51 protein-coding genes are annotated in these 54,813 nt (G+C 28.7%); 50 read left to right on the top strand and 1 reads right to left on the bottom strand.

Annotated elements, in window-relative coordinates:
• The first annotated feature begins 109 nt into the window (after window positions 1–109).
• The 43 genes from HPY57_13245 (at window position 110) to HPY57_13035 (ending at window position 48,561) form a co-directional block, all read left to right on the top strand.
• Window positions 110–394 carry a hypothetical protein gene (locus HPY57_13245; protein ID NPV12746.1) on the top strand — a complete coding sequence of 95 codons (285 nt, stop codon included), beginning with the start codon at window positions 110–112 and terminating at the stop codon, window positions 392–394.
• A gap of 71 nt (window positions 395–465) precedes the next feature.
• Window positions 466–753 (top strand): hypothetical protein, encoded by a 288-nt coding sequence (locus tag HPY57_13240; protein NPV12745.1) that lies wholly within the window; start codon window positions 466–468, stop codon window positions 751–753.
• A gap of 22 nt (window positions 754–775) precedes the next feature.
• Complete coding sequence (locus tag HPY57_13235) at window positions 776–1,366, top strand: hypothetical protein (protein NPV12744.1); 591 nt, start codon at window positions 776–778, stop codon at window positions 1,364–1,366.
• A 33-nt stretch (window positions 1,367–1,399) separates the two neighbouring features.
• Entirely contained in the window at window positions 1,400–2,077 is a 678-nt protein-coding gene (locus tag HPY57_13230; protein ID NPV12743.1) for a hypothetical protein, read from the top strand.
• Window positions 2,074–2,673, top strand: a complete 600-nt coding sequence (locus HPY57_13225; protein NPV12742.1) for a hypothetical protein — start codon at window positions 2,074–2,076, stop codon at window positions 2,671–2,673. The genes HPY57_13230 and HPY57_13225 overlap by 4 nt, the downstream gene beginning before the upstream one ends.
• Window positions 2,674–2,717: 44 nt before the next feature.
• Entirely contained in the window at window positions 2,718–3,059 is a 342-nt protein-coding gene (locus tag HPY57_13220; protein ID NPV12741.1) for a DUF1874 domain-containing protein, read from the top strand.
• 16 nt (window positions 3,060–3,075) lie between these two features.
• Window positions 3,076–3,846, top strand: a complete 771-nt coding sequence (locus HPY57_13215; protein ID NPV12740.1) for a hypothetical protein — start codon at window positions 3,076–3,078, stop codon at window positions 3,844–3,846.
• Window position 3,847: 1 nt separating this feature from the next.
• Complete coding sequence (locus tag HPY57_13210; protein NPV12739.1) at window positions 3,848–5,845, top strand: hypothetical protein; 1,998 nt, start codon at window positions 3,848–3,850, stop codon at window positions 5,843–5,845.
• Window positions 5,846–5,882: 37 nt separating this feature from the next.
• Entirely contained in the window at window positions 5,883–6,737 is an 855-nt protein-coding gene (locus tag HPY57_13205) for a hypothetical protein (protein NPV12738.1), read from the top strand.
• Between the two features lie 19 nt (window positions 6,738–6,756).
• Window positions 6,757–8,391, top strand: coding sequence for a hypothetical protein (locus tag HPY57_13200; GenBank protein NPV12737.1), 1,635 nt, complete (start codon window positions 6,757–6,759; stop codon window positions 8,389–8,391).
• An 11-nt stretch (window positions 8,392–8,402) separates the two neighbouring features.
• Window positions 8,403–8,867: a hypothetical protein gene (locus HPY57_13195; GenBank protein NPV12736.1), complete on the top strand. Its 465-nt coding sequence runs from the start codon at window positions 8,403–8,405 to the stop codon at window positions 8,865–8,867.
• Window positions 8,868–8,926: 59 nt separating this feature from the next.
• On the top strand, window positions 8,927–9,649 hold the full coding sequence (locus HPY57_13190) for a hypothetical protein (protein NPV12735.1): 723 nt from the start codon (window positions 8,927–8,929) through the stop codon (window positions 9,647–9,649).
• The gene (locus tag HPY57_13185) at window positions 9,639–10,262 is read left to right on the top strand and encodes a hypothetical protein (protein NPV12734.1); all 624 of its coding nucleotides are present in this window, start codon (window positions 9,639–9,641) and stop codon (window positions 10,260–10,262) included. Before HPY57_13190 ends, HPY57_13185 begins: the two co-directional genes overlap by 11 nt.
• Complete coding sequence (locus HPY57_13180) at window positions 10,259–11,035, top strand: hypothetical protein (GenBank protein NPV12733.1); 777 nt, start codon at window positions 10,259–10,261, stop codon at window positions 11,033–11,035. The genes HPY57_13185 and HPY57_13180 overlap by 4 nt, the downstream gene beginning before the upstream one ends.
• An 11-nt stretch (window positions 11,036–11,046) precedes the next feature.
• Window positions 11,047–12,252 (top strand): hypothetical protein, encoded by a 1,206-nt coding sequence (locus HPY57_13175; protein NPV12732.1) that lies wholly within the window; start codon window positions 11,047–11,049, stop codon window positions 12,250–12,252.
• A 9-nt stretch (window positions 12,253–12,261) separates the two neighbouring features.
• The gene (locus HPY57_13170) at window positions 12,262–12,741 is read left to right on the top strand and encodes a hypothetical protein (GenBank protein NPV12731.1); all 480 of its coding nucleotides are present in this window, start codon (window positions 12,262–12,264) and stop codon (window positions 12,739–12,741) included.
• On the top strand, window positions 12,738–12,965 hold the full coding sequence (locus tag HPY57_13165) for a hypothetical protein (GenBank protein NPV12730.1): 228 nt from the start codon (window positions 12,738–12,740) through the stop codon (window positions 12,963–12,965). The genes HPY57_13170 and HPY57_13165 overlap by 4 nt, the downstream gene beginning before the upstream one ends.
• A gap of 130 nt (window positions 12,966–13,095) precedes the next feature.
• Window positions 13,096–15,015, top strand: coding sequence for a LamG domain-containing protein (locus HPY57_13160; protein NPV12729.1), 1,920 nt, complete (start codon window positions 13,096–13,098; stop codon window positions 15,013–15,015).
• An 11-nt stretch (window positions 15,016–15,026) separates the two neighbouring features.
• Window positions 15,027–15,227, top strand: a complete 201-nt coding sequence (locus HPY57_13155) for a hypothetical protein (protein ID NPV12728.1) — start codon at window positions 15,027–15,029, stop codon at window positions 15,225–15,227.
• Window positions 15,228–15,230: 3 nt separating this feature from the next.
• Window positions 15,231–15,461 carry a hypothetical protein gene (locus HPY57_13150; protein ID NPV12727.1) on the top strand — a complete coding sequence of 77 codons (231 nt, stop codon included), beginning with the start codon at window positions 15,231–15,233 and terminating at the stop codon, window positions 15,459–15,461.
• A gap of 9 nt (window positions 15,462–15,470) precedes the next feature.
• The gene (locus tag HPY57_13145; protein NPV12726.1) at window positions 15,471–15,746 is read left to right on the top strand and encodes a hypothetical protein; all 276 of its coding nucleotides are present in this window, start codon (window positions 15,471–15,473) and stop codon (window positions 15,744–15,746) included.
• A 7-nt stretch (window positions 15,747–15,753) separates the two neighbouring features.
• Entirely contained in the window at window positions 15,754–16,161 is a 408-nt protein-coding gene (locus HPY57_13140; protein ID NPV12725.1) for a hypothetical protein, read from the top strand.
• Window positions 16,158–16,547, top strand: a complete 390-nt coding sequence (locus HPY57_13135; protein ID NPV12724.1) for a hypothetical protein — start codon at window positions 16,158–16,160, stop codon at window positions 16,545–16,547. Before HPY57_13140 ends, HPY57_13135 begins: the two co-directional genes overlap by 4 nt.
• Window positions 16,531–16,722: a hypothetical protein gene (locus HPY57_13130; protein NPV12723.1), complete on the top strand. Its 192-nt coding sequence runs from the start codon at window positions 16,531–16,533 to the stop codon at window positions 16,720–16,722. The genes HPY57_13135 and HPY57_13130 overlap by 17 nt, the downstream gene beginning before the upstream one ends.
• A gap of 2 nt (window positions 16,723–16,724) precedes the next feature.
• Window positions 16,725–17,291, top strand: coding sequence for a hypothetical protein (locus HPY57_13125; protein NPV12722.1), 567 nt, complete (start codon window positions 16,725–16,727; stop codon window positions 17,289–17,291).
• Between the two features lie 8 nt (window positions 17,292–17,299).
• Window positions 17,300–17,689, top strand: coding sequence for a hypothetical protein (locus tag HPY57_13120; GenBank protein ID NPV12721.1), 390 nt, complete (start codon window positions 17,300–17,302; stop codon window positions 17,687–17,689).
• Window position 17,690: 1 nt separating this feature from the next.
• A complete protein-coding gene (locus HPY57_13115) occupies window positions 17,691–19,967 on the top strand; it encodes a hypothetical protein (GenBank protein ID NPV12720.1) in 2,277 nt (758 codons plus the stop codon).
• Window positions 19,957–20,106 (top strand): hypothetical protein, encoded by a 150-nt coding sequence (locus tag HPY57_13110; protein NPV12719.1) that lies wholly within the window; start codon window positions 19,957–19,959, stop codon window positions 20,104–20,106. The genes HPY57_13115 and HPY57_13110 overlap by 11 nt, the downstream gene beginning before the upstream one ends.
• Before the next feature lie 2 nt (window positions 20,107–20,108).
• Window positions 20,109–20,840 carry a hypothetical protein gene (locus HPY57_13105; GenBank protein ID NPV12718.1) on the top strand — a complete coding sequence of 244 codons (732 nt, stop codon included), beginning with the start codon at window positions 20,109–20,111 and terminating at the stop codon, window positions 20,838–20,840.
• A gap of 9 nt (window positions 20,841–20,849) precedes the next feature.
• The gene (locus tag HPY57_13100) at window positions 20,850–22,460 is read left to right on the top strand and encodes a hypothetical protein (protein NPV12717.1); all 1,611 of its coding nucleotides are present in this window, start codon (window positions 20,850–20,852) and stop codon (window positions 22,458–22,460) included.
• 28 nt (window positions 22,461–22,488) lie between these two features.
• A complete protein-coding gene (locus tag HPY57_13095) occupies window positions 22,489–40,074 on the top strand; it encodes a hypothetical protein (protein NPV12716.1) in 17,586 nt (5,861 codons plus the stop codon).
• A complete protein-coding gene (locus HPY57_13090; GenBank protein NPV12715.1) occupies window positions 40,071–41,873 on the top strand; it encodes a hypothetical protein in 1,803 nt (600 codons plus the stop codon). The genes HPY57_13095 and HPY57_13090 overlap by 4 nt, the downstream gene beginning before the upstream one ends.
• A 30-nt stretch (window positions 41,874–41,903) precedes the next feature.
• Window positions 41,904–42,455, top strand: coding sequence for a hypothetical protein (locus tag HPY57_13085; GenBank protein ID NPV12714.1), 552 nt, complete (start codon window positions 41,904–41,906; stop codon window positions 42,453–42,455).
• Window positions 42,456–42,769: 314 nt separating this feature from the next.
• Window positions 42,770–42,952 (top strand): hypothetical protein, encoded by a 183-nt coding sequence (locus HPY57_13080; protein ID NPV12713.1) that lies wholly within the window; start codon window positions 42,770–42,772, stop codon window positions 42,950–42,952.
• Window positions 42,953–42,968: 16 nt separating this feature from the next.
• Window positions 42,969–43,412 carry a reverse transcriptase-like protein gene (locus tag HPY57_13075; protein NPV12712.1) on the top strand — a complete coding sequence of 148 codons (444 nt, stop codon included), beginning with the start codon at window positions 42,969–42,971 and terminating at the stop codon, window positions 43,410–43,412.
• A gap of 24 nt (window positions 43,413–43,436) precedes the next feature.
• On the top strand, window positions 43,437–43,910 hold the full coding sequence (locus tag HPY57_13070) for a hypothetical protein (protein NPV12711.1): 474 nt from the start codon (window positions 43,437–43,439) through the stop codon (window positions 43,908–43,910).
• Window positions 43,911–43,927: 17 nt separating this feature from the next.
• Window positions 43,928–44,869, top strand: a complete 942-nt coding sequence (locus tag HPY57_13065) for an AAA domain-containing protein (GenBank protein ID NPV12710.1) — start codon at window positions 43,928–43,930, stop codon at window positions 44,867–44,869.
• Window positions 44,870–44,879: 10 nt separating this feature from the next.
• Window positions 44,880–46,424, top strand: coding sequence for a VWA domain-containing protein (locus HPY57_13060; protein NPV12709.1), 1,545 nt, complete (start codon window positions 44,880–44,882; stop codon window positions 46,422–46,424).
• A gap of 70 nt (window positions 46,425–46,494) precedes the next feature.
• Window positions 46,495–46,728: a hypothetical protein gene (locus HPY57_13055; GenBank protein ID NPV12708.1), complete on the top strand. Its 234-nt coding sequence runs from the start codon at window positions 46,495–46,497 to the stop codon at window positions 46,726–46,728.
• A gap of 24 nt (window positions 46,729–46,752) precedes the next feature.
• A complete protein-coding gene (locus HPY57_13050; GenBank protein ID NPV12707.1) occupies window positions 46,753–46,950 on the top strand; it encodes a hypothetical protein in 198 nt (65 codons plus the stop codon).
• Window positions 46,951–46,961: 11 nt separating this feature from the next.
• Window positions 46,962–47,285 (top strand): hypothetical protein, encoded by a 324-nt coding sequence (locus tag HPY57_13045; protein NPV12706.1) that lies wholly within the window; start codon window positions 46,962–46,964, stop codon window positions 47,283–47,285.
• 351 nt (window positions 47,286–47,636) lie between these two features.
• Entirely contained in the window at window positions 47,637–48,059 is a 423-nt protein-coding gene (locus HPY57_13040; protein ID NPV12705.1) for a hypothetical protein, read from the top strand.
• 172 nt (window positions 48,060–48,231) lie between these two features.
• The gene (locus tag HPY57_13035; protein ID NPV12704.1) at window positions 48,232–48,561 is read left to right on the top strand and encodes a hypothetical protein; all 330 of its coding nucleotides are present in this window, start codon (window positions 48,232–48,234) and stop codon (window positions 48,559–48,561) included.
• Between the two features lie 74 nt (window positions 48,562–48,635).
• Here HPY57_13035 and HPY57_13030 read toward each other — a convergent pair whose 3' ends face one another.
• Window positions 48,636–49,430, bottom strand: a complete 795-nt coding sequence (locus HPY57_13030; GenBank protein ID NPV12703.1) for a hypothetical protein — start codon at window positions 49,428–49,430, stop codon at window positions 48,636–48,638.
• 605 nt (window positions 49,431–50,035) lie between these two features.
• Between HPY57_13030 and HPY57_13025 the strand changes: the two genes are divergently transcribed.
• The 7 genes from HPY57_13025 to HPY57_12995 form a co-directional block, all read left to right on the top strand.
• Window positions 50,036–50,284: a hypothetical protein gene (locus HPY57_13025; GenBank protein NPV12702.1), complete on the top strand. Its 249-nt coding sequence runs from the start codon at window positions 50,036–50,038 to the stop codon at window positions 50,282–50,284.
• 5 nt (window positions 50,285–50,289) lie between these two features.
• On the top strand, window positions 50,290–51,069 hold the full coding sequence (locus HPY57_13020; protein NPV12701.1) for an AAA family ATPase: 780 nt from the start codon (window positions 50,290–50,292) through the stop codon (window positions 51,067–51,069).
• 20 nt (window positions 51,070–51,089) lie between these two features.
• Window positions 51,090–51,722: a hypothetical protein gene (locus tag HPY57_13015; GenBank protein ID NPV12700.1), complete on the top strand. Its 633-nt coding sequence runs from the start codon at window positions 51,090–51,092 to the stop codon at window positions 51,720–51,722.
• A 60-nt stretch (window positions 51,723–51,782) separates the two neighbouring features.
• A complete protein-coding gene (locus tag HPY57_13010; GenBank protein ID NPV12699.1) occupies window positions 51,783–53,540 on the top strand; it encodes an AAA family ATPase in 1,758 nt (585 codons plus the stop codon).
• Window positions 53,528–53,992 carry a hypothetical protein gene (locus tag HPY57_13005; GenBank protein NPV12698.1) on the top strand — a complete coding sequence of 155 codons (465 nt, stop codon included), beginning with the start codon at window positions 53,528–53,530 and terminating at the stop codon, window positions 53,990–53,992. Before HPY57_13010 ends, HPY57_13005 begins: the two co-directional genes overlap by 13 nt.
• A gap of 52 nt (window positions 53,993–54,044) precedes the next feature.
• Window positions 54,045–54,413, top strand: coding sequence for a hypothetical protein (locus tag HPY57_13000; GenBank protein ID NPV12697.1), 369 nt, complete (start codon window positions 54,045–54,047; stop codon window positions 54,411–54,413).
• A gap of 250 nt (window positions 54,414–54,663) precedes the next feature.
• Window positions 54,664–54,813: hypothetical protein (locus HPY57_12995; GenBank protein ID NPV12696.1), on the top strand; the 150-nt coding region annotated here is incomplete at its 3' end.

The following is a 54,813-nucleotide window of genomic DNA, read 5'->3' as shown; positions in this document are numbered from 1 at the left end:
CAAAGGCTTCTCTATTTATTTAGTGAGAGAATAAATCCTACTCTTGCAAGCCACAGGAGTAGGTCGGGAGCTTTTAATTGAAAAAAGATAAAGGAGTAAAAAACAAACAATGAAACTAACTAAATTTCCACATTATAAATTTTCTTACAGCAATTCATCAAGAAGGCTTATGATTTCTATTACTGAATTATGGGATTTTGAAAATCATAAGCCTAAATATCCAATAATAGGATATAGAGAAGACACTTCTCACACTGGACTTGATTATTATGATGTAATTAATAAAGAAGATTATTGCGGAGTATTATTTGATACTTCAGAAGGAGAAGTTTGGTGTCATATTCCAATTAAGGAGATTGAACAATATGAAAAAAAAACAAGAGAATTGTTATAGAAATTATCGCAAAAAGAAATGAAAAACTCACATACACATCAGAAGGTATAAGTGGTCAGGTATGGTTTCCTTTGTATCCAAATCCTGATGCACTTGAACCTTATGATAGAATAACTGATGCTGTAATGGACATTAATTTTGAAAATAACAAAGTTAGTTCTATAACATATCATTTTGATTTGGAGACTTATACTTATGGTAGACTTGTCACTAAAATCTTTTGCTATGAGATAAAAAGAGAAGATATAAAAGGCGTTTACTTCAAAAATAATTACAGAACTATCTTAGAGTTAAAATATAATCAATGTGAAGAAATAGATTTGTTAATTAATCTATTTGATGTTAATATTCTTAAGTAAAAACTTTGAAAGGAGAAAAACTATGTTTGAAAATAATAATTCCGTTTTTAATGAACCTAAATTAATTAGAAAGTTCATCATAAAGTTCTTGTTTTTACTGTTAAAACTAGTTTCTAATAATAAGAGTTATAATGTTGAATATGATTTGAAATCTAAAGCTAAAATATTAAAACTAACTAAGAATATTGAACTACATGAATATATAAACAGAACAATAGATAAAATAGGCAATTATAGAATTACTGATAAAAATGGCTATCCTACAGATGAATTTTTGTTGTATTTATGTGATTGGGAACCGAATAAAGATTTGTCTTTTATAGGGCTGTTAAAATTGATAAGAGATGAAGCTTGGTGGTGTCCCGAATGGGGATTTATTATAAGAAAAGTTAAAGCCGCTGATAAGGAAGATTATCCAACGATAGATGGTAAATATATACTTGAGCTTCATACTGGTGGTTGGAGTGGTAACGAATTAATAGTAGATTCTATAATGAACAATGTTGACTTATCACATATTGAGTTAAAATTCTATAAGTATATAACTGGTGGTCATTATTATTTTGCTGTTAACAAAAGATGGGATAAAGAGATTAAAAAGTTAGTTGAATAAAAGAAATAAGCTAAAAATATTATGAGGTGAAAAATGATAACCATAAAAGCTTTTTATAAAAACAAGAAGGGAATGTATTCTAATCCTACTGGTAGAAAGAAGTTTTACTACAAAGTAGGTGAAACATATCAAGTAAATAGAGATGAAGTAGAAATATGTTTTTATGGATTTCATGCTTCAGCTAATTGTGATATTAGTGAAACCTTGTTTTATTATGACGTTGGGCATAATACAGTATATTGTTTGGTAGATATTAATGTAATTGAAACTTCAAAAGATAAAGTTGTAGGTGACAAAATAACTATTTTGAGAGAACTAACTTATGACGAGTGTGTAGAATACGATAAAACTGGTGAATGGTGTTTTTATGCTGGACTTTATGGTTTAATAGAACCTTCTAAGCTTGAAGATGCTATAATAAAACTTGACAAAGATGGTTCCTTGTGTTATAAGTTTGCTAGAAGTGTAAAAGGTGCTAATAAAGAAAAACTCACAAATGCAGTTATTAAGAAGGACAAAACTGGCGATGTGTGTTTTGAGCTTGCGGGTGTAGAAGGAGTAGATAGAATAAAATTACTAACTGTAGGATTTAAGAAACTTTTGAAAAATAAGTCAAGTAAGACTACTATTATCTCTATAAATGGTAATGAGTTCAAAGAAGTATTAAAGCAATTAAAACAAGGAAAAACTAATAAAAGGAGTATGAAATGATTAATGAATTTAAAGAATATCAAGATTTACTAGCAGAGATTGTAGCTGCTAATGATAATGATAAGTTACAGGAAGAATTTGATTTAGTAAAAAACAATGCAGTTAATCGTGCAATTAATATTGCTAAAATGTTAGATGCGAAATTTATTGACAAGCATATTGAAATGATAAAGGAAAAGATTGAAGAATTAAGTCAAGAAATGAGTAAACTTGAAAACACCAAGAAGTTCTTCAAAAATCAGTTAGCTAGGTTTGTAAGTATATATGCTGGTAGGTTTATGGAAATAGAGGTAAATGGGCTTAAAAAATATGTAGTAGTTAGTAAGTCTGTTAGAAGAAAAGTAAAAGAAGAATATATTGATTTGTTGAGAGAAGAAGGAAATGTTGGTAATTATACAATTAAATTAACAGCAGATGAATTTAGAAAAGTAATAGAAGTATTTCCTGAATTAAAAGAAAAAGCTAATTACAACGTAGGAGTTGAAGAGCTTGCTAAAAATAATAAAGAAGAGGCTATAGAAACTATTGAAGAACCTACTGTTAAAATTGTTAAAACTAAACCTAAAAATATTGATAATGAAGATATTAATTTATAAATTTGGTTGTAAATATTTATCATAAACAAATTACGGAGTTAAAAATGAAAGTAATGTGTTCCGCAGTAATGCCTCAAGCAGGTAAATATACAATAAAAGAGTTAACAGCAGAAGAATTTGGTGAATTATTAAAAAAACATGCTAATGGTGGTGTTGAATATCATATTGGATTTGAAAATACAGCGTCATTAATAGAAAGAATTACAGGATTACAGATACCAGGGGTTAATAAACAGAGAGTAAGATTTAAAGAACCTAAAGATGAAGCTTTGGTGGTTACATTAAAAGAAGACTTTTATGATAAACATAAAAAACATATAAAGAAAAAATATTTGAAACCAGAAAATTGTAACTTTTGGCATGTAACATATACCTCCACTAACTAAGTGGAGGTATTTTTTTATGGGTATACCCAAAAGTATTGCTAATAATTTTAATAGATTTGAAATTACTGGAGATCATAATATTTTGGTTTTAAGTGATATACATATTCCTTATCACTCTGAACAAGCATTGGAGATTGCTGTTAACAGCGGTAAGAGGAAGAAAATAGATACTGTAATACTTAATGGAGATATAATTGACTGTTATGCAGTATCAAGATGGGAAAGAGACCCAGATAAAAGATTTTTAAGAGATGAAATAATGTTAACAAGAGAGTTTATACATTATCTTAGACAAAAATTTAAAAGCGCAGATATAATATTTAAGTATGGTAACCATGAAGAAAGGTATATTAAATATCTTTATAAAAAGGCTCCAGAACTATTTGGTATATCCGAGATGCAGTTAAAGTCTTTATTACATTTAGACAAATATGGAGTAACTACGTTAGAAAATAAAGAACCTATTAAAGTAAATGAGTTATTTATTTTACATGGTCATGAATATTTTGCAACCTACAATATTGTATCTCCTGCTCGTTCAATTTATAATAAAACTAAAAAGAACACTTTAATAGGACATTATCATCAACCATCTACTTATAGTGAACCTAATTTAGATGGTCATTACATAACCTGTTGGAGCAGTGGATGTTTGAGTAATTTATATCCTGCTTATATGCCATTAAATAAATGGAGTTGGGGATTTGTAGAGTTAGAAACTTATGGACAAAAAGAGTTTAATGTTTTTAACTATCGTATAATCAATAATAAAGTTTATAGGGTTTAATATGTTAAAGTTTGAGAAAGTAGAAGAGAGGTTAATAAAGAAAAAAACTATTTGGAAAGGAGAGAGAGATAGATGGCTAATATATGGTAAAAAATGCGAAACTTATTTTTATAACGATGTAGATGGTACCAAAACGATATTTACATCAGAACAATTAAAAAAAATACAACAGAAATGGGATATACCTGTAAGTATTAATAAAATATATCCTACTGTTAGGCAACAGATTAGTATTCTTTCTAGAACTAAACCTTCTTTTCAAATAGTTTCTTTTGATGAAAAGGCTAAAAAAGAAGTACCTATAAATGAAAATCAAACAGTTGCTGTTAATATATCTACTCTTGTTGATAAAATAGTAAAACATATTTTATATAACAGTCAAGCCGAGCTTGAAGAGGAAGAAATTATTAGAGATGTATTAGTTTATGGTATGGGTATTGCTGGAATAGTAGAATTACCTGAAAGGAAGTTAGGTACATTAGGATTAAAATATAAACGTATTCCTCTTGATAGTATTATACTTGATCCCGATACATTTGAAAGAGACTTATCAGATTTAAGTGGTTATTTTATTGAAAAAGAAATATCATTAGAACAAGCTAAGAGAATTTACGACCCATTGATTAAAGCTATTAACGAAAAGTATAAAGCAGGAGTAAAATGGGAAGATTTTCAAAAATATACTAGTGGTATTGAAGGAAGTCAAAAGTTAACAGCAACTCTTGATGAAAAAGTCTATGTATGTGAATATTTTGACAAAGTATATACTAATATGTACTTTGTAGAGAATATAGACACAGGAGATATACAAAGAGTATTTTTAGAGAATTTAGAAGATTGGCAAAAAGAAATTATAGAGAAAAATGCTATTGATATGGAATTGAATACTTTTGTAAGAAGAAAACTTATGATAGGAGATTATTTAGTATTAGAGCAAATACTCCCTATAACTGATTTCTCTATACAAGCTAAATTTTTTGAATGGGGAGGTAAACCGTATAAGTCTTATGGTATGGTTCACTTTCTTAGAGATATGCAAGATGCATTCACCAAGACTATTCAAAATGCAATAGTAAATGGAATGTTAACTAATAATGCTGGATGGACAGCTCCCAAAGGCAGTATATCTCCAGAAGATAAACAGAAATGGGAAAACTTTGGAAGTTATCCTGGGGTAATAAAGGAATTTATACCTCAAGTTGTAGAAGGAGTGCTGTTAAAACCTGAAAGAGATCAAATATCTAATTTGAGTAACTTCTATCCATTTTTAATGGATACAATTCTTAAAGGAATGGATGAAATAAGTGGTATTAATAACATTTTGAGAGGTGAACCAAGTCCTCAAATAGAAGTATTTTCTACATTAAAGAAACTGGAAGAAATAGCTTCATATAGATTAGAAAGTTTGCTCAATAATATTGTAGTACCTAATAATAAACTTGGTAATGTTTTAGTTGAATATATTATTGCTTATTTAACACCAGAAGATACGTTGGTATTTGCTGATCCAAGAACAAGAGATGGAATAATTTATTTTCAAGCTACCAGGGAATGGTTAAAAGATTTTAAATTAGCTAAATATTATGTTATTTCTATACCTGGTGAAGGATTACCTACAAAGAGACTAAGCCAAGCAAGTGAATTATTCAAAATTAGTCAAAATACATCTGATCCTTATATGCGTAATGCATTTATGAAGAAAGCCTTTGAGTTAAGTGATATAGGTGATTTTGATGATTTAATGCAAGAAATAGATTTTGCTAAACAGTTAGAAGGACAAGTACAACAATTACGGGAAATGGTAAATAGACTAAAGGAAATAAATAAACAGTTAGAAAATAGAATTATAAGAGCAGAAATTGACAATAAGGTGCTGTTAAATATGTTGAAACAAAGTAAAGAAGAGGAAGAAACCGAAAATCCAGCTACTAATATAACTTCACTTGAAAAACTTTACGGAGGAAACACTACTCAAAGTATTATTAATACAGAAACTTGACAAATAATCAAACAATAATTAAATTAGGAGTAGAGCTATGATAGTTGATAATATGTCCACAATTCCCGAAGGGAATGTTCCTTCAGATACTGGTAATCAGGAACCAGACATTATGTCAGTTTTTGATGTACCAGCGGAGGGACAGCAACCGTTAGGGGATCAAGGGATCGAAAGTTCTTTGACTATAAATACTGACGATACTTCTGCTGCTCAAGCAAGTTTAACAGCAGAAGAAATTGATCCTAGATTTGCTAACCTGCCGAAAGCAGAAGCACTTCTAAGGACATACCAATCTCGTTATGATAAACTTTATAGCGAACATCAAAAGATAGCAGCAGAAATAGAAGAATATCGTCAGTATAAACAGTTAATTGATCAGCTTCTTACTGATGATGAAGTATTGGAAGCGTTTGTTTATAAACGTAAACCAGATTTAGTTAAAGAAAGAGATATTACAGAAATTATTAAAGCTAAAATGCGAGAAGAATTTGGTGATTATAAACCAACCAGAGAAGAAGCTGAGGAAGACCCTGGCGGTAAAGCTTGGCTATATTACAAGCGTTTAGATGAATTGTATAACGAATACAGGAACAAAAGTAGTAAGGCTCAATCTTTTGAAGAAATATTAAAAAGAAAAGCTGAAGAAGAAGCTCGAAGAGAAAAAATAGTTCAAGAAGAAATCAATAAAGTTAAACAGGCAATGCGATGGACAGATGAACAATTAATAGCATTTAGAGATTGGGCTGCTAAATTGACACCATTGGATTTAGCCAAAATTTATAATTACGCTGTTAGAACATTTAGGGTACCTCAAGCTTCAGGAATATCTGGTTCTACATCACCAAGTTCAACTCCAAGAGAAGAATTTTTAAGATCATTAAAGACAAGATAATAAATTATAGGAGTTTACTATGGGTGATTTATATAAGGCTAATCCAAGTCAATTTGGTGGTTTTACTCTTCCATATCCTGGAAGTAGTTCTGCTGGATATTATCAGCAATCATTAAACCTTCCTTATACTTTAGGAAGAAGTATACTTGCCACTATTCCCGAATATCAACGTAACCCTTTTCAGTTCGAAAAGGATATGGCGGTGACAGTAATTGCTGAAGGTCGTGCAAATATGATGAGAATAATACTTGAGCAATTAGAAAGAGGTGATGGTTTTACAGTTAATGATGTAAGATATAGGTTTCCTGTTGAAGTTGAACCTAATCAGAGAATTTATTTAGCCCCTCAAGTAGTTGCTGCTGTTAACAGCAAAGGAATTACTAAAATTAAAATCGAAAGTAATAAAAACAAAATTGCAACAGCTCATCCAGATGGAAATGTTAAACAGGTTGGTGATATTGCTAGACTAGAAGTAGGACAATTTATTCTATTAATGTTTTCATGGGTAGAACCTAGAAGAACAGCTGCTGTTAGTGGTTTTTCTTGTGTATATTATAATCCTGCTGCACATCCATCTGCACCAGTTCCTGAAATTGCTAAGATTGTAGATATTGATTATGAAGCTGGTACAATTACAGTACTTAGGCATTGGGCTGGTGATAGAAGAGGTTCGTTTACATATTCAAATGCTAAAGTTCCTGGTTTTGAAGTAATTGCTTCTGGTACAGCTACCTGGGGTGTCTCAAATGTAAAGGTTCCACAAAAATTTGCGTTTATTATTCCAATGGCTAAAGCAATGAAAGAAGATGAGATTGATGCTAAAATTAGGACTTATACTGGTACATGGGCAGATGGAATTTTACAAAGAAATTTATTTGCATTTGGTTCTCAGAACTTTGCCGAAGTTGTCAGTAAGAACTTAGGACTTCCATCTCCAATGGCTAGAACAAGAGAACAGGCTATTAAAGATTTCTTTGATACTTGGGAAAAAACTGCAATATTTGGTGAAGCTTCAGAATATTTTGATCCAGAGACTGGCTATTGGATAGGTACAACTGATGGAGTATTGGCTAAAATACCTAAATCACATTACATTGCTATCAAAGGTATTGATTGGTCACAAGGATTTAATGCTGGTAACTATAATTCATTTGGAACATTTAATGTCTACGTATTTAACAAATTCTTACAAGGAAAAGCCTATTATGGTTCACAAACAAAGACATTAGTATGTGGTGCTGATTTCTATACATCATTTGTAACTATGATTAACTTTATGACACAAAATGTTCCTGATATCAAGAGTGATTGGAGAGTTACTGGTAAATCTTTCACTACTTCTGATGGACTGACTGTTAATGTAATTCCTTCTGATGCTATGACACTTAATGGAATGAGAAACATGGCTATACTATATGATCCTCAATATTTCAAACCAGTTAAATTAAATAATTATCCTACTATGGATTTAATTACAGTTAACAACGAAAACCCACTTAAAATGAATGGATTTGTTCATGGTGTTAAAGGGTTTATTGATCTTAATCCTGATGCACATTGGGTATTTACAGTAGTTGATAAGGTATTGCCAGATGGAACTGATAATTCTTCGTTGTATAATAGTATTGACCCATTAGGACAACCATTAGAATAAGGAGTTGAGATATGATTACAAAACTTATTAGAGTAGCAACAGAAAAGCTTACTAGTGTTGAAGACGATTTACTAGTATATCAAGGTGGTACAGTAGCAAGCGCTATTAATGCTACAAGTACTTACTTACCATGTGGTATGAATAAGCCATTGACAGTTATTATAGCACCTGTAGTTGATAGTGATGCTGATAATTCTAAATTGGCAGGTTGGCAGGTAAGTAGTTTAGAAACTTTAAGCGAAGTTTCTAACTTACCAGCATGGGCTGCAAGTACTGCTTACAAACTAGATCAAATTGTGTCAAATAATGATAAAGCCTATATATGTGTTAAAGCTCATACTAGTGGTTCTTCTTTTGATCCCACTAAATGGAAAGAATTAAGAGAAAAAACATTTCTTAAAATTAATCATCAAGCTGCTGGTGCTGGTAAATTAGTTAAGGTTGCGTACTTGATATTAGGGTACGATCTCGGGTAACCATATACCAAAGGGAGGGATAAACCCTCCCTGTTTTATTATATAACAGAGGAGTGTCTATGAAGGTTAAAGATTTAGATAAATCTTTATCGCTTAAACTAGGTGATCCAGTAGATAACTGTTCTGATGGTAAGATATTTTCATGGCAAGATAGGTTAGGATATTTACGCAGAGCTTATAGTAGACTAAGACGTAATTTGAAATGGTTAATGCGTAGTTATGCACCTAAATTTGCTAAATCACTGGATTACATTGAAGTAGATAATGTTAACAGCACTGGACAGAATATTAAAGTAGTAATTAATGATAAAGAAGTTATTCTAACTAATGTATATGAATTATATGCTACCATAGAAATAGGTGGAGAGAAAGTAATAACTAACTGTAAATATGTTAATCCAGAAAGTTTTTTGTCTATCAAGTATGGTAAGAATATTAACTATAAACCAGTAGTAAACAGTGAAGAACAAAACGTATTTTTTACAATATTTAGCAACTCTATTTATCTACTTCCAGAAGGTGGTAATTTCAGTTATGAAAGATTAGAAATAATACTAGAACAAGATACAGTTTTATTTAGTGACCCTGAAGAAGAAGTAAATATTCCCAATGATTATGTGGATATGTTTATTGAGTATGCTGCTAACGAAGGAATGCAAGACTTAGGTAGAAGTGATAAATTCCAGTTATATACTGTTGATATGAATAATCAATTAGCTTCTGCTAAGGCATTTGCTGATTTACTTGAAACTAAAGAAGGAAGTAATATAAATGACAGATAAGGAGTTAATAGCAGAAATAGCAATAAAATGTAATGATCCACAGTTTAAAGATTTTCCTGAAAATATTTATGTTAGAGAACTATTAAGAGCTAAAAGGAAAATAGCATTAAAATATAGAGTAGCTACAAGATTATATACTTTCACTAAAAACAATGAAGAAAATGATAACGAAGATATTAGATTAAATATTCCAGGTTTCTTAGGAGAATATAGAGTTAAAGTAAATAAAGCTGAGTATCATAGATCAGAAGATAATGAAAAACTTTCTGATTTAACATACAAATTAGAAATATTAGATGGAGATATAATATTTAACTACTATCCTAGAAATAAAAATGATTTAATTAAAATCTATTATACTGCTACTTTTGATAATGAAGAAAACGAAAATATTCAACCTATACTACCACCTGAATTTGAAGAAGAAGTTATTAATTACACAGTATTAGAAATAGCTAAGTTAGGTTTAGCTAAATTTTCTGATCCCAAGTCTGAAGGTTTCTTAAAGTATTCTAATTTAATTAAACTATATGGAGATACAAGATTAAAATCTGAGTTATTGAAAAATACTCAAGGTGAGTTTATAGTAATAAGTCCAAGAAGTGTAATATGAGAATACAAGTAAAAGACATAGTAGATTATATACAGTCAATTGGAAACTATAATGAAGATGTTATAACTGATGCTATTAACTATGTTTATGATAGACTAAATCTTTATAAAACAGATTTCATGGAATGGAAAAGATTTGTAGATTATAATGGAAACACAGTAGAACCATATCAAAAAGCAAGTTTAGATGATTTAATTAATTATGTGAATAGATTATCTAGATATAAATTGGAAAACTTTAGTTTAGATAAATATCCACTACTACTACTAAAAATAGCTATGTTAATAGCATCACAAAAAGTAGTTGATTTAGTAGGAGAAGAGTATTATAAGTTTGAAAGTTTAATTAGTGAATTGTATATTGAAGTAAACTTAAATGTAGTTAATGATATTGGTGAATTACAATTACAGAATTTTGATAAATATGATATTCAAAAAAGTATAAGTTTTAATTACTTTTATCAATCTCAAAAACCTGTAACTGTTAATTGTAAACTAAATTGGAACTTATTAAATGATTTTAAAAACGTAAATCATACTAGGAGTATAGATATGTTATTCGATATAACATCTATAAGTGATTATTCGAAATTATTATATCTTGATTTAGATGTAGAATGTATTGATTATACTGGTAATGTATTAAGTGTATATAATGAGTTAAGTGATTATATTAGTGTATCAAAAGATATAAGAACTATTGAAGAAACAGTAAGTAGTAATTTGGAAACCGATTTAGATGGTCAAACAAGTAATTATAATCCGACTATTTAACTGGAGGAAGTATGAACCCATATTTTAGAGTTGAAGTAGAAACTAAAAAAGGAATTCAATCTTATGCTCAATCTATATTAGACGTGCAATTAACTACTGAGTTAAAAGATATTAATGGAAATGTAAAGTACACTATAAGTAAGGGTATAGATAGTTTTGTATCTAATTTTGTTAAGGTACTAGGATATTTATTTGGAATAGTAGATAGTGGAAGTTTAAAAGAAACTAATGGAGATGTTACTGCTTTAGATGTTGGATATTTAACAGCAGTTGAAAGTTCTATAGCTTCTAGTGTTTCTAATTTTGGAATTCATTTTGGAGACACTACAGGTAGTTCTTCTGGATTAGTTATTAATGGTTCGATTAATTTTGATAGAGTTTTATCTTCTGATTATAGTTTAAACAAAAGATTTAGTACATCTTCTGTATTATATAGTAATACTGTAGTTTCTTTACAAGACCCTTCCACATTGATTATAACTCGAACATTAATTAATGATAATACCAGTCAATCTGTTTATGTAAACGAAATAGGTTTAGTAGGTAAATATGTTACAAACGAAACATCGTATGTACTACTTGCAAGAGACTTTATTGTAAACTCAGTAGGTGAAAAGATAGAAGTACCTCCAAACTACTTACTAACTGTTAAATATGAAATTAAAGCTAAATCTAATAACAGTTATACAAATAACTTTATATCGATTTTATATGGACTGTTAACGGCAAATAATAATGTAACCTTAAAGGCTGTAAATGGTAGTAATGTTACTTTGAATTTATCTTCTGATATATTTAATAAAGTAGATTTAAATTCTGGTGCTAATAGTAAGACTGAAGGTATAGTTCTTAATGGTAGACAGTCTGGAACACAATTCTTAGTTACTCCTGTTAGTTATTCATTACCTAATCCATTAATAGATACTAATTTAAGTTATTACGCCACTACTAACCTAAATAGTGATTTAAGTACTAAAGTAGGTATATCAAGAATATTTGAAAATCTTAATACAAGTAGTGTAATTTATGCTGTTAATGGTCTTGGAGTTATAGGTACTGTAGGGGTTTCAAATAAAGTGTTAATAGTAGGTGCACAATTAAGTGGAGATTTTATTGGAGGTACACTTGCTATTAAACCATTACAGTTGGCTAAAATATCTTTCTATTTTAACTTTCCAGCTGTAAGAGATAAATTAACTTCTTCAAGTACTATTTGAAGGTGATTTATGTTTGGATTACCAGTAGTACACGTACCAATATTTATTGAAGGCGTTGAGGCTTATATAATAGCAATAGATTTTAATTTACTTAACTTAAAATCTGTTAGTTCAGTGATTGCTATTAACGAAGCTACAAGTTTAGTGAAAACAATTACTACAGAGACTTCTCTAGAGGATATGACCAAAAGTATAAATAGTACAGAGATAGAATTTGCTTTTTATAATTCAGGAGATGCTATATATCTCTTTTTTAATAAAACTATATTCCCATATAATCAAAATACTAAGTTCATATTAACAGGAATACGTAGTGCAATACCTATTACAAGTAAAGATGACTATTTAGATATACCAGAAGAATACTTAGAATTGTTTATCTATTATGTTAATAAATATGTTAATCTACTTTCTAACAGAAGAGTAAATCCAGATATAGACCTTGCTATTAACAATTTAGAATATAAATTGAGGGAGAATAAACAATGATTTTTATTTCTGATACTAATTTACATGAGAATTTAAATGTTAATACGATAGATTTTATAGACTATACTCAATTTGCTGTATTGGAAACTGCTAATGAAAAACATGAAGGGACGCTCAAGTTAGCGGATCCAGGCGGTAATTGTGTAATATTTCCACCTGGATTTAGGTTAATAGCAGCTGTAACTAAATTACAGTTGTTAAATGGAGCTATAGTTTGTTATTGAGGTTAATATGAGTTTGTTTTTTAGAACATTTTTTTATGATATAAAGACATTTAATATTTTAAGATATCTAAAACTAGAAAGATATTGGTCACAGTTAAATCGTAAATGGGCACAATACTAGGAGTGTGATATGGGTATTAACACAAGTAAAGATTTAACTAATAAAACTCCTTCTAATAGTTATAAAGATTTAGTTCATTTTGGTAATAATAATCAAGGATTATCTGATAGTACATTAGTTAGACTATCAGATGGGAGAGGTAATGAACTACCAATTCTAATAAGAAAAGATAAAGTAGTAGTAAAACCTACAGATAGCAATGGAGATATATTAGTTATAGAAGATTTGTCAGGTAATACACTGCTTACAGTTGATGCTGTTAACAAAAGAATTACAGCAGGTACTGGAGTAAAGTTTGTAGGTGATGGTAGTTTACTTAGTGGAATTACAGGGGCTACTGGAGGAGTTTCTAATACTGGTTCTACCAATATTGTAGCTGATAGTGATGCTAATGGTAGCGGAGATATTACATTCTCTATTGGATCAACTGAAATAGCTAGAATAGTTAATAATGGAAGTGGAACTGGTGGAGGTTGGTTAATAAAATCGTTAACAGTATTACCTACACCTGCTGGTAATGATTTTGTACTGGGTAATAAATCTAAAACACCTACTGTTAAAACAGCTGATAGCGAAAAGAGAATACAACTTATTGAAGACAATAATTCTGGCGATGTTAGTGGTTATTGGTTTGATGGAGTTGATGATTATGTGCAAGTTGCAGACAATGATAATCTGGATTTTGGAACAGGCAACTTTAGCTTAGAAGTCTATTTTAAGACAGGCGTAAATATTCCTTCGGGGAGTTTGGTATTGTTGGATAAAAGTGATTATTTTAACAATGGATATTCTTTGTTTTACAATCAAACATATTTTAGATTTAATATTGATGATGGAACAACCTATTCTTTAATTTCCACACAAGTTCCTCAACCAAATAAGTTATATCATTTAGTAGCAGTTAAATCTGGCAATATAATATTTCTATATATTAATGGTATATTGGAAGGAACACTCAATTGCCCCAATAATACTATATCTAATAGTTATCCTCTGCAATTTAATCGCACTGGAACTGGGACAGCATTAGGTAACCATAAATTATTCTTCGCAAGATTATATAATCGTGCATTAACTCAATCTGAAGTGATAGAGCTTTACAACAACGGCAATCCATTAGCTTATGTATTGCCTTATGCAGATAGAAGGGCAAGTCAAAATGGATTAGTTACAGGTGATAATAGCACATTTGATAGTGATACTGGGTTCTGGTATAAAGGAACTGGATGGTCTATATCTGGGGGCAAGGCTATTGCTAACTATGTTAATATAACTGTATTATCAGCGAACATATTACAAGTTGGTAAGAGGTATAGAGTTAAATTTACGATTGGTGATTATAGTGGTTCTGGTGATTGTGGAATTTCTACTGATAGGTTTACAAATATAACAATGATACAAGGGTCTGATATTAGAGCATCTGGTAATGGAACAATAGAGTTTATTGGTGAAGCTTTAACCACAGCATTAGATTTTTATGGTAGAACAACAAATTATTTCACCATAGATAATGTTGAATGTTACCAAGTTGGCAGTGTTGCTGAATATCTACCACAAAATGCAGGTGCAATGGGTTGGTTAGAAAGTCAGAATGGATTACACGGAACTACTTATGGTAATCCTATTGCTTTAGCAGGATATAGAGATTATAAATCTGGTATATCAATAACGACTGTGCAGTTGGTTAACACTCAGAAAGCAAATCATAACTTAAAGCAAGTAATTGTTAAGAATAATTATGCTGGAACTAATACGATATATTTAGGGACAACTACAAATGCGAACGAATTAATTAATGGTGTGAATATAGGTGATGGTGAGACTAAGGTAATTGATGTTAATAGTTTCACAACTTCAACAAGAAGCTTATATGTTAAAGCTGGGAATTCAAATATAGATATAATTTTAGTTTATGATAAAATAATGTAAGGAGAAGTAATATGACCAATATATTTGATTTAACAGAACCTATTGAAGGATTTACTAAATGTGCAGTTAACTTTCAAATAGATGATGAACATTACAACTGTGATTTAGGAGAAATAGTAGTAGAAAATGAAGAAGAAAGATTTGTACCATATTATACTAGTGCCGTTATACACAAAGAGAATATTGTTGGTTTAGAAGAATTACAGGAATAAAATATGTCAGAATATATCAAAATAGTAGAGAATTTCAGTATAACTGCTGTTACACTTGGTATGTTGATATATTATGTTCAATATTTATTAAAACAACATAAGAAAGAAAGAGATGAATGGAGAGAAGAAAATCAAAAGAATTTAGATAATATGACTAGAGTAATTAAAGAGAATACAGATGTACTTTCTGGGTTAAAATCATTACTTGAGAGTATTGACAGACGCATTAAATAAGGAGTTAATATGCTCGCTTTTTCATTATATACTTTATCTACAATATTTAGTTTTTTAATTGGAATGGAGTTTTATAAAAGTAAAAATGGATATTTAAGATGGTTAACAGCACATTTATTTTTTGCATATTCAATTGGATTAGGATTTAGAGCTATATCATTTCTATTTGAAACAGAAACACTTATACAGATTTATGATTTTTGGGGTGTATTATCAGTGCTGTTAACTACTGTAGCTACTATTGTCTATTATATTTACATAAAAGTATTTTTCAATAATAAGTAGGAGTTATATGCTAATATTTTTAACATTCTTTTTAGCTTATTTAATTCTAAATGTGTATGAAAATTATTATAGAGATCAAGAAAAATTATTTATCACTACTAAATATGCTAAAGATTATCAAAAACTATGGAAACATTTTCAATTTTGTCAGTGGACACTTGTATTTGTTTATTTAGTCATATTGATATTTAAACCTGATGAGTTTATAGAGTATGTAAAGTACACTAATTTACTTATTACATTTTCACTATTTTGGACTATACTTTATGATGGTGGATTAAATTTACTTAGAGGATTACCATTTTTTAGAGTATCTACTCAAACACAAAGTTTTGTAGAAAGAAACATAAGTTTACTTGCTAAATTTGTGCTGTTAACAGCATCTATCATAACTTATCTGGTATTCTTTGTATGAGAATAACTATAGAACACACAGTATATACTCCTTATAGAAAAATTACAAACGAAATAGATAGTGATGATTTAACACTTGATGATATATTGGGCATACTTGAAGGTATGTTAAGAAACTTAAATTACTACTTTGAAGGTCATTTAGATATAGTACCAGAAGAGAAAGACAATGAGGAAAATACAGAAGATATGAAAGAAATATTAGAATTTGAAGTGGAAAGTTATTACTGTCCAGAATGTAGAGCAGAAAGAAAGTATTTAAAACTGGAAGAAAAAAGTAGATGGTTTGATAATTATTATACTACATTTTGGGTATGTTCATATTGTGGAAACAGAAGAATGATATATGAACAATTAAAGGAGAATGAAAATGGCTCGGAAGAGTAGAATTTATATTAAACCTTCTAAGAGAGGTACATTTACAGCCGCTGCTAAAAAAAGAGGATTATCGGTAAAAGAGTTTGCCAGAAGAGTTAAAAATAATCCAGGTAGATATTCTAAGGCAATGGTAAAGAAAGCAATATTTGCGTTAAATGCAAGTAAATGGAAGAAGGGGAGATAATTATGTTTGATAAATCTTATGAAAGATTAATTAAACATGAGGGTGGATATGTAAATGATCCTGATGACAAAGGAGGAGAAACTTATAAAGGAATATCTAGAAGATATAATCCTAACTGGGAAGGTTGGAAGATAATAGATGAATATAAATCTAAAGGAAAGTTATCAGAATTAAAGAACAATAATGAATTAGAAAGGTTAACAGCAGAATTTTATAAAAAAGAGTATTGGGATTACTTTAGATTAGATACATTACCAGAAGTTATAGCTGATGAAATATTTGAACAATCAGTTAATTTAGGTAAACAAAGAACTACTACATTTATTCAAATAACTTGTAATATTTTGAATAATAATCAGAAGTTATATCCAAATGTTAAAGTAGATGGTAAATTTGGAGATACTACATATAATACGCTATTAACCTGTATAAAAAATAGAGGTACCAGATTAGTATATAACATACTTAATATTTTACAAGGTTCTCATTATATAGAAATAATGTTAACTAATGAGACACAAGAGAAATTTATAGGTTGGTTTAGTAGAATAGATATAATTAAACAATAGGAGTATTTATGCCAATATGGGATACAATTACAAATGCTATTAAACCTATAGGAGATATAATAAATAATTTAACTACTACTGATGAAGAAAGACTAAAAGCACAAATAGAGTTAAAGAAATTAGAAAATGAAATTACAAGTAAGTTAATCGAATTAGAAACTCAATTAGTGGAAGCTCAAAAAACTATTATCACTGCAGAAGCTCAAGGACAATCCTGGATACAGAGAAATTGGAGACCAATTACTATGTTAACATTTCTTATACTTGTAGTTTTAGATAGTTTAGGAATATTAGCTTATAGACTATCAAATGAAGCATGGACATTGCTTCAAATAGGACTTGGTGGATATGTTGTAGGTAGAAGTGCTGAAAAGATTATTAAGGAGTATAAGAAGTGATATGCCAGATATTAAGATTAATAAATTTAGAGGATTACTGACAGATGTAAACGACAGTGAAGCATCATTAGAGTTTTCTGAATATATAGATGCATTGATATTAGAAAATAGAATAGAAGCTAAAAAATATGTATTAGAAGAGTTAGATAGTTTTGATGAAAATATATTAGATTTACAAGAAATAGTTTTAGATGAAGATAAATATGCCTGTCAATTAAAAAGCAATGAATTTAAAAACACCTACCAATATGATCCTCAAAGATATTTGTTAATAGCACACTCCAATAAGATTGTTATCAAAAACAATAATTTAACTCAAGAGTTTCCCATAGAAGGTAATTATAGACGTGCTGTTAACCATGAAGGTAAAGTATATATACTTACTGATAAGAAGTTTTATGTTCTCAAAAGAATTAGAAGATATAAATTTCCTGTACTTAGAAGATATGAGAATATAGAACTGGTAGAATACTACCCTGAACCTACGTTTCTGGATGGTGTTCAAGTTAGTTTTTTACCAAAAACTACTGTTACTATACTGGATACTGAAGTAACAGTAAGTGTAGATCAATTAGAACTAGTATATTATCCATATAACAATGGACTTGTGAAGTTTAATGGGAAGGTACATTTGTTTAAAAATGGTGAGAAAATTAACTCCTTGCATTTTGATTTAGAGCTGGTAGGAGTATACATTGTTAATACACCTACGTTGACGGTAGCGAAACAAACAGTACGATTAGAATATCCCATAAATAATTGGAATTTGAAATTTAAACTGCAGAACGGAGGAGAACTAGAGCTAAATCAAGTATTAATAAACTTTGTAAATATAGATAAAAACTATTTTAATCTGACTAGTGTTAATGATCCTGTATATGGCACAATAGTAAGAGTTGGTTTTAAAGGTGATTTAGTAACAATGTATAATATCTTAAAAAGTATTAAAGACAATCCAAACCTAGTTCATAAAGCTAATATCCATATAGAGACAGACTATAGCAAATATCCTTATTCCGAAAGATTAATTAACAGCCCATATTTAGAAAAAGAGGTATATATAACTTATCTACTTGATGATAATACTGAATTACTTTATAAGAAATATAAAACAGAAATTGAAAACAATCCATTTGTAATTGAAGTTTTAATACCAATTTATAACGAGCTATTATATAAGCATATTATTGCTATTAGAGTTTATATTAAAATGGATCCAGATACACAACCTGAAATGGTAGCTAATTTTAATATATTCGACAAAGATAATATTCCACAATATCTATTTATAACAACATTTGTAGATTTTTACCCAAATATTGATAAGTTAGCTAAAAGGCGGTTAATAGCGGATAAGTATAGTCTTTCTGGAATATATTTAACTCAAACATTAGGAGTATATGATAAAGAGCCTATAAAACATTTTGATGATATTACAGTAATTAAAGACGTACCATTTGTAACTAAAGCTAATAAGATTTATTATCCAGTTATAGGTAATGGAGTAATAACTAAAGCATTTTATAATATTATTCCACAAGTAGAAGGTAACTTGCTATTAAACATAAACAATGATTTAGGAGTTTATTATAACAATGTATTAACAGTGATACATATATCTAATGAAGATGAATTGTTATTCTTTGTAGAAAAAGATAGAATTTCTCTCATTATAAATGATTATAAAGATTATTTAGAAATACCAGAAGGATTATTAATACTTAGTAGTAAAGGACTGTATTTGTATAATACTCAAAATATTGTAGACATAACTGAATATATGAGTGAATTAATAAAAGAAAAATATGGAAATTTGAATGTAACATTTAATCCATTAAAAGAAGAAATAATTCTTATTGAGAATAATGTACTGTATATATATGATCCTAAGGCTAAAACCTGGAGACTAAATACTTTAAGAGATGCTGTTAAAAATATTGTCTATACAGAACAATATGGATTAACAGCGGTAAGTAGTAATAAACTATATCAGTTAAAACTAATACCTGAAGTATGCAAAATTCGTTCAAAAAAGATAAATTTGAATGAACCATATGTAAGATTTAAGGTTAACAGCATTGTATTTGATGGTAAAGGTAAAGCTAAAGTTTATATTAATAACAAAGAATATAAACTGGATTTAGAAAATAAGAGATTAGATATACCAATAAGAGATAGAGTATTTAATAAATACATACAATATGAAATAGAATTAGAACCCGATACAGTACTAAATACCGTATCAATCAACTATGAGGCATTTAGATATGATATTTAGAATTAAATCTAAAGATGTTAATACTAATTTGATTGATTTAGAGAAAAAGTATTATAAGTCTAAATTAGAGAATAAGAAACTAACTAATGAATTAAATAGAATTAAAAAGGAAGTTAAGAAGATTAAGGAAGGAGAATAGTTATGCCACTGGGAGAGATTTTAGCTATTGCTTCTACAGGATTATCGTTTATAGATAGATTACTAGGATATTCTTCTGAGAAAAAAGCTCGTCAAGAAATGTTAAAACAATTAGAAAAGGCTAAAATTGATGAAGAAGAAAAGAAAGCATTACTTAATGAATTAGATCGTAGTTATAATACAGCTGCTATTAACGAAATGAATAGAGCTTCATTGGGATTATCAGCAATACTAAATCAAGATACTTATAGAGGACTATTGGGTAGTAAAATACTTGGTCAGAGAGCTTCTGATAGATTAAAACTATTACAAGAAATAGAACAACATAACAAAAAGATAGAATTAACTAAGGCTGAAGTACCATTTCCTACTCCTCCTTCTTTGTCTTCTATACCTCTCAATTATTTAAGTACTAAAGTATTAGTTAATACATTTGAAAATATGTTACAGGGAGAACAAAATAATACTCAGAATACTGTTAACAGCACACCAACTGTGAAAGGTACCAGTCCTAATGATTTAAATGTAAATCTTGCTTTACAGCAATCCAATAATAGTACAGCTTTTGATGTATTATCTATGACTAATAGATTAACAGATAATAGTTTAAACTTAGAAGAACAAATAAGTTATAATCCTTTCAGTTTAAAGAACAAAAAAGGTACGGTAGGCAGACCATCAGGAATAATGCTGTTAAACAAGGGTATGAGTTTACAAGAATGGTTAAGTCGATAGGTATAACTTATGAAGTATTTTAATAATGACACAAAACAGAGAGAACCAGAACCATTAGAAGCTCTAATGAGTATTCTTCCAGCTATAGAAAGGTTGGAAGAATTTACAGCTAAAAAAAGAGCAGAACAAAAGTTACAGGAGTATGGGAAATTAGCATCCAGTATGTTTGATACAGCCAGTGATGAAGAAACTTTACTGAAAGCTTATAAAGAGTATTATACAAAAGTATTAGGAGATACTAGTATACCTACACAATATAAACACAGTATATTACAGTTAGGAGATATATACTCAGGACTTAAAAATCAGGAAATGAAAGCTAAAGAAAAACAACAGGATATTAAGTTAACAGAAGACTTATTAAGAAATTCTAACTACATATTTAATTACAATGGTAAAACTTATAAAGGTAAAGAGTTATTGGACGAACTAGTTTCTGGAGGATATTCTAAAGAAAAAGCGTTACAACTGATTTCTAAAATAAAACCACTAGATGTATCTTATTCAATAGTTCCTACGGGTATAGATAGTAGTAAAAACAAATTACTTAATATTGAAGTTCGTAAGTTATATATAGACCCATATACAAAAGAACCAGTGGAAGTGGAAGGGGAAAAATCTTTAGTAGCAAGACTAAAAGGAGGTAGAATAGGCAGTGCTATTAAAATATTCGATGAACAAGGTAAACCGTATACAGGAGCATTGTGGGGAGATGTATATAAAACAGTTAATGAGCTTGTTAGAGAAGAAGAAGCTTATAGAGATAGACAAGAAACTAAATACGCAATTAGATTTTCGGATCCTAGATTTGTACAACCGTTTGATCAGGAAGTATATGTTAAAGATGGAGATAAGTATGTACCTTATGAAGGGTTAATTGCATATCAGATAGGAGCTTCTCCTTACGGTGGTGATATAAAACTAAGATTTATAGGTAAAGGTAATCAAGAAACTGTGTTTTATAAAAAGGAAGGAAATAATTATGTGCCTTTAGATTTAGTTGATGTAAAATCTATGGAAGCAGTAACTTCATCGTTTGCTAAAGCTCCTGATTTTGGAAGTGCTTTTGTAAAATATGCTGATTTGGAGATAAACAAAGATCCATTTTTGGGTGTTCAAGAACATTTGATTAAACTAAATAGTTCAGATAATAGTAAAGAAAGTCTAGAATCAAGACAGACTTTAACCTTTTCTTCTGATCTTGTAAATAAATTGAAAGAACATGGAATTGGTCATTCTAAAAAATATCAAGACGCAGTAACATTGGGTGATGTTTTAACAGCAAATAATATATATGGGAAAGATAAAAAGTTTCAGAAAGACGCCTATAAAGCTTTAATTAGAAAGTTTATTGGTTTTTTGAACAATGAAAAAGTAGACAAAGAATTAAGAAAAGAATTTTTAGTTAAAACTGCTAATTATCTTTCTAGTTATATAGAGTTTTTGAAAGAAAAATATGGAGATAGTTATGATTCTAGCGCTATGGAAGAATTAAAAACTAGTATCGATAAAGCATACGTTGAGCTAGAGAAAAAAGGTAAAATATATTCTAAACTTTCTGAAATAAACAATTCTTCTGACAGTGATACCGAAGCCAGAACAATCGATATTCCTTTTTAAATGGTAAATATAATAATTAGAGGAGTTTATGCCAGAACGAGTATTTACTAAAAGCGAACTTACTAATTTAATGTTAACTTCCAATAATAATAGTGTACTTTCTGCTGTTAACTTTCTAAAAGAAAAATATTTTTTAAGTGATTATAAAGCAAGAATACTTTTAGCAGAGATTACATATAATAAAAGAAAATTTCCTACAATAGAAGAACTAGATAAAGCTTTTCCAAGAATTTCACAAGTATCTGATTTCGCTGCTCAGGTAGATAAAGTAGAAGAAGAGTTTTTTAATATTAAAAATAAAAAACTTGGAGTTTATCCTACATATGTTAATAGCAAGTATACTTTACAGGTAGATGATGATTTTCCTGATTTAGACATATTAATAGACAGAATTAAAAGTTATCCAGTCATAGGAGATGCTGTTAAAAAAAATAATGAAGATTTACAAAAAATATTAAGTACTAAGGATGTGGATGCTATTAACGAACACTTGCAAACATTTCCTGAAAAATCAGAAGCAGTATTACAGGGTTATTTTCTTGCTAATAATAGGTACCTTGATAGATATAAAGAGCATTTAAAGAACTTTGGTGTTGACACTTTTCTATCACGTCTTACAATGGGTTTTGCTAAAGGAGTAATAGAAACTATACCTTTATCTACAAATGTAACTACAAAACCATTGGGTTTAGTTAATGAAGAAGAAATATTACAGACAGTTAATGCCGTATCTCAATTATTCCCTGAAGTTACTAATAAGGAATGGTATAAAAATACAGTAAAGAAGAATGTAGACGAAATATCTAAGTTAAAAGAAAAGGAAATAGGGCTGGGACTTAATTTATATGATATGGCTAATCTTTCTGATATGGCTGGTTTGTCGCTATCTATGGTACCAGCAATGTTTCTTCCATCTCCTACAAAGTTTAGTGCTGGGGCTAAAACGTTTGGTACATTATTCAAAGAATATAGAGCAGCTAATTCATTTATAGGAGCTACTTTTAAGGCATTTGGTAAATCAATTCCAATGTATACTAGACGTATAGCTGATGAATTTATAAAATCAATGATATATCAAACTCCTGCGGGTGTAAGAGATTATTTTGAAACTCCTAAAGATCAGAGAACCTGGTTTTATGATATATTCTTAAATAGACAGCTAGAGTATGTTAGTGAAGTAATGTTAGTAGAAGGTTCTCCTTTAAGTATCTTGGGTAAGAAATTTTTTGCAAAAGAAGCTGCTAAAAAAATGGGAGATATGGTATACAATACCTTTGTTAATATTGCTACTGAAGAAATAACTAATATGGCTCAGGATTTAGCAAAAGGTACAGATACTTCTTTCTTTAATGTAACAGGTAGAGAAGATAGACCATTTTTTAAGTGGGGTGAAGCTCAAAAGGATGCTTTATTGTTATCAGCATTATTTGGTAGTTTTCATTTAGGAATGTCAGCTATAGGTAAAAGTATTAATCAAATTACAGAAGCAAAGAAAATAGGAGAATTCGCTTTAGAGTTTTTAAGAAAAAACAGATTTTTAGTAATAGCAGATGGATTATACGATTTAGCATCAACAGGACAACCTGCTGTTAATAGCACTCAAAAAGTAGTAGCTTCGATTGCGGGATTTGCAGATGATCAAAGTGATCAAGGTATAATAAGAAACTTTGGAAATTTAGCAAATGAGTTTTTTGAACTAGAAAATAAATTAATAGAAGATAAAAAAGGAAAAGGAGTAACTAGAAAAGATTTATCTTTATCAGAAAGAATGACTATAAGATTACAGGCATTACAAGAGTTTTTAAGTACAGCAGCTAAGTTAGGTGAAGATAAAGTTATTACAGAAAAGCGTGAACAGATTAGAAAACAATTTGGGGGAGAAAGAGGAATACAAAGACTTAGAGAATTGACAGAGTTATTTAATAAAAAACCAGAATTAATTGACGGACTTGCAGAAGCTATTGCAAATAGTTTTACAACCAAAGAATTAGAGAACTGGGAAGGTATTAAAGATTTTACTGATCAATTGGGAATAGAAGATAGCAAAAAGGGAAGCTTTATAAAAGAAGCTGGTAGACTTCTTAGTGAATTATATATGAGAAAATATTTAGAAGCAGGTGAATTAAATAAATTAGACGAAGAAGATTTAATAATTTTGTCTTATGGATTGGGGATAGAATTAAATGATCAGAATAAAGAAAAATTACAGAAAATGTGGCAAGATTATTCTTATTGGGCTGATAACTTAGATCTTGATAAAATTACTGCTCAAAGTTTATCATTTACTTCATTTAAAACATTAAAAGGTAGTTATACTATTAATCCGTTATTATTACAGAGAAATTTACTGCAATATGTTAAACAAAATCATAAAGAATTAGAAGAATATGCAGCAATAGAGTTTTCTAATTTAGATAAATATCAACTGTTACTTGAGTTAGTTAAAGAGATAAATAAAAAATATCAAACATCAGAACTAAATCAGATTATAGAAGAATATGATAAAGCATTAAATGAATTAAACAATGCAGATACTAGAAAAGCTATTAAAATAGTTAAAGCTAAAAAATTACAAATATTAAAAGCATTAAGTAAGGCAACAGTAAAAGCTAATGATTTAAATGGACTAGCTTTAAGAAGAGCTGCTATTAAATTGTACAACACTTTAACTACTGATGATTTGGAAGCCAAATTAGGATTAGAGAAAGTTGTACAGGGAGCTAAGTTGGATTATATAGACAGTATGATGGAAAAAGATTTAGAAATTGTAGAACAGGTAGAAGGGTTAATAGCACGGTTGGAGAAAAAACTTCAAGGAATAGAAGTAAAAAAAGAAGTAAAAGAAAGAGTAGAAAAAGAAAAGAACAGGTTATTGGATTTTAGAAGAAATATAAATAACAAGTATGAAAAAATGAGAGAAGAGGCTAATGATGCGTTAGCTGATTTTCTTCTAGAGTATTTTGAAAACTATGGTAAAATAGATGAAGATGTAAAGAAAGCTATTAAAGAAAGAATAAAGAAAATAATGGCTAATGAAGATAAAGACGCAATAAAGAAAATAGAAGAAATAGGTAAAAGTATGTTTAAGAACTTTACTATGTTCTTTAAAATAGGAGATTTAAATGATGCTTATGTGGTGAGTTTAATAGAAAGCGTAGCTAGTCTTAATAAAAAAGTAAGAGACTTTATTAGTGGTAAATATGAAGCTAGTAAACCTAAAAAAGGAACTGTAGAAGTAAAACCTGAAAAAGAACAAGTACCTCCAAAAGAGAAATCTAAAGAAGAAATAGAAGCAGAAACAGAAAGGAAAAAGAAATTAGAAGAAACAAATAAAAAACGTACCGAAGCTGTAATAGAAATCAATAAATTAGTAGATGAAATAGTTACGGATGGGAATAATATAGGAGTTACTGAAGGAAATCAGGAGATTATAAAAAAGGTAAATGACAAATTAAAACAGTATGAAGATAAAAGTGCAGAATATACTACACCTCTCTTAGAATATGTCTTAAGGTTTTTAGATACTTTACATGATAAAAATCCTAATACTTTAAGTGTAGATGAAGAAGCTTTTTTAGATGCAGTTAAAACAGTATCTGAAACCGATGATGCTAATGTATTAAAAACAGCTGCAGATACGCTTTCGAGACTTATCATATGGACTTTTAGAATTAATCATAAGGAAGTTCAACAGTACAAAATATTTCGTGATGCTTATGAAGGTAAAGATAAAACTCCTAAAGGTAGACTTATAACTCCTCTTGAATACGGATTAGAAAGACAAATTTCAGCTGTATTAATATACAATATATTTTTCAAAGGTAATAAAGAAGAGTTTAATAAAGTTGTTGAATTATTAAAGAAATTCTTTGGAGACTTTACAGTAGCATTATCTAAGGATCAAACTGGAAAGAAAACTTCTGTATTAATAGAAGGTTTTAATTACGATAGACTTGATCAGTTTTTCAAAAATGTTATTAGAATGAAATTACCTTTTCTAGCTTCTGTAGACGATTATTCTTTACTTACAATACTATCTGATCTTTTTATGATTAGACTTGTACAGGGGCTTAATGAAAGTAGAATGCCTTCTGTGTATACAGCATTAGAGAATGCTGCTAAAATAATGAGTGAAATGGGAATTAAAGAACAAGCTATATTAGAAACTTTAACAAATATAGCTGAATTATTTACAGTTATAGATGATATTGTAATTGGTAAATTGGATCCAACAAATGTTAAAGATTATGATTTTATAGCTAAACGTGTAGAAGTAAGAAATAAAATAAGTGGAATAATTAAAAAAGTAAAAGTAGAGAAAGCAAAACAGGAAAAGGTTAAAGCAGAGAAAAAAAATAAAGACGAAAATGAAGGTAAGAAAGAAGGAGACAATACTCAGGACAATACTCAGAATGAAAGAAACAAAATTGAAAAGGTTGTCAAAGATGCTGTTAATGGTATTAATACAGGTACAATACCAACAGCTTCTGTTCAAGAAAAAGAAAATGTAAAAGAACAAGAAAATATAAAAGAAGAAGAAGCACCTAAAATTGGCAAATTAGAAAATTATTTGCTAGGAGTACTAAATGAAACATTTGGTTCTACGGGTACTTATGATTTTGATAGAGAAGAAGAAATAAATAAAAGAATAAAAGAGTATTATTATGAACTTAGTAGATTTATAGAAAATGAACCTCCCTCAGAAACTAATAAAAGACTTATTCAACGTATAGAATTACAGAGAGAAGCTGCAAAAATATTAATAGAGGGTAGTAAATGGTTAGAGGAGTTAGAAATATTTAAAAACAACGAAGAAGCGTATAGGTCATTTTTATCAATGCTATTACCGTATGCTGATTTTGAAAAATATGCAAGAGCTAGACTTGAACTTTTATTAAAAGATCCTGAAAAATCTAAGACATTAAAAACAGTGACATTAAATAAATATTCTAAAGAGGTTTCTGATGAAGATGGTAGTACATTTAAAGAAATCTTGAAAGTGGAAGCCAATAAAAAAGGTGCTGTTAAAATACAAAGAACTTATAAAATAGGAGACAAAGAAGTAAATGTTACTTTTGAAGTTAAAAATACAAAGCAATACTCGTTAATAGCAACTGCTGAATTAAAGGAAGAAAATGGAGTATTAAAGTTAGTATTTGATCCTGAAAAAGCTTTTCTATATGAGCTTTTAATATTGGATAGATTTCGCCCTGGATATGTATCTAAAGCTGCTAGTGGATTAATATATGAAAGACTTAAAAATATAACTTTCGAAAAAGCAACTCATATTTCTCCTACAGCTAGAACAGTAGTATTTAATGCTGTTCTTATAGAAGAAGGATACCGAGATAAAAATGGTAAAATTTATTATACATATATTGATAGTAAGAAAGGTACAGGAGTAAACAAAGAAGGAGTAAAAGAATTAGAAATACAAGATGGGGGTACATATCAATTAAATAATATCTTAACAGCACCTTATGAACATTATTTACATGTTTTTACTTCTAATTATGGTGCTAAAAATAAAGAATATATACGAGAAAACTTTTTAAGTAAATTAGAAGACGAACAGTTATATGAGCTTGCGTTTTTGTTAGATGAAATAAAATCATTTGCTAGTAGTATCTATGATGGTGATTTAGAAAATATAGGCACCTCGCTGTCAAGATTGATGCGTCTTATTATGGATGAAATTGTTGATAGGAAAAAGGTTACTTATGCTGATGTTTTAGTGTATATAGCAAAATATAAAGGAGAAAAAGAAAAACAAGAAACAGAAACACCAAATGAAAAACAAGATAAAGATTTAACAGCACAAGCAGAGACATTAATAGAAGAAATATCAACAGAAAAAAAAGAAGAAGGAGAGGAAGAAAACAAAGAAGAAAAAAATGAAATTGACGTTGACTTGTTTTTAAATACAGAAGAAGATTATGGAACTTCTGATAAAACCATAGAACAAAAAAATGATGAAGATCCAGAACTTTATCCTGAAAACGAGAATGAAATAGACAGAAATTTATCTGATTACTATAACTTCTTTAATTTACTAGAACTGTTTAATAAACTAGGAGTAGTAGTAAAATATGAGAAAATAGATGAAGTAGCTTATTATAGAGCTAGTGATAATTCTGTTGTAGTAAATGAGAAATATGCATCAGGAAGTATTCCAGATAGATATATACTAAGTAAATTACATAGAATATTAAGACATGAATTAGGACATGCTTTACTTACTTCAAGTAATATATTGAAAAATACTAGTTTAACTTATACAAAAGATTTAATGAAAGTAACTGACAGACTTACAGAAGTATATGAGATAATTAAAAACAATAGTCCTAAAGATGCACTTGAAATATTGATTAGTAAAGGTTATCTATTTGGAGATGCTGTTAAAAAAGAAGTTAAAGGAGTATTAGTACAACTAATACAAGATATACAGGAAAGTAGATTTTTAGAAGCGGTATTTAAATGGGAAAATAATAGAGTAAATGAAAGTTGGGATGAAATATTAACTTCTATTTACACTCAAACAGATGAATTACTTGTGCAGTTAATGTATGTACTTAATCCATTAAATAATATAGAAACTAATCTATCTAAAACTGTGAAAAATAATCTATTTAGACAATTTAGAATGATTATTTCAAAGTTAATGTATGAAGTGATAAGAAATCTAGAAAAACTTCTTAAAGTAAAAGTAGATAATAACTTACTTAAACAGTTAAATACAATATTAATATCAATAGAAGCAGATTTTGTAGTTTATGAATTATTAGCAAAACAAACATTAGATGAATTGTTAGGAATTAAACAAAGTAATATTAGACAGATATCTAAGGGTACCATAAAAACAGTAACAGCAGAAATAGACAAAGAAGAACAAAAGATATCTAATCCTACAACACAAGAAGAGTTAAATAAAAGAGAAATAGGAAATGGTAATGTTGAAACAGGAAACAGTACAAGTAAAAAAAGTGGTGATGTTGATGCTACACAAATAGAAGATATGGATGTAGGTATCTTTGTGCCAACATATAATTCGGTAAAAGAGTTAATAGAACGTGGAGCAAGTATAGAAGAAATAGAACAAGCTATGTTATCTGATGATATATTTAAAAACTTAATAAATACCATTAAAACTAATAAAGCAGAAGAATACTTAAAGAAAATAGAAGATGGTTCATTTTTAAATGCACTTAAACAGCAATTAGATGAAACAGAAGATAAATTAAAACAATTTGAGAATATAGTTTCGTTATTAATACAAAAAGAGGAATTATTTAATTTTCCTATGGAAGAGAGTTTAGAAGAGGAAAGTGAAGAACTAAGATTAAAAGATGAAGGATATATATCTGGTATTACTCCTAATAGTATAATGAAATTAATAGAAATTTTAATGGAGATAGATAAATCTTATAGAGATGTTAAGAAAAGTGTAAAATTAATGGATTATATAAGACTTGGAAAAGTAACATTTACAATATTATTTGAATATTTAACTAATCAAAGACATAGAGCATTAATAAAATACATTAAAAAAGCTATACATTATGATTATTCATTTGCTTCTACATTAAAATTACTTGCAAGGGGTAAAATTGCAGAATTGTTCTTAAAACTTGGTAGTTTTTATGATTATAAATTAGCTGATATTAGATATGATCCTTCAAATAATATATTTAGTTTACAAATTAAAGGTGCTGGTAGTACAAATTCTAAACAGGCTAGAATAAATACTGTAAGAGAATATATACAGTTTTTAGACTTTTTACCCGAAATATTGAGTTTAACTGGTTTAACAGCAAATGATTTTGAAGTATTGCAGTTAAGTGAAATAGTAAAGCCTGGATTTAAACGTACAACAGAAGAAGAAGAGCTAGAAGCACTTTTAGAAGAGGTTACATCAGATATAGAAGAAGGTTATACTCCTGCTAAAAAAGAAGTAGTTCAGCCAGTATTTCTAAATGAAATAGTAGATAAAATAAATGTAATGGTAAGACAGTTATTTAATGGTGCTAATACAGTATATTTTGGACATTTTGCTGACAAGAATACAGTTCCTTTACTTAGATTTAATGATAAAGTATCTCTACTAAAGTTTGCTGTTAAAATGTTAAAAGTTTATAGAGCATATCTATATACGTTAAATATTAGTCCAGAAATCATTGATAAACTAGAAAAGAGAATAAACCAATATATAAATATACTTGAGAATATTATATCTTTAGATACTGATAAAGTATTAGAAGAAGTTAAGAATGTAGTAGGGCAATTAAAAGAGAAAATGGGTACACAAGTTATTGAAAATGACAGTAATCTACAGGAGATTAAACAACAGTTAAGAGTTCTTATAGCTAAATCAGATATAAGTAAAAGTGCTAAAACAATTTTAACAGCAGTCTTAGACTATAAAGATATTAATTATACCATTGTAGCATTTTCGTTTCCTAATGTTCAAACTATTACTGTGGGTACTTTATTGGATTATATTTCTAAACATTATTTAAGTAGTACTAATTCATTAAGATTTTTAGCTAATCAAATATATAATCAAACATTAAAAGAAGAATTAACTAAAGAAGGAGAATTAACTTCTGGTGAATTATCTTTAATGGTATCTATAGCATTTAGAACTTTGTTAGAAGATTTGAAATTAGGAGCTAAATATAAATCATTAGATGATATATCTAAGTCTAGTACAAGACTACTTCGTAATGATACTGCTATTAACATTATAGAGCTTTATAAAAGACATATTATGACTTCTGCTAAAATAGGAGGCTTATATAGTCCAGAAATGATGAATAAAGAGTATTTGTCTATTAATGAGAAATTAGTATCATTAGCTGATCCATTATTTGAACAAGAAGAATTAACAGCAACAACAGATGTAAATCAACCATATTTCATAGGTGAAGATGGTGAGATATATATAAGAGCTATATTCATAAGAACTAAAAAGGGAGAAAGAGTTAATAAAGTAGGTATATCTACTTTAGACGGTGCTACAATGGGTACTTTTAGAACAATTAACTTCATTAGAAAAATACAGGGAGGAGTATTAAGAGGAGCGTTGAAAAATTATGTTTATAATAGAGAAGATGGATTATATCTAAAACATGCTATGTATTACTTTGCTAAGAATGATCCAATAAACCAAGCATTAGAAGAGAAAGGTATAGGACTGGTAATATCTGATGAAGCTGAAAAACATAAGTTAAAAGAGTTGCATTATTATGATAGTATAGAAAATGCATTAAACTCAAGTTCTATAAAGACATATTTAATTAAACTGAGAGATATACATAGAAATAAAGAAGGAGCTTCTACAGTAAAAGAAGTAAAAGGTTTATCTCAATTACTTAATACCACTGGTATATTAATAAATCTTAATCCATCTTATTCAGAAGAAATGGAATATTCGATAATAGATGAAGAAACATTTAAGATTAAGAAAGTCTCTGGTGTAGATGCTGTTAAAATACTTCAAGATTATATGAGTTCTTTATATGAAGAACCTATAAAAGAGTTTACTGAAAGATTTATTACTGGAGATAACAGTAATAAAGCAAGATTAATAGAGTTATTTAACTTTCTTAACAGCACATATGAAGATAAAGAAGAATATGGTCATGATATATTAGTACCATTACTAGATACAATAGCTAATAATATTGATCCAGAAGTTTCTACATATGGTGAACTAGCAGAAATAATTAAAGGTAATAGTTTAGAAACTAAACTACTTACTATTCAAAAAATCAAAGATCAGCTAATTTACATGAACCATTTATATCCAATATTTGGTTTACTTGCTCATTATTTAAACTCTAAGTTTAGGACTGCTAGAAAAGCTGGACAGAAAGGATTTGTGTCTGTATTAACTCCTATTACAACTCCTTATGTAACAGATGCTATTAAAGTAGCTACTATTAGACTTTTAGGTAGAAGTCCTAGATTAAAAGAAGAAGCTCCAGATTTATATAATTTCTTAGAAGAAAATAAAGATTTATATGAGAAAATGAGAAAATTAACATTGGATGTAGCTACTGCACTAGCACTTCTTAGAAACAATACTGCTGAAGTATTAGAAATAACTAAAAGAGATGGTAGCAAAGAGACTAAAAACACAGTGGATTATTACAGAGAATTAAACAATGAGCTGTTAAAAGTATATGATGAATTAATTAATAAACTAAGAGAAAGTAAATTAAATCAACATCAAATATGGCAATATTATTTTGCTAGTGATTATAGTTTAGGTTATGGATATACCGTTTATTCTATAGATGCAATGAGTGATTATTATAATCCTAAAAACAAAGGTAAAGAATTTGAATTTATTCCTAATGAAAGAGTAATTCAATATATTATTCCTTCTGATAGTCAAGCTTCTATGACTGGTTCTAGAGTATTAGCATTTTTACCTGAAGGTATTGTACCATTGCAGAGCGTGATAATGAACTCTGAATATGCTCAAGGACTTGCTGGTAGAGATTATGATATAGACGTTATTTATACTATTTATAAAGCATTTGATAATCCCAAAGAAAAGGCTAGGTGGGCTAATGTATCAATGATATTAGAACAACAGGTAAAAAGATTTGTAGATAATTTATACGATATTATGTATGAAGATTTTACAAGAGTATCTCAAGATGAAAATTTTTTAGAACCAAGTGAATATGAAAGAGAATATATATACAATAGAATTAAAGGCGAAATGTTTGAAGGTGGTAAAAGATATGTAGAAAGATGGATAGTAGAAAGTAATTATCAAGCTATTGCAACAAAACTTACATACGCAGATTCTAATGATCCTTCTTTAAAAATGCAATATGAATATGTTATTGAACAGTTAAAAGCAGTATATAACGCTGTTAAAGATAAAGTAAATATACCTTCTAATACTTTCGAAGGTTTTATAGAAGCTATATCTAATCACTCAGAAAATATTGAGTTTTTAAAAGAGCTATCTAGTACGTACAAAGGGATACTATTTAGAGAAATAGAACAAAGAGCTACACCATATATAGAGAAAATAAAAGAAGTTAAAAGAAATATTCAAAAAGAGTTTAGTAATCTTAAAAGAACAGAAGAATTCTATGAGAAAATGGACTTGATATCTAGTCAACATAATAGATTAAGATGGATGCAAGTGTATTTAGGAGCTAATCCTTTCTTACTTATGTCTTCAGAAAAAGAAAGTGCTTATTTCCATCCACTAGATTTTGAAGCTATAAAAGTATCAGCAATGTATGAAAAGAATATTGGTATTATTATTAGGCTAAGAGAAATATTTATGTATAGAACAGTAGTAAATCAAGATGATCTTATATTAGAAGACTGGAATAGAAAATTACTTATGCTGTTAATAGCAACCAACGATAATGTGGACTTCCCTAAAAATGATAATAAGTTCTTTTATTTATCTGAAGCAGCAATATTGTTTAGAAAATTGAAAAATAGAAAATTAGGAGAAGGAGATGCTGAAATTGAAAATACTCCTGGTCATGAACCTTCAGATTCGCTTAATTATAGAGACTTTAATAGAATTACCATAAATACACCTACTGCATTTAATATACCAAGATTAAACAATATATCAGGTAGTAGAGATCTTTATAAACTTACTATAATGCATAAATTAGCTAAACTATTACTTAAAGAGATGAAAAGTAAGCTTAGAAGTAAAGATACCAATGAATTTCTTAAAAGAAACTTAGAGCAAATACTTGGTATGAACAAAGGAGAAATAAAAGAAATATTTATAGATTTTAATAACTATTTAATTACTCTTAAACTTTCTGATGGAAGTAAAAAAGATATATCTATAACTAACATGATTTATTTCTCTCCAGCAGATTATGAAAAACTAGTCAAACAGTTACCTATTCTACATATATCCAATAGACAGGGACAGTTATTTACAATGATGCAAAATATTTTAGAGACGTTGCCTGATGAAGCAAATATGAAAGAAAAGTTAACAAATCTGTTAAGAGAGCATTTAGAAATGGCAATAGACAAAATAGAACTAGATAGATTACAGTTGTCTGATATAGTTAGAATATATGGTCAATTACTGGCTAATAGGGCTATATTTAATATTTTAACAAAGCTGTTAAAACTGTATGGACTGGGTGAAGTAAAAGTGTCAATAAACAAAGGTGGTGGAACTGTAACTGAATATGATAGAATTAAAGAAGATACAAAGAAGAAATTACCTTATTTGATACCATTTTATAATGCAGTAGAAGAATGGGCTAAGACTAAATCTACTCCATTAAATGATGCTAAAAATCTTATTAAGTTATTAGCAATGGGACTAAATAGTAAAATACAATTAGAAATAGGCAATAAAGTAAGAACCATAGGTCAAGCTATAGCAGATGTATATAATGAAGCATTTAAGGTATTAGAAGTAGCTAAAAGATATGGTAGGAAACTGAGTTATTTACCTCCTGCAGAAGCATGGTTTTATAGAGTACCTGGATCTACTCAAACTTATAATATTAGTGATGTATTAGATATTGAAGGTAGATTTGATAATCGTTTAGCTAAACTATTACAATATCCAGAAGCATATTTAAGCTTTTTACTATCTTTATCTCCTAAGATAGAGAGTAATAAAATAAAAGGGGAAATGGTAAGAAGAATTGTAGAGCTTATTAACTCACTACAGTTATTATATCTTGGTAATAAAAACCAATTACATCAATATAGATTACATGATTTTGAGATAATAGGTCAATACTTATTAGAAAAATTCTTTGAAGACAATATTAGTGTAGAAGATATTGTAAAGAATTTAGGTACCCAGAGTGTAGTTACTGGTACTAGAACTTCATTTTCACAATATTTTTCGTTAATAGCATCTAATGGAGATATGTTAGTAATAGATGTTAGAGATAATAAAATCTATTTACTACCTGCTGTTAACTTTAATAAAACATTAAAAGATGGTACTTCTAAAATTTCTAGTCTTGTACAGAATATTTTACTTAACAGTGAAGCACCAGATAGAGACAAATCTAGTTTAATAGATAATTTAATAGCAGAGAAAATTATAACGGATTATAGCAATTTCACTGGTTATAGACAGAACAAAACTATACTTAGAACAATAGAGAATGGTAATTTATTTAGAAATATGAATGAGTATAATGCTGACGCTTTGATTGCTATTGATAAAGAACAGGGGCAGGCAGATGCTAATAAATTCTTTAATGAATTCGATAGAGTAAATAGTAACTTAGGAAACTTAAAAATTTACGTACCTTTAAGTTCTAAAGAACTAACAGAAGAAAAGAAGGTATTTTTGGCTAGTAGATATATAGAAGACTTTTTAGTAAAGAATGATGCATTTATTAAAAAACTGGATAAAGAAGCAAGAGAAGTATTTTTAAATACCGTTTTATCGATACCCGCTTTAATATCTCCTGTACCTGACAGTAGTGTAAAAGTAGTATATAGTTATCAGATATCTAAAGGAGGAGATGTAAGAACACTTAGAATAGAACCACCACGTAATAAAATTAATGAGATAGGATTATCAATTATTACAGGTGGAGTATTTGAAAGAGCATTAATACTATCTAATATCTTTACAACTGCTATTAACAATTATATTGAAAGTCAAGAAATGGATGTGAAGTTAATTTCTCCATTACATGCAGAATATGTTAATGTTAGTAATGTTAAGAGTATAGATGAAGGTAAAAAGAGTTTCCCATATCAATATAGAGCTGAAGGAGATTTATACTATGATAAACCAAAAGCTCTTAGAAAATCATTTGAAGAAGGAGATTTCAATGAAGAAGAATTTTTGAATGATATAAGACAATTAGCTTCACAAGTTGCTGCTAAATATAGTGTAGAAGACGCAAACTATGTGAATAATGTAGAAGCACAGGCAAGAACGCTTTTATTAACATATAAGGACTCTCAAGATAAAGAAACTCAAGATTATAACAGAGATAGGTTACTTGCATTTTATACATCTTTTTATATTGAAAAAGATAGAAAGTTAACAGCATTCGAAAAGATGTTAAAGCATCCCTGGATGAGAACATTTTTACTTAAAGCTAGAATATTTTCTAATAGACTATTTAGTATTTATACTACACTTCCTAAAGATTTGATGATGAGTTTTAAAATAACTGATAAATATTCTGAAGAACCTCAAGATTTCTTATTTGATATGATGGATGTGGCTATAAGTTCTGCTGCTCATATAGGAGATCAATATTTAAGACCAGATTTATATTCATTAACAGATGTGTTCTTCTATAAATTAAGTAGTTTTAATAATGAAATAGGTAGTTTTAAGGAAACTATATTTAGAGCATTGAATGTAGTATTCCCATCTGCTGGTAAACAGAGAACTATTAAAGAAGATACTGAATATGAATTACAAGAAAAGAGGACTGAAAAGTTATTAGATTTTATTGGTATGTTTCCATATATAACTTTTGATATAGAAAAAACAGATAAAGGTGTACAAATTAAGTTATTTAGAATTGTAGGTACAAGTGAAGAAATAAATTATATAAGAATGGACGTAGAAGACCCAGTTAGAATATTAGAGAGCTTTATAAAAGCATTTGAAAATCAGTTAATGAGAGTAAATTATATAACTGGTCAAGAAATTGAAATGGATAGTCTAACAGAAGCATTTAATTCTTCATTTAGAGATGCATTCACAAGATTAAATAGTAAAGATGCATTAAGGTTTTATTTAGAAAAACATGCAAGTAAATTACAAGAACTTAAAGAGTTTATAGATAAAGAATATAAAGGAGATAAAGAAAAGTTAAGACAGGATTTAACTAATGCATTTATCTTAAAAGGGGTAGTAACTCAATTTAGAAAGTTGTTATCAAGAAGTAAAGCATATTATACAGCATTAGAGAAGACTGGTAAACTTACAAAGGGTGAAATAGTTTATATACGTAATGAAATACGTAGACTAAATAAATTAATCGAAACATTAGCTTATGGAAGTGAAGTTAAGAACAAACATAGAGTAGTATTGAAGTCTAATCTCTATATACCTAAGGCATTTAATAGACAAGAGTATATCGAGAGAGTGTCTTATAGTTATGCAGTAGCTTTATTTGTTAAAACAGAAAGAACTGGTAGAATAAGAGATGAAAACGGAGAATATACAGAAGAATTTTTAAGTGAATGGAATTCAATTAGGAGAAGATTAATAAGACAGTTAAAAGATAAAAAAGTAGTATCAGGACTGTTATATACTCAATTTGATCAGTATTTAACTGATATAAAGAAATCTGATTTAAGATTAAGTTATATGACGCTGTTAAGTGATTTAACAGCAACAGTAGAAGATAGTATTAAAGGATATTATACTATCAATTACTTTAAACATGCAGAGTTGTATGAAAATGAATATGTAAGAAATAAAGTAAAAGAGTTCTTAAAATCAGAAGAAGTTACAAGTAGATTAAATACAACTATAAAGAGTGTAGATGAATTAGAAGTAGGTGACGTTATAGTTTATTACGAACCATCAGCAGAAGATGGATTTGTAGAAAGTGGAGATTATGCATTTATAGTTAGAAGAATGAGAGTAGAAGAAATAAATGGTGATGATATAGAATTATCTTATATGACATTAAATAAAGAAAAAACTATTACAGTTAATAGAAATACACTTATGGCTATGCAACTGGGTGGTAATATGGTAACAGGTATGGTGGAAGTAGTGACTGATAAAGATAAAAGTGGTCTTCCAGGAAATGGTAGAATATGGCATTTAATAAGAGTTGTGCTTGGTGAAGGTATGTCTGTATTATTTAGAGGTTTTTTAAACGTATATAAATCTAGAATGGTACAGAAAATAGGTACCAAATTTAAACTTGGAGAAGACAGAGTAGGTTACTTCTTTATTAGAGAAAACAATAAGTATATAGCAAGTCAAATAGCAAGTTTACTTAAAGAAGATGAGAAAAGAGCAAAATACTTTAAGACATTAGGTTCTGTATCTCAAATATCTCAGAATATTTTACTTGATGTTTTATACAGTGGTCAAATAGATACAAATAAAATATTTGACTATATGATTGATAATAAAAACATTTTAACTAAATGGAAGACACAGTATCAAGCTTTAAGAAATGCCAGGAGATTAAATAGACATGCTGATAGTTATACAGAGGCATTAAGACAGTTAAATGAATTTACCAAGATACTTGAACAAAGATTTGCTTTACCAGAACTGGAAAGAGAAGGAAAATATACATTTGAATATGTCCAGAAGAGAGAAGAAATAAGTCAGATAAGAGATTATTTGAGAATGAAAGTAGATTTAACAGCACTTGAGTTAAATGAGACATTTAGGAAAATTGAAAGTGATCCAGAATTAAAAGAAAGAATGGATGAAATTTACGGTTTATTTAAACAGTTAGCTGATCAAGGTAATTTTGCATTAGTTTATAACGTAGATAAAGATTATGCACATTACATATATCATAAGTATTTAAGAGATACATTTATTAACAAAAGGCTTGAATATATTAATGAAGTAGAAGGTTCTATTAGACAATTATCATTTAATGTCAGATTTTTACAAGCTTATAATTTAACTAAGAATTTTGATATGGCACTTAAATTTGCATTAAGAGGAGTAGTATTAGATCATGCTTTATATGATAGTTTACATAGAGTAGTAGCCAGTCAAACTGAAAGAGGAGCATTTTTACATGCGTTAAGACATTATAATTATAACAGGATGATTAACTTTATACTTTTAAGTAAAGAAAATAAAGCTGCAATAAAAGCTTATGGATTAGGAAGGCTATTAAAAGATTTCTTCAAGAGAGAAGAAAGATACAATCCTACAGCAGAATTTACTAATTTACTGTTATTTAATTATCTAATGTTTATGATTGGTGCTGTAATACCTGGTATAAGATGGTTTATGAACCCAATACTATTGACTATGTTTACATTGTTAGAATTTGCAGTATATAATATTATAGAACCTGAGGATGATAAAGAATTAGAAAAAAGATACAAAGAATATGTAAGATTAAGAGAAGTATATGATAGTGAATATATGTTAGAAACTATTAAGGAAGAATATGATAAAGCTATTAAGTATGCTATTAGAAAAAAGAACAGGGATAAGTATGCTTTAATATCATTTATGTCTTTATTTAGTGGTTTAGGTATGTCTTTAACTACTTCATTAGCATTGTTTGCTTATGATAGTATGAAAAATAAGAGTGTTAAGGAAGCATTTGATAGTTATATTAATTTAGGAGCTGTACAAACATTTCTAACTCTATATAGTGCATTTAAAGATGTAACAAGTATTAATAGATTTGCTGATTATAGATTTATGGGATTACTTTCTAAAGAACTTACTGGTTTGTATTTATATCCTCTATATGGAGATTATTCAGTAGATTTTACTGATTTTATGTTTAATATCTTTACATTGGGAGCATATGGAAGAGTTAAATATAGTGAAAGGGGAGAAGTTGAAAGAGCTAGAAGAGAAAAAAGAAGGGAAGAAGAATTAGAAAAACAATATGACTTATTGGGATTGGATAAATCGGAGATTTATCATAGATGACCTGTAAACTTTGTAATAAACTTGCTGTTAAAGATGGTTTATGTAGAATACACTTTATAGAGTATAAAGAGAGTATATTTTTAGATAATACTTCTTGTGATAGAAATATGGGTATATTACAATGGTTGAAATATATGTATCCAGAACATTATAGACATGAATTTAACAGCGGTCATATACAGGTATTATTGATGTTACTTAGATTATATGATCCCAGATACATTAATAAACAACATAGATTAAGAGAACTTATAGCATTTAGAGGGTTTGCTAAAAGTAAATTAATATTTGGTTTAGTTTCCTATTTACTGGCTCATAATGGTCAAATAATGAAAATTAAAGCAGAAGATGGTAAAGTATTCGATGTTAAAATTAATGAGAAATATATTGTAATATTTTCAGAAACTGCTACAATGGCAGAAGATTTTGTGGTTAATATTAGAGATGAGTTTATAATTAATCCAATGTTAAAATACTTCTATAAGCTAACTATAGAAGAGGCAGTAGATGATACTACAGGACAGTGGACTAAAAAAGCTTTTAAGATTAATAATTGTTTTATAGCTGGATTTGGTGCTAAACAACAGGCTAGAGGTAGAATTAAAGGTGCTTATAGACCTACATTTGCTTTCTTTGATGATATATATTCGGAGAATAATACGATAACAGCAGAAAGTAGATTAAGTATTAAGAAATGGTTTTATAACAGTGCTATTAACTCAGTAGATGATTTGTTAGGTAAAGTATTTTTAGTAGGTACAATAGTACATGAAGATACGGTACTTGTAGAATGTGAAAGATCAGATACATGGAAAACATTAAAGTTTTATCCTATGGATTTATTAGATTTTCAAAAGGTAGTTACAGAACATGTTGCTGTTAATACAGATATGAGAATAGCAAAATTACCATTTGACGATGAAAAAGATGAATTTGTTAAAATAGAAAAACAAAGAAACTTTTTTAAGAGCCTGGAAAACAAATATAAAGTATTATGGAGTGATAGAGTAGGATTATATGAATTAGTCTTAAAATACAAAGAAGCTATAGAAAATCAGAATATAGCTGGTTTTTATCAAGAATATTTTCATGAAGTGGTACCACAAGAATTAAAGAGATTTAACAGAGAATATTTTCAAAGGTTAGAAGACTATGAAATTAAATATGAATATGGATATTATTGGTTAATAGAGAAAGATAAAAGACCAATGATAATGAATATAGAAATAGGAGTAGATATAGCAGGAGGTAAATTAGAAGGAGATAATACAGCTATAACTGTTGTAGGAATACTTCCTGACGAAAGAATATTAGTTCTAGAACAAGTTTATGGTAAAATGTCTATAAGAGATAGAAATACACAAAAAGGTTATATAGATGAACTATATAGACTTGCTGTTAAATATAAACCTTTGAGAATTAAAATAGGATTTGGTGGAGGACATGAAGGAGCAATTATAGAAGAAACTAGAAGAGTATTTATCTCTAAAGGTTTATATACAACTATTGTGGCTAGACCACAAAATAGAAGTGAAGGAGAGAAATTTGAAAGAATTGAAAGAACATTACTACCTTTCTATGAAGCATATAGAGTATATCATTTATGTGATACCAGACAGTTAGAATATGAATTAGAATTTTTAAGAAAAGCTAAAAATGATGACTGTACTGATAGTTTGGAAGTAGCTTTATGGAATGTAATTTATCCTCCAAATATAGATATTAATTTCTTTAAGTCTAATTCAAATAAAAGGTTTGATTACTATACACCAAAAGTAGAGGATTGGATAGTAATTTAAATGTTAAACAAAAAAAGAAAGGAGTTAAAAATGGGTGAAGAATTAAAAGGAATTTCTAAAAATGAACTGAAAATATATGAAAACTTATTCAAAGTAATTTATCTTACTTCTAGAAGTTCTCTTTCAGAAGAAGAAGCAATAATGAAATCTTCTGTCTTGGTTCCATTTACAATAACAAGTTTATATCTTTCAATACTTAAGGAAAATGATTTAGATGTTAAGAAAATGAATAATTTCAATAGAAACGTAATAGCATCTAGTTTAATAATGCATAAAATGATTTTTGGATTTGCACAGAAAATTAAGAACATGAGTAAAGAAGAATTAGAAGATGTATTGAAAGGTAGAACAAACTTAGATGATTGGTCTACTAATACTTTACAGGAAATATATCAAACAGTTAGTAAGCAAGTAGAGAACGGTACTATAGAACTCATTACTAGTAGTTTAGAAACTTATACAAAGGAATTAAAGGGACTAAGTGATGTAGAAGGTGCACTAGCTAACTATATAATTAAAATGATATTTGAAACTATACAAGAGACATTTATAGAAGAGCTAGGATCCTCAATGAGTAAATAATTTCTCTATAAATACAGTTAACAGCAGTTTTTCTCCTCTCCTTTTCTGCTGTTAACTGTATTCTTAATTAACCTACCTTTAATAAATCAATAGGTGAATTATGTTGTGATTTGCTTTCAAATAGTTCTTTTCAAATATTGAATCAGTATAGTAATAATGAGAATTGTGGAGAGAATATAAAAATACATGGATTTAATAGTTTTATAAAACCAGGGATTAGTACTGATTACATTTATTTGTTTAGATTAGAAGAAAAAGAACTAGCTGATAAACGTATAAGTGATACTAATAACATATCAGTAGAAGAAACGTTAATGTTGCAGTATTTTAAATCCTATCATTTTAAATCCTATAATGGTAAAAGTTTCACAGTTAAAGTTGGTTCTGATGTACCTGGTTTAATATGGGGATTGTTTTTTGCACCTATGGATAGTTCATCGTTAAAGTACATTAAAAGAAAAACACCAATTATTAAGAAAATTGATATAAACAGATAAATTAAGGAGATAGATTATGAAATATAATGTTAAAATATGGATAGATGGAGCTTGTGCTGGTAACCCTGGTACAATGGGTATTGGTATTGTAATGGAAAGTGGAATGTATAGAAAAGAAATAAGTAAGAAGATGACAATTGGTACTAATAATAGAGCGGAGTTACTGGCACTAATAGAAGCTCTTAAAGAACTTAAACATAAAGAAGAAACTGACCTGGTTATTTATACAGATAGTCAGTATGTAATAAATATATTGACTAAAAACTATAAAGCTAGAGCAAATAAGGATTTAATAGCATATGCTAAGAAGTTATTAGAACAGGTAGGAAGGGTAGAGTTTAGAAAAGTTACAGCTCATGATGGTGAATTAAATAATGAAAGAGCAGATAAATTAGCTAAGGATGCTATTAACAGTGAGTTTCAAGGTCAGTCTACTAAAAATCAAATTAACTTAAACTAACAACAAAAATAAAGGAGTAATATCATGGAAAACATGTTTATTATCAAAGGTATGAAACAATTGTTTTCATTTTTTATTCTCATGAAAGCAAATGTTGCAAAAAAACAAGACTTAACACCAGAAGAGAAATTTGAAATTTTAATCATTTTAGATACAATTTATTCTCTAATGGTGTTTAAGAAAGAAGAAAACGAAAAATTAAATGGTGCATATCTTAATTCAAGCGATGTAGGACTGGGAATGTCCATAGCTTATGCGCTATTGAAAGAGTATTCTACTTACAGTTTTGCAATTCTGCACTTAGAAAGCGAAAAGATTAATCAACTTGGTAACATTTTAGATGAAGTGTATATAAATACAATTAAAGAAATTGATGATAGAAAGATAAATCTTAACAGCATGGAATATGATATTATGAAGATTATGGAAATCTATGAGAAAATGACAAGTGGTCAGAATGATAACTTAACAAACATTAAACCAGAAATGATAAACTAAAAATAAGGAGAAATATTATGGAAATTAGAACTAAATTAATAGACAGAGTAACTGAATTTAAGTTACTGGCAGTTTCTATGGAAAGTGAAATTCCAATTTTATTAGTAGGTAATCCTGGAACTGCTAAAACTCAACTAGTATTAGACTTTTGTCAATCTTTGGGATTAAATACGATATTTAAGCAATTAAGTTATGATACCCGTAAAGAGGAATTCTATGGTTATATAGATCCAGTAGCATTAACACAGAAAGGAGAGCTTAGAAGAATTGGTGGATTAGATGAAAATACAGAAGCGCTATTAATAGACGAAGTCGATAAAGCAAACTCTCAAAATAGAAATCTTCTCCTCTCAATATTGAGAGAGAGAAAGATTTTTGACGGTTCCAGAATGAGAGATTTAAGCAAATTAAAATTAATCGTTGGTACAACTAATATTGATATCAAAGAAACTTCATCAGAAGCATTTTTAGACAGATTTGTTATCAAAGCGAAAGTAAATCCACTTGGTTTTGATATGTTGTTTGGAAGAAAATTAAAAGAATATACATTGAATATTGAAAAGTTACAGGAAAAGGAAGAAGTTGAAGATGTATTTGCTTTCATAGCAAATGCTGTTAAAAAGTATCACGTGAGTTTGACTGACAGAACAGTAGTAACTCTTAATCATCTTATTCCAGTTTTGACAGATTATCTTGAAGGTTATGAGTTATATAAAGTGGTAGGATTATATGTACTTGGTTTAGAAGTTACCGATTTAAATAATATTCTTCCAAGACATTTAACGATAATGAGTGAAATAGAAAAAGCATTAGAAGACCTTGATAGAGTAAAAGACCCTGTAAAAAGAGTTCCTATTCAAGGTAATCTAGTTAACTTAGCCAATGAATTAAGACAGCTCGGAAGAGAAGATAAAGCTAAAGAGTTATTGGAGATAATTGCAACTAAAAGTATAACTTAGGGAGTTAATTATGAGCTGGAGAAAATATTTTAGCAGATATAGATACAGAGAAAACTGGGATGATGACTTATATAACAGTTACTATAATTATCATTACAGTTCTCTGTATAATTTTGACTATTATTCGCGGTATTTTGAGATGGTTGAAGGTGTTTTAATGAATGCTAAAGAATATAAAAGTACTATTATGAGAGCTATTGAAAGAACTTTGAAATATTTGAGTGATAGTGTTGAAAGACTTAGAAGTCTAAATGATAAGGGAAAGATTAGTGATGATACTTTTATGGACAAAGAAAGAGAGATTAGCAATTATATTAGAATCCTTCAATCAGTAAAATATAATTTTGAAGAACAACAGGTAAGCGATAGTGATATTTTGGAAATGATAAAGTTTACAAATGATGATAAGCAGACTAAAGTTCATAGTGAAGTTGGGAAAATAGTTAAGGTTTTATCAGTATTGTATGTAGATTTATTAGCATATTTATTTGATGAAAGAGCAGAGATTAGAGATTTAAGTACAGAACCATTGTTTTTAAGGTATTTACTGTTAAATGCTATGAGCTCTTATAAAGAACTTATAGACAGTGATAGAGATTTATATACGATGCTGTTAACCTTAGCTATAATGTGGGCATCTACTTTCAACTACCATGATAGTGATAAAAATGGTAGTGCTGTAGATACTTATGAAGGTATAATGATGACAGAGAAACCAGATGATAGTCAGAGTAATAGCAGTGGTAAGAAAAAGAGAAGAAAGAAGAAACAAAATCAAGAAGAAGACGTCGATAAGAATAATATGAAACCAGGGAAAGATTTTAGAGATATTGATACGAGATATCTTAGAGAAATAATAAATGAAGCTGTTTCTAGTTTGTTAGATTATAAGAAATTAGATGAACTCTTTCGTAGAGAAACATATGAAGAATATAAAAGGGAAATAAAGAGATCTAAGATATTTAGAGACGTTAAAGATCAGGTAAAACATGTTGTAAGTCAGTTTCTGTCAAATACTGAATTATGTTTAACTTATTCTCATAATCCTCCTGTAATGTTAGATATTGAGACGATTTTAAGAATATTAGATGGAGATTATGAAGATATAGATTTTGGTAGAAGAGTATTTGATAGATTAGTTCTGATGATTGATGTTTCAGGTAGTGTAGATGAAGATAAAAGAAAAGCCATGAGAGTGTTTGTAACTGCTCTTATGGAAGAAGGAGTGTATATAGACAAAGTGATTTTATTTAATACTGATATTGTAAGAAAGTATGATAATGCTAAAGAATATTTATTAAGAGATGATCGTACAGAAGGTGGTACAAATATATTAAATACTTTAGTTAAAGTTGGTAGAGATTATAAAGATAATATTCTTATTCTCACTGATCTTGAAGATGATCCTATAAAAATTGATGATGAGTTATATAAGAGAATGGGAATAGTATTTTTCAATTATAAAGAACATGCAAAATATGTACCAGAGAAATGGCAGGAAATGTATGGAGATAGAATTGTAAAATCAATTATTCTTGAAGACAATAATTCATAGGGAATGCTGTTAACAGCATTCCCTATGATTTGAAAGGTCAAGATATCAAAACAATAAAAGGAGATTTATTATGGGTGCTTATAAAAGAATTGCGTACTATTTAAACTTACGGTATCCTGTTAGAATTAAAAAGATACCGGAAAATGAAGGTGGTGGATATTGTGCCTGGATCCCTACTTTCGGAGAAAACTGTTTAGTAGCAGATGGCCAGACATGGAATCAGGCAATAGATAATTTGAATAAACTGAAAGAAGCTTACATTATTGAGCTGTTTGAAAAAGGCGAAAAAATACCAGAACCGTAATTAACAAAAAAAAGGAGTAAAACCATGTTTGATATAATAACAGTTAATAAAGCATTAGAGTGGTACAAGGGTTTAGATATTGATAAAAAAATTCAGCTTAAGAATTTTAGCCACCTGATCTGTGGTATTGAATGGACTGATTTTAGTCCTTTATTTAATATCAGAGAGCGTATCATTATACTCTACAGTAAACTAGTTTCACCTGGTATAATTAAAAATTAAGGAGTAAAAAAATGAAAGCTATAGAAATTCTAAAAACAATCTTTCTGTTTGTATCTTTTTTAATTGCTTTAAACTTAATAAGCTTTCTAGTATTTAAAGTAATAGTTTTGTACGTAGAATTTTTAGCACAGTATCCGTTTGCTGCATTTGTTATGTTTACTTTATGGGTTGTTTTTCTTTCTTTCGCCTTGATTGATGCTGTTAAAAAGGCAAAGAGACAAGAAGATGTGATGGTACACTATTATAGACAAAGAGCTAAGAACTTGAAAAAGTTTCTTGAAGAAGAAATGAAAAATGGGATAAATTTGGAGGATGAAGGAAATGAAGTTACCTAAAGTACTAATAACATTTGTAGCGTTTATATTGATAAATATCTTTGTTGTTGCCTTTCTGTTTGCTACATATATATACATAAGGCTATTTACAGAGTTTCCTATAATTATGTTGGGTTTAGGACTTGTGATATTGGTTATAACAGTAATCTTATTTGGAGTAAAAGATTTTGTGAATGATGATCGATAAGGTCTAGATACTATATTCAAAAATAAACCAGGAAGATACTAAAAATGGAAAATTTAGAAAATAAACCCTGGGTACAGGATTATTATCATTCTCTCTTAGAGTGGGAGAGAGAATGGTATAATGAAAATAGTCCACTCGGAAATAAAATAATAAGGAGTACAGTTATGAATCCTAAACAGCAATTTTATAAGATATTATTGAGTTATGGTTTAGATGTAAGAGTAACTCAAAGAGATGCTCAAAGCTCTGCTTTTGTTTCCATCTATAAGGTGAATGAGAAGGCTGATGATGTAGATCGAAACTTAGAATTGCTGACCAGACTTAAAGAACTTCCTGATTTTAAATATTTTGCATTCAGATTTAAAGACAGGAGTGGGATTGAAAGAATAGTTCCTGTCTCAAGTATGTCTCCAAGACGTGGTCAATGGAGGGAGACTGCTAATGGAAGTAAATTCTGGTCTGCAACTCAGTTGTTAGCAGCGGTTGGTGCTAACACACTAGAATTTGATATCATATCTCTTGAAAGAGATAAACTCGACGTTCAAGAGACCACTGTACAACCAAAGAATGAGATCGAGGTTCTCTAATGAATATATACAACGAATATAATCAATCCTCCAGGGATGCTGTTAATAGCATCCCTCTTTTTTAAGATATTAAAAACTGATAGTGAGACAATAATGTCTCACTATTTTTTTTAAATATGTGGTTTTATAGTTAAATTCTCTTAAGATACTATATTAGTAAAAGGAGTAGAAAATGGTTGATTTAAACTCAATATTCAAGATAAACCTAAGTGAGAGTTTCACCTCCTCTGTTAATGGTAAACTTTGGTTTATTGTTTTTATCGATATAATAGACGAAACCTTTGCGCGAAAAATTAGCAGCCAAAGCAGTTTAGAGTTGTTTTTAGAGCCCTTCAAAGGAAGGCGACTAATTCTTGATTTGAGTGACGAAGAAACGAATCAAGAATTAAAGCGCGAGGTACCGATTTCTTGGATGAAATATTCGTCCAAGAAATTAAAGCCTTATCTTGCTCTCACTGGCAATAATAGTAAAATCAAAGTAAATAGATTTGAATTTATATGAGGGATATTTCCCTCATATTTTTTTTCTGGGTGGTTTTCCACCATACATTTGCGACAATTTTTTTAAACATTTTCTCAAAATTGAGAATTTTCTGTTGTAGGAGGTAATTGTTCAGGAGGAATTTCAGTATAATCTATATCTTTTACATTATTTTTCTCTTTTTTAGGAGTTAAAGTAAAGTCTTCAGGCAATTTTCCAGTTAATTTTAATAGCGGTAAGATGCTGTTAAGGTGTGTTTGAGAGCCTTTTCTTACATTTTTCATAAAACTTTTAACATAATCAAGTAAATTTTCATCAGAAAAGTCTGGATCTTCTTGAATTTTCTTAAGAAATTCACTGTTATATATGTCTCTTATTTGTTCCATAACACCCTCATCGTTTAATAATTTGATTAAAATACTTAAAAATTTTCTTTTACTTACTGTCATTTTAAGTTTTGGAGCTAAAACCATTTTTAATGCTCTAACAGGGTCTATACCAGATGCTACTAACAAAGCAAATTGTTCTTTAAAAGCATCACTTTCTAAATTTCTAGTTAATTTACTCTTACCAGAAAGCGAAAATTGGTCAATATTAGTTGTCATTCCATAGAATTTATTGAATTTATAGCCTTTTTTTGTTTTATATAACGCAAAAGTACCATTAGGAAAGCGAAATAGGTAGTTATCTTTTAATTTAGAGATGTTTAGTAGCGGTAGTAAATATCCATCATATGCTTCTATATAGTCTCCTACTTGTACTTGACTAGGACTAAATTCACCCCATCTAAAATATTCTTTATTTGGATTATGTTTTTTAAATTCTTCTATATTGTCATAAATTATATATTCACCTTCATACTGTCCTGTAGGTATTCTAAAGTATCTCATAATTTCTCCTGAAAGGTTTATTTACTAAAATTCTAAAGTAATGTCTAGATACAATAAGCCATTAGATACTGACACATAATTAACATAGCCAACTAGGTTTTTCGCATATAACCTAGCAACGGGCTACAGAGCTTGATGACCCAAAGGTTCGGGATACTCTGTAGTCGGGTTAGCCGCCTTGATATGGGCAGAACTATTACGGGTAACCGCATCAAAATGTCAAAGTTTGCATTGCTAATTTAATATTAAACCGAAACATTTTCAATAAGTTTCAGTTAAAAGGTTCACTTACTAAAACTAAAAAAGGTGTAATATGAGTAATTACTGTCATGTCTGTGGTTATCCTCTCCAAGAAGGGGAAAACAATTATTACACAAACTATTTATGTAAAAGGTGTTTTGAGAAAATTATAACATACCGCTATTACATCCATATATGTCCACTACATTTGGTACCTCAAAGGTTAGAAGCAATACTTGATCCTACTAGAATTAAACAAAGAACTCAATATATCATGGACAAATCATGTAAATTTAATCTTACAGAAGAAAGACATTGAAAGGTCTATTTACTAAAAATTTAAAAACAAAATAAGGAGTAAAAATATGCCTACCTTTATTTATGAAATCAAAGCAAGAATAGTAGAGGTTTATGAAGAAGAAAAAGAAGCCTCTATAACTATTGTATCTGACAGGCAGTTAATTCAACCTGAAATTGAACTAAAACTAATTAGAGGAGACTACGAAGAACTAAAAGAAGGAGAAATTTTATCCGCAAATACTCAAAGATATGTTTCTAATGTAGAAAGAATTACAGAAATAAATCCATATACAATTAAAACAATCAAGGAGTAATAAAAATGGGATATTTAGATAACATAGTTAAAGATAAAATCAATGTAAATCCTGCTAAACTTTTCTTATATTCGCATACCAAAGTAGGTAAAACTACTTTAGCAAGCAAACTACCTAATGCTTTAATAATCGATACCGAAGATGGTAGTAATTTCATTACTGGTAATGTTTTTAATCTAAGAGAAGTATTAAGAAATAATCCAGATAAAAGGCACTACAATATTCTTTATGAGTTAGCCAATGAGCTGAAGGCCGTTAAACAAAGTGGTAAATTGAATATCGAATATGTTGTAATCGATACTGTAACAGCATTACAAGATATTGCAGAAGATTATGCAACTGATATGTATAAAGCTACTGCGTTAGGAAAAAATTTCAAAGGTAGAAGTGTACTAGAGCTTCCACAAGGAGCTGGTTATTATTGGTTAAGAAAAGCATTTTCAAATATCTATAGCTGGTATGAAGGTATAGGTAAATGTTTAATACTTCTTGGTCATATAAAATTGGCTTCAATTCTTAAAGATGGTAAAGAGTTATCAGCAAGGGATATTGAGTTGGTAGGTAAATTAAAACAAATAGTTACTGCCGATTGTGATGCAATTGGTTATCTATATAGAGATAAAAATGAACCTAACAAAGTGATTGTAAGTTTTAAAACTGAACTTCAAGATTTAGCTACTGGTGCTAGACCTCCACATTTAAGAAACCAAGAATTTGTAATTTCAGAGTTAATGCCTGATGGCAATATAGTTGCCCATTGGGATAAAATATTCATAAACAATTAAAAATTAAGGAGTAAATAACTATGGCAGATTTAACAATTCCTTCCAATTATTCAAATCAAAGTTATAATCCATATTTTATTAACATTTATGAGATTAAAGATGTAACTTTTGAACCAGCAAGGTTTAAGAGTGATATATCTTTTACATTACATTTAATGAAAGAAGGAGATGATAATGGATATATACACTCTGTTTCCTTTTATGGAAATCTATACAAAAACGGTAATATACCAGCAAATATCTCTATGTTGTTAGTAGCGTGTGGAATTACTATCGTTCCATTTGATGTGAAGAAGAGAGTTATTGCTGAATTATTAGAACACGATACAAATAAGCAGACAGTTAAAGACTTATTAGTTGGTAAGAAGATTAAAATGCTAAAATATGTCTATGCCAAAGATATTAACACTGGTAAACCTAAGTATAAATTCTGGAATGGTAAATTAGCTGATTTAAAGAGAACAACTAATGTGTTTGATATAACTACTAAAAATGATAAAATAATCGAAGAATTTATGCTTAAGCTTAATAGCCGTTATCCGATTAGTGATTATAATCCAACTGTAGTAGAAGAATATAATAATCAACAAAATGGAGGAGTATCAGAAACGGAAACACAAATAGTTCCTAATAACAACAATATTCCATTTTAACAGCAAGGGAGTTTATCTCCCTTGCATATTGTTTAGCTAGAAATAAAGTGGAGATATAATATGAACATACAATTATTTGCCGAAATTGCTGTAGGAAGTGTAAGTAATCGTAATATAGTAGTTCCATACGATGATATACCTCAGTATATAAAACCTAATACAGAGGTATATCGATCATTTTATCTCTTTGATGAAAGAATAAAAGATCATTTTAACAGCGGTAGAAAGACACCTGAAGGATATATTTACGAATATTACATACCGCATTTAATAATTGATCTTGATAGAAAGAATTTAACTTATGAATTATTTTTAGAACAGTTAAAAGATTTATTAAACTATTTAATCAAAGATTTTAATTTAGAAGACAATTATAGAGTTTTTTACTCTGGTACTGGTTTCCATATTCATTTTCCTGATATATTTGGATTAACTCCTTCTAAAGATTTACCTGAAATAGTAAGAGAGAGCATGGAATATTATTTCAATAGATATAATATCGATACCAAAATTTATCATAAAAGAGCTTTAATTAGAGTACCATTTAGTTATAACAAAAAAACTGGTTTATATAAGGTTTATTTAACAGAAGAAGATTTGTATACTAAAAGTATTGAAGAAATTCAGGCAAAAGCTAAAGAGTTTGGTATTTTGCCAGTAAAAAGATTAGAGCCTGTAAGTACTACTGTTATTGCTATTAAACCCCAAGAAAAACCTATTACTCTTTCTACTCAAATGTCTATTGAGCCTTCTAATATTGTCACTTGTATGCAAAAACTATATAATAGAGGTGAAGTAATAGGGACGAGACACGAAAGTGTATTAAGACTTGCTTCATGGTTAATGAGGAATGGGGTTCCTATAGAGGGTGCAATAGCAATGTTAGAAAAGTATACTCCTAGTTTAGACAAATATGAATTAAGAAGAACTGTACTTAATGTTTATGAAAAGAAATACATGTATGGATGTGACGATAAAGTAATGAAACAATATTGTGATAGTAGGTGCATATTCTACATTAAAAAGAATTATTTAACAGAAGTAGCTACACCAAATGAAGTAGAAAATTTTTATAAGCGTTTTATTAGTGGCAATTACTTAGATGCTGCTATTAACCTTAAAGATATTATTCCTGATATTCCTAATGATTTTCAATTAATTCCTGGGAATATGATAGGATTAATTGGAGATACTGGTATTAATAAGTCTGCTCTTATGCAAGGTTTATCAATTCATTTTCAAAAACATGGCTCTGTACTATATATCAATACAGAAATGAGTGATATAGAAATGTATGAAAGATTTATTATGATAGCTTTTGATATGACAAGAGAACAAGTAAGAGGATATTATCAAATTAACAGCAATAGTTTAAGCAATACAATTAAGAATATTCTTTATACTAGAACTACTCCAAGTTTTAATGACTTGAAGGATATAATTATTAGACTTAGACCTAAAGTAGTTATAATTGATGTTATAGATGATATTTTTACTCAGAAATTAACGTTAAAAGATGAAGAGTATATGTATATGGAATTGAAGAATTTAGCTAAACAATATAACTTTATTCTATTTTTGGTACATCATATAAGTAAATCTGGAGCTACTGTGCCTACGTTTTTAAATAAACATTCGGGTAAAGGTAGTTCAGCATTTGAACAAAAATGTGATGTAGTATTAGGATTGATTGGTAACAGTACTGATGCAGAGAGAACATTAAAAGTTTTGAAGGGTAGAAGTCATCCTCCATTTGAAATAAAATTAACAGTTCAGCCAAACTATAAGTTTAAGGAGATAGATATATGGCAACCATGAAAGCTAAAAAAGGAAATCCATTTGAATATAACGTTATGTATTCATTAATGCAGATTAGAGATGATTGGGAAGTTATAAGACCAGATAGTAATTACGAAGGAGTAGATTTAATTGTTAAAACAGGCGAAGATGATTATTTCTTTGTTGAATGTAAAAATAGAAATTTAAGTTGGACACAATTAGTTAAATTATATAAGAAAAATGAGAATAAGGTATATAAGCTATTAAGAGAAATTACTAAGAATGTATATGGAGATTTTCCAGAATACTACATTGTGTTTAAACCTAAAAGATGTGAACCATTAGTGTTTTATTGCAATCATACACATGATGGTGATCATTATTATATGACTTCATTTGAAACTTTGTTTGATGGTGAATATAAAACAAGACCTAAGGGTTTTACGTTAGAAAAACTTATGACTAAAAAACAGGTTAACAGCAGTCCCTAATATGGAACCGCTGTTCCTTTATTAATAAAAAAACATTAAAAGGAGATTTACTATGGAAGGTAATGCAATTCACGAAATAATAAGTTATATTCAATCAAAATCTTCAGAAGTGATAAATAAGCTTCAAGAAGACGCAATTAGATGGCAAATTGGAAGATTAGATTTTTCAGAATGGTTAGACGATATAGCTGATTTATATCGTAGACAGTTTTTAACTGGCGTAACTGGAACGTTTAAAACTGGTACATATGAGTTTCTTGTATATGCTGATAGTAGAGTATCAATTTATATAAATACTGATGGAGAGGTTATGGGCATGTATGATAATTTTCAAGTAACTACAGGTATATCTGATCCTATTACATTGAGATTTCTAGAAGAATTATTTGACTATTTAGAAAATATTTACATGGATGATTAATGAAAGGAAATAGTTATGCAAATATTTGTAGAACCTAATTTATCAAATAATTGGAAATGCAACATTTGTAATACATCTGCTGTTAAACCTGTTATATTAGTACCGATAGTGTCTATCAAAGATTATAACAACCAGAACAAAGATATAGAAGCTATACAAGTGCATTTGGAATGTATAATAAATGGTTTAATTTTTGTTCGAGAGTTAAATTCGTATTGTTTAAGTGTAAACGAAAACAAGGAGTAAAAAAATGGGAACAATTAGATTAGTAACATTTAGTTTTGTTACTGATACTTTGGTTAAAGTAAATTTAAGTCCAGAAGGATATAACGCAAAATACTGGATAAAATTGAAACCTAATTTTGATAATTTAGAAAGAAACGAAACAATAAGTTATGCA

It is taken from the genome of Ignavibacteria bacterium, from assembly GCA_013177855.1.
Taxonomy (GTDB): domain Bacteria; phylum Bacteroidota; class Ignavibacteria; order Ch128b; family Ch128b; genus Ch128b.
This window is presented reverse-complemented; position numbering and strand designations above follow the sequence as displayed.

Excerpts from the sequence above, each read along its gene's own strand:
- HPY57_13245 (NPV12746.1), top strand. The coding sequence starts at position 110 with ATGAAACTAACTAAATTTCCACATTATAAATTTTCTTACAGCAATTCA.
- HPY57_13235 (NPV12744.1), top strand. The coding sequence starts at position 776 with ATGTTTGAAAATAATAATTCCGTTTTTAATGAACCTAAATTAATTAGA.
- HPY57_13230 (NPV12743.1), top strand. The coding sequence starts at position 1,400 with ATGATAACCATAAAAGCTTTTTATAAAAACAAGAAGGGAATGTATTCT.
- HPY57_13225 (NPV12742.1), top strand. The coding sequence starts at position 2,074 with ATGATTAATGAATTTAAAGAATATCAAGATTTACTAGCAGAGATTGTA.
- HPY57_13220 (NPV12741.1), top strand. The coding sequence starts at position 2,718 with ATGAAAGTAATGTGTTCCGCAGTAATGCCTCAAGCAGGTAAATATACA.
- HPY57_13215 (NPV12740.1), top strand. The coding sequence starts at position 3,076 with ATGGGTATACCCAAAAGTATTGCTAATAATTTTAATAGATTTGAAATT.
- HPY57_13210 (NPV12739.1), top strand. The coding sequence starts at position 3,848 with ATGTTAAAGTTTGAGAAAGTAGAAGAGAGGTTAATAAAGAAAAAAACT.
- HPY57_13205 (NPV12738.1), top strand. The coding sequence starts at position 5,883 with ATGATAGTTGATAATATGTCCACAATTCCCGAAGGGAATGTTCCTTCA.
- HPY57_13200 (NPV12737.1), top strand. The coding sequence starts at position 6,757 with ATGGGTGATTTATATAAGGCTAATCCAAGTCAATTTGGTGGTTTTACT.
- HPY57_13195 (NPV12736.1), top strand. The coding sequence starts at position 8,403 with ATGATTACAAAACTTATTAGAGTAGCAACAGAAAAGCTTACTAGTGTT.
- HPY57_13190 (NPV12735.1), top strand. The coding sequence starts at position 8,927 with ATGAAGGTTAAAGATTTAGATAAATCTTTATCGCTTAAACTAGGTGAT.
- HPY57_13185 (NPV12734.1), top strand. The coding sequence starts at position 9,639 with ATGACAGATAAGGAGTTAATAGCAGAAATAGCAATAAAATGTAATGAT.
- HPY57_13180 (NPV12733.1), top strand. The coding sequence starts at position 10,259 with ATGAGAATACAAGTAAAAGACATAGTAGATTATATACAGTCAATTGGA.
- HPY57_13175 (NPV12732.1), top strand. The coding sequence starts at position 11,047 with ATGAACCCATATTTTAGAGTTGAAGTAGAAACTAAAAAAGGAATTCAA.
- HPY57_13170 (NPV12731.1), top strand. The coding sequence starts at position 12,262 with ATGTTTGGATTACCAGTAGTACACGTACCAATATTTATTGAAGGCGTT.
- HPY57_13165 (NPV12730.1), top strand. The coding sequence starts at position 12,738 with ATGATTTTTATTTCTGATACTAATTTACATGAGAATTTAAATGTTAAT.
- HPY57_13160 (NPV12729.1), top strand. The coding sequence starts at position 13,096 with ATGGGTATTAACACAAGTAAAGATTTAACTAATAAAACTCCTTCTAAT.
- HPY57_13155 (NPV12728.1), top strand. The coding sequence starts at position 15,027 with ATGACCAATATATTTGATTTAACAGAACCTATTGAAGGATTTACTAAA.
- HPY57_13150 (NPV12727.1), top strand. The coding sequence starts at position 15,231 with ATGTCAGAATATATCAAAATAGTAGAGAATTTCAGTATAACTGCTGTT.
- HPY57_13145 (NPV12726.1), top strand. The coding sequence starts at position 15,471 with ATGCTCGCTTTTTCATTATATACTTTATCTACAATATTTAGTTTTTTA.
- HPY57_13140 (NPV12725.1), top strand. The coding sequence starts at position 15,754 with ATGCTAATATTTTTAACATTCTTTTTAGCTTATTTAATTCTAAATGTG.
- HPY57_13135 (NPV12724.1), top strand. The coding sequence starts at position 16,158 with ATGAGAATAACTATAGAACACACAGTATATACTCCTTATAGAAAAATT.
- HPY57_13130 (NPV12723.1), top strand. The coding sequence starts at position 16,531 with ATGGCTCGGAAGAGTAGAATTTATATTAAACCTTCTAAGAGAGGTACA.
- HPY57_13125 (NPV12722.1), top strand. The coding sequence starts at position 16,725 with ATGTTTGATAAATCTTATGAAAGATTAATTAAACATGAGGGTGGATAT.
- HPY57_13120 (NPV12721.1), top strand. The coding sequence starts at position 17,300 with ATGCCAATATGGGATACAATTACAAATGCTATTAAACCTATAGGAGAT.
- HPY57_13115 (NPV12720.1), top strand. The coding sequence starts at position 17,691 with ATGCCAGATATTAAGATTAATAAATTTAGAGGATTACTGACAGATGTA.
- HPY57_13110 (NPV12719.1), top strand. The coding sequence starts at position 19,957 with ATGATATTTAGAATTAAATCTAAAGATGTTAATACTAATTTGATTGAT.
- HPY57_13105 (NPV12718.1), top strand. The coding sequence starts at position 20,109 with ATGCCACTGGGAGAGATTTTAGCTATTGCTTCTACAGGATTATCGTTT.
- HPY57_13100 (NPV12717.1), top strand. The coding sequence starts at position 20,850 with ATGAAGTATTTTAATAATGACACAAAACAGAGAGAACCAGAACCATTA.
- HPY57_13095 (NPV12716.1), top strand. The coding sequence starts at position 22,489 with ATGCCAGAACGAGTATTTACTAAAAGCGAACTTACTAATTTAATGTTA.
- HPY57_13090 (NPV12715.1), top strand. The coding sequence starts at position 40,071 with ATGACCTGTAAACTTTGTAATAAACTTGCTGTTAAAGATGGTTTATGT.
- HPY57_13085 (NPV12714.1), top strand. The coding sequence starts at position 41,904 with ATGGGTGAAGAATTAAAAGGAATTTCTAAAAATGAACTGAAAATATAT.
- HPY57_13080 (NPV12713.1), top strand. The coding sequence starts at position 42,770 with ATGTTGCAGTATTTTAAATCCTATCATTTTAAATCCTATAATGGTAAA.
- HPY57_13075 (NPV12712.1), top strand. The coding sequence starts at position 42,969 with ATGAAATATAATGTTAAAATATGGATAGATGGAGCTTGTGCTGGTAAC.
- HPY57_13070 (NPV12711.1), top strand. The coding sequence starts at position 43,437 with ATGGAAAACATGTTTATTATCAAAGGTATGAAACAATTGTTTTCATTT.
- HPY57_13065 (NPV12710.1), top strand. The coding sequence starts at position 43,928 with ATGGAAATTAGAACTAAATTAATAGACAGAGTAACTGAATTTAAGTTA.
- HPY57_13060 (NPV12709.1), top strand. The coding sequence starts at position 44,880 with ATGAGCTGGAGAAAATATTTTAGCAGATATAGATACAGAGAAAACTGG.
- HPY57_13055 (NPV12708.1), top strand. The coding sequence starts at position 46,495 with ATGGGTGCTTATAAAAGAATTGCGTACTATTTAAACTTACGGTATCCT.
- HPY57_13050 (NPV12707.1), top strand. The coding sequence starts at position 46,753 with ATGTTTGATATAATAACAGTTAATAAAGCATTAGAGTGGTACAAGGGT.
- HPY57_13045 (NPV12706.1), top strand. The coding sequence starts at position 46,962 with ATGAAAGCTATAGAAATTCTAAAAACAATCTTTCTGTTTGTATCTTTT.
- HPY57_13040 (NPV12705.1), top strand. The coding sequence starts at position 47,637 with ATGAATCCTAAACAGCAATTTTATAAGATATTATTGAGTTATGGTTTA.
- HPY57_13035 (NPV12704.1), top strand. The coding sequence starts at position 48,232 with ATGGTTGATTTAAACTCAATATTCAAGATAAACCTAAGTGAGAGTTTC.
- HPY57_13030 (NPV12703.1), bottom strand. The coding sequence starts at position 49,430 with ATGAGATACTTTAGAATACCTACAGGACAGTATGAAGGTGAATATATA.
- HPY57_13025 (NPV12702.1), top strand. The coding sequence starts at position 50,036 with ATGCCTACCTTTATTTATGAAATCAAAGCAAGAATAGTAGAGGTTTAT.
- HPY57_13020 (NPV12701.1), top strand. The coding sequence starts at position 50,290 with ATGGGATATTTAGATAACATAGTTAAAGATAAAATCAATGTAAATCCT.
- HPY57_13015 (NPV12700.1), top strand. The coding sequence starts at position 51,090 with ATGGCAGATTTAACAATTCCTTCCAATTATTCAAATCAAAGTTATAAT.
- HPY57_13010 (NPV12699.1), top strand. The coding sequence starts at position 51,783 with ATGAACATACAATTATTTGCCGAAATTGCTGTAGGAAGTGTAAGTAAT.
- HPY57_13005 (NPV12698.1), top strand. The coding sequence starts at position 53,528 with ATGGCAACCATGAAAGCTAAAAAAGGAAATCCATTTGAATATAACGTT.
- HPY57_13000 (NPV12697.1), top strand. The coding sequence starts at position 54,045 with ATGGAAGGTAATGCAATTCACGAAATAATAAGTTATATTCAATCAAAA.